Here is a 56,959-nt window from a genome sequence, read left to right as displayed (position 1 = left end):
CTGGTCCTGTCCCCGTTGCTGCCCTGGCCCGATCGCGAGACCCCGCGGGTCTCTGTACGGTCGAGGTGACCGTCAACCTGTTCTTGCGTGTACGCCCCGGCTCGGGTGTCCCGTCGCCGCAGGTCTCCCCGTGGTGCGCGGCGACGCGATACCGTGGCGTTCCTTTTCCCCACATGATCCTCGTGGCCGCCCTGGAGGTTCCGTGGTACAGGCGTACATCCTGATCCAGACCGAGGTCGGCAAAGCGTCGACCGTCGCCGAGACGATCAGCAAGATCCCGGGGGTGACCCAGGCCGAGGACGTGACAGGACCGTACGACGTGATTGTGCGCGCCCAGGCCGACACCGTGGACGACCTCGGCCGCATGGTGGTCGCGAAGGTCCAGCAAGTGGACGGCATCACCCGCACCCTGACCTGCCCGGTGGTGCACTTGTAGCCCCCGTCTACCCTGTGCCGGTGAACTTGTTCCGCCACCGGCCGCTCGCTCTGCCCGCGCTTGCCCTGTTGATCGTCGTCACGGGTTGCTCCTCAGCAGACGACAGCTCCGCGGTCACGGTTCCCGAGCCGGACGCGAAGGCCACGAAGCTGTGCCGGAACCTGGACAAGGCGCTGCCGGCGAAGGTGGACGGCCTGGGCCGCGACGACCCCGAGCCCCGGTCCGCACTGACCGCGGGCTGGGGCAGCCCGGCGATCATACTGCGCTGCGGTGTCGTACGGCCGCCCAAGATGACGGACCCCAAGGTTGCCCTGGGGTCCGATCCGAAAGCGGTGGGCGGTGAGGTGAACGGGGTCGGCTGGTTGATGGAGAAACGGGACGACGGGTCGTCCCGTTTCACCACTTCCTCGCGGCTGGTCTATGTGGAGGTGACTGTTCCGTCGGGGCGGGACACCTCGGGGGTGCTTGTTGATCTGGCTGCCGCCATCAAGAAGGCGGTTCCTGTGGGGATTGCCGACTAGGCGCCGTTGTGGGGGTGTTGCGTTGTCGGGTTTCGGTTCGCTGTGGCTGGTCGGGCAGTTCCCCGCGCCCCTTCGGGGCGCTCTACCTCAGGCCTGTTGAGCGGCGCAGGGCTGCCTGTACCAGCCTGTCCACCAGCTCGGGGTAGTCCACGCCCGTCTCCTGCCACATCCTCGGGTACATGGAGATCGGGGTGAAGCCGGGCATCGTGTTGATCTCGTTGATGACGAACTCGCCGTCCTCGGTGAGGAAGAAGTCCGCGCGGACGAGGCCCTCGCAGGACGCCGCGTCGAAGGCCTCGACCGCGAGGCGGCGAACCTCCGCGGTCTGCTCGTCGGTGAGGGGAGCCGGGACGATGCCGTCGGCCGAGTCGATGTACTTGGCCTCGAAGTCGTAGAAGGCGTGCGCCTGCACGGGCGGGATCTCGGCCGGTACGGAGGCACGCGGGCCGTCCTCGAACTCCAGCACCCCGCACTCGATCTCGCGTCCGCGCAGTGCCGCCTCGACGATGATCTTCGGGTCGTGGCGCTGGGCCTCGGCGATCGCCTCGTCGAGGCCGCTCAGCTCGTCGACCTTGGTGATGCCGAACGACGATCCCGCGCGCGCGGGCTTCACGAACAGCGGCCAGCCGTGCTCACCGGCGAAGTCGATGATCTTCTTGCGTGCCGCCGACTCGTCGCGCTCCCACTCACGCGGCCGGATCACCACGTAGGGGCCCACCTTGAGGCCGAACGAGGTGAACACCCGCTTCATGTACTCCTTGTCCTGGCCGACGGCCGAGGCGAGCACGCCCGCGCCGACATACGGGACACCGGAGAGCTCCAGCAGGCCCTGGAGGGTGCCGTCCTCGCCGTACGGGCCGTGCAGGACGGGGAAGACGACGTCCACTTCGCCGAGGGCCTTGGGCACCGATCCCGGTTCGCTGTAGACGACTTCGCGGTTCGCGGGGTCGACGGGGAGCACCACGCCGCCCTCGCTCGACTCGGCGAGATCGTCGACGTTCGGCGCCTTGCGGTCGACGATCGCCATGCGCTCCGGTTCGTCGGCGGTGAGCGCCCAGCGGCCGTCCTGGGTGATGCCGATCGGCAGGACGTCGTACTTCGTCCGGTCGATGGCACGCAGCACGGCGCCGGCGGTGACCACGGAGATCCCGTGCTCGGAGCTGCGACCGCCGAAGACGACGGCCACGCGCGGCTTGCGGGACGGCTGCTCGGGACTCTGGGGCAGGTTCTCGGTGCTCATATCGCGTTGAGGGTACCCGGTGGTAGGGCGCTGAGTCAGCGCCCGCAGACCCCTGTTGCTCAGCGTCGTTCGGGCTTGGCGCTGCGCGACATCAGTTCCTTGAGGGCCACGACCGGCGGCTTGCCCTCGTGCACGATGCCGACGACCGTCTCCGTGATCGGCATGTCGACGCCGTGCCTGCGGGCCAGATCCAGCACGCTCTCGCAGGACTTGACGCCCTCGGCGGTCTGCTTGGTGACCGCGATGGTCTCCTGGAGGGTCATGCCCTTGCCGAGGTTGGTGCCGAAGGTGTGGTTGCGGGAGAGCGGCGACGAGCAGGTCGCCACCAGGTCTCCCAGGCCCGCCAGGCCCGCGAAGGTGAGCGGGTCGGCGCCCATCGCGAGGCCGAGGCGGGCGGTCTCCGCGAGGCCGCGCGTGATGAGCGAGCCCTTCGTGTTGTCGCCGAGGCCCATGCCGTCGGCGATACCGACCGCCAGACCGATCACGTTCTTGACGGCGCCGCCGAGTTCGCAGCCGACGACGTCGGTGTTGGTGTACGGACGGAAGTACGGGGTGTGGCAGACGGTCTGGAGGCGCTGGGCCACGGCGTCGTCCGTGCAGGCGACCACGGCGGCGGCCGGCATCCGGGCGGCGATCTCCTTGGCGAGGTTGGGGCCCGTGACGACCGCGATACGGTCCTGGCCCACCTTGGCGACGTCGTCGATGACCTCGCTCATCCGCATCGCGGAGCCGAGTTCGACGCCCTTCATGAGGGAGACGAGGATCGTGTCGGGGGCGAGCAGCGGCGTCCACTCGGCGAGGTTCCCGCGCAGGGTCTGCGAGGGGATGCTGAGTATCGTGAAGTCGGCGTCGCGGGCGGCCTCGGCGGGGTCCGTGGTGGCGCGGAGGTTCTCCGGGAGTTCGACGCCCGGGAAGTAGTCCGGGTTCGTCCGCGTGGAGTTGATCGCCTCGGCGAGTTCGGGGCGGCGGGCCCAAAGGGTCACCTCGCAGCCGGCGTCGGCGAGCACCATGCCGAAGGCGGTGCCCCATGATCCAGCGCTGAACACCGCCGCCTTGACCCGCTCGCTCACTTGCCCTGCCCCTCTTCCTGAACTTCCCGTGCTTCCGCTGCTTCTTGCACCGGTGCCTGTCCTACGGCCGCCGCCTTCGACCGGGGTGCTTCACCGGCCGCCTCGGCGGTGGCCCTGGCGTGCGCGTCCAACGCGGCCTGCGCCTCTTCCTCGGCCGTACGGCGGCGCTGCTCGATCCGCTCCCGGCGCGGGTCGTACGGCGTCGCGGGCGCCTTCCCGCCGCGGATGACCTCCAGCTGGCGGGTGACGGCGGCCATGATGACCTCCGTCGCCTCCTTCAGGAGGTCGGGGCTCATTTCCCTGTCGTAGAACCGCGTCAGGTCCACGGGCGGGCCCGCGAGGACGTGGTGGGTCTTGCGCGGAAGGACGTTGAGCTTCTTGGAGTACGGCGGGAGCAGTTCGTTCGCGCCCCACTGGGCCACCGGGATCACCGGGCACTTGGTCTGTAGGGCGACCCGGGCGGCGCCGGTCTTGCCGGTCATGGGCCACTGGTCAGGGTCGCGGGTGATGGTGCCCTCGGGGTAGAAGACGACGCACTCGCCGCGTTCCACGGCGTCGATCGCGGCCCGGAAGGCGCTCAGCGCGTCGGTGGTCTCGCGGTAGACGGGGATCTGTCCGGTGCCGCGCATCATGACACCGCTGAATCCCTTCTTGAAAAGCCCGCTCTTCGCCAGAAAACGCGGAACCCGACCACTGTTGTACTGGTAGTGACCGTAGGCGAAGGGGTCCGCATGCGAATTGTGGTTCACCGCGGTGATAAATCCGCCGGCCGCCGGAATGTTCTCCATTCCGCGCCAGTCCCGCTTGATCAGAAGCACGAGCGGCGGTTTGCAGATGACCGCAGCGAGGCGGTACCAGAAGCCGATTCTGCGGCTGGGCACGCGGACACCTTCCTCTAAGGCCTGGACCAGGACCTCTGCCGGTGACCTGGGGCCGGACAAGTGTCGCCCCGGGCTTCCGGTCTGTCGAGAACACCGTACGCCCCGGTACCGACACCGCCAGATGGGCTTTGATGACAGCCAGGTGACAATGGTTGCCGCAGGAAGAGCGCCGGGTGAGCGACCGGGGTGGGCGAGGGAGGGACGGAACGCGCGTGCAGTGGACGGTGGTCATACCCCTCAAACCCCTGGCGCGGGCCAAGAGCAGGCTCGCGGACACCGCCCACGACGGGCTCCGCCCGGGTCTCGCTCTCGCCTTCGCGCAGGACACGGTGGCAGCGGTGCTCGCCTGCCCGGCGGTCCGTGATGTGGCGGTAGTCACGAACGACGCCCTGGCCGCCCGTGAACTGGCGGCCCTGGGAGCCGCGATCGTCTCCGACGAGCCCCTTGGCGGCCTGAACGCCGCTCTGGCGCACGGAGCGGCGGCCGTGCGGACTCTGCGGCCCGACAGCCCCGTGGCGGCCCTGAACGCCGATCTGCCGGCGTTGCGCCCCCTGGAGCTGGCCCGCGTCCTGGATGCCGCCGCCGAATTCCCGCGTGCTTTCCTCGCGGACGCGGCCACCGTGGGCACCACTCTGCTGACGGCCCGACCCGGTCAGGAATTGCTCCCGCATTTCGGTCCGCGTTCCCGAATCCGCCACCATGAGTCGGGCGCCGTGGAACTCGGCCTCACCTCGGTGAATTCCGTACGCCAGGACGTGGACACCGGCGACGATCTGCGGGCGGCGCTCGCCCTCGGGGTGGGGACACGGACGGCGGCCGCCGTCGAGGGGCTGCTGATCGCGGGCCAGTAGGCTGCCGCCATGCAGGCGACCGCGTACACGTACGACGCCGGGACACGCAGCGGCAGTGTGCTGCTCGACGACGGCACCCCCGTTCCCTTCGACGCACCGGCGTTCGACGCGGGCGGGCTGAGGCTGCTGCGGCCCGGACAGCGGGTGCGCATCGAGGTCGAGGGGCCCGAGCAGGCAGCCGGGGCGGGGAACACCCCCAGGATCACGCTCATCACCTTGCAGACGTTCTGAAGCCTCCAGCAGGCCTTCGGAAAACCCACCGAACGCAGAGAACCCACCGAACGCCTCCGGACACGCCGCGGGCCGGACTCCCTCGGGGAGTCCGGCCCGGCGCGTGAGTGCCCTCGCACCTCTACTTGCTGCGAGCGGTGGCCTTCTTGGCGGTGGTGGTCGTGCGGGCCGCCGACTTGCGGGCCGGAGCCTTCGTCGCCGTCGCCTTCTTGGCCGCCGGGGCCTTCTTCGCGGCGGTCTTCTTCGCCGTGGCCGTGGTCTTCTTGGCCGCCGCGGTCTTCGCGGTGGTCTTCTTGGCCGTGGCCTTCTTCGCCGTCGCCGTCGCCGTGGTCTTCTTCGCCGGCGTCGCCTTCTTCGCCACGGTCTTCTTCGCGGCCGTCGCCCTCTTGGCGGTGGTGGCCTTCTTCGCCACGGCCTTCTTGACCGTTGCGGCAGCACCGCCGCCGGTCAGGCTGCCCTTGGGCGCCTTCTTGACCGCGACCTCGCCGCCACGGGGGAGCTTCTTCGAGCCGCTCACCAGGTCCTTGAAGCCCTGGCCCGCACGGAAGCGGGGGACGGAGGTCTTCTTGACCCGAACCCGCTCACCCGTCTGCGGGTTGCGGGCGTAACGGGCCGGACGGTCGACCTTCTCGAACGAACCGAAGCCCGTGACCGAGACCCGGTCCCCGCTGACGGTCGCGCGGACGATGGCGTCCAGGACCGCGTCGACCGCCTCGGCGGCCTGCTGACGGCCACCGACCTTGTCCGCAATGGCTTCTACGAGCTGCGCCTTGTTCACGTCTTCCCCTTCGGAGACATTGCCAGAACGAAAGTGTTCAAGCTTTTTCGCACGTTAGGCAGATATATACCGCAAATCAAACACGAAACGGGCTAATCACCCTTGTGTCGCAACGAACTCGGGCTGTCATGGAGTTCCTCAGTGGTCCTCGTCGGGGAATCGACCCTCGTCGAGGTCCGCCTTGAAGCGTTCCAGCCGCCTTGTCGCGTCGGCGAGATCGTGCTTGGCCGCGGCCGTAATGACCAGCAGCTTCCGGGTCAGCGCCATCCGTACGCCCTCCGGGACTTGCAGTGCGCGCACTGTTGTGTGCGCTTCCTTGAGTTGGGCCGCGACCGCCGTGTAGAGCTCGAGTTGGCCGTCGTGTTCCATGCACAGATTGTGCCATCTGGGGCGAGTTGTCGCCTGCCCAGGGGGCAACTGCTGCCTATAACGGCCTTCCGCGCTCAGTCGGGAGCTGCGTTGTCAAGACCCGGGTACCCCATCAACACCCTTTCTAACATGGGAAGTTGGGGAGGTCCGGTGCAGTGCTGGAGAGGGTCCGGAGGCAGAAACAGCTGTACCCCCAATCGTGGCGATCGGGGGTACAGCCGGGGTGTTGCAGTGGCCGAAACTCTACTTGCGAAGGGCGTTGCGGCTCAGACGCAAGAGGTCTTCCGACTCAGACCTTGAGCGTCCACGGCTTGTGCGAGGGCCGCTTCGCCTCGTACGCCGAGATCTCGCCCTCGTTCTGCAGGGTGATGGAGATGTCGTCCAGCCCGTTCAGCAGCCGCCAACGGGCGTTCTCGTCGAGTTCGAAGGCCGCGGTGATGCCCTCGGCGCGCACTTCGCGGGCCTCCAGGTCGACCGTGATCTCGGTCTGCGGGTCGTTCTCCGTCAGCTCCTGGAGCGCGTCCACGATCTTCTGCTCCAGAACCACCGTGAGCAGGCCGTTCTTGAGCGAGTTGCCGCGGAAGATGTCGGCGAAGCGCGAGGAGATGACGGTCTTGAAGCCGTAGTTCTGCAGCGCCCAGACGGCGTGCTCGCGCGAGGAGCCCGTACCGAAGTCGGGGCCGGCGACCAGGACCGTGGCGCCCTTGCGCTCGGGGCGGTTGAGGACGAAGTTCTCGTCCTTGCGCCAGGCCTCGAACAGCCCGTCCTCGAACCCGTCCCGCGTGACCTTCTTGAGCCAGTGAGCAGGGATGATCTGGTCGGTGTCGACGTTGCTGCGACGCAGCGGGACGGCCCGGCCGGTGTGCGTGGTGAATGCTTCCATGGCTGATCAGACTCCAGCGGGCGTACGGGTGTCGGCGTCGGACAGGTCGGCCGGGGAGGCCAGGTGGCCCAGCACGGCCGTCGCGGCGGCGACCTGCGGCGACACCAGGTGCGTACGGCCGCCCTTGCCCTGCCTGCCCTCGAAGTTGCGGTTGGAGGTGGACGCGGAGCGCTCACCGGGGGCCAGCTGGTCGGGGTTCATGCCCAGGCACATCGAGCAGCCCGCATGCCGCCATTCGGCGCCGGCCTCCTTGAAGACCACGTCCAGGCCCTCGGAGACGGCCTGCAGACCGACCCGCACCGAACCGGGGACGACCAGCATCCGTACGCCGTCGGCGACTTTGCGGCCCCCGACGATCTCGGCTGCGGCGCGCAGGTCCTCGATGCGGCCGTTGGTGCAGGAACCTACGAAGACGGTGTCCACCTTGATGGAGCGCAGCGACTGGCCGGCCTCCAACCCCATGTATTCCAGGGCCTTTTCGGCGGCGAGGCGCTCCGAAGCGTCTTCGTACGAAGCGGGGTCGGGGACGTCCGCCGAAAGGGGTGCGCCCTGACCGGGGTTGGTGCCCCAGGTGACGAACGGCGACAGCGCGGCGCCGTCGATGACGACCTCGGCGTCGAATTCCGCGTCGTCGTCGGTGCGCAGCGTCTTCCAGTACTCCACCGCCGCGTCCCAGTCCGCGTCGGCGGGGGCGTGCGGGCGGCCCTTGAGGTACTCGAAGGTGGTCTCGTCGGGGGCGATCATGCCCGCGCGGGCACCGGCCTCGATCGACATGTTGCAGATGGTCATCCGGGCCTCCATCGAGAGCTTCTCGATGGCGGAGCCGCGGTACTCCAGGATGTAGCCCTGGCCGCCGCCGGTACCGATCTTCGCGATGATCGCGAGGATCAGGTCCTTGGCGGTGACACCGTCGGGCAGCTCGCCCTCGACCGTGATGGCCATGGTCCTGGGGCGGGCCAGCGGCAGCGTCTGGGTGGCCAGCACATGCTCGACCTGCGAGGTGCCGATACCGAACGCCAGCGCGCCGAAGGCGCCGTGCGTGGAGGTGTGGGAGTCGCCGCAGACCACGGTGGTGCCGGGCTGGGTCAGTCCCAGCTGCGGTCCCACCACGTGGACGACACCCTGCTCGACGTCGCCCAGCGGGTGCAGCCGTACACCGAAGTCGGCGCAGTTCTTGCGCAGCGTCTCCAGCTGGACCCGGGAGACCGGGTCGGCGATGGGCTTGTCGATGTCGAGGGTCGGGGTGTTGTGGTCCTCGGTCGCGATGGTGAGGTCGAGGCGCCGCACCTTACGGCCGTTCTGGCGCAGGCCGTCGAAGGCCTGCGGGCTGGTCACCTCGTGCAGCAGGTGCAAGTCGATGAAGAGGAGGTCGGGCTCGCCCTCGGCGCGCCGGACGACGTGGTCGTCCCAGACCTTCTCCGCGAGTGTCCTACCCATCGCTTTCCCTCCAGCCGGCCGGTGCGGGCGCCGGCCCATCTAGATAGAGATCTTGTGGAGGCGTCCGTCCGTACCCCTTGTCCGGACATCCGCCGCCGGGCCCGTTGGTCGGCGGGCCGCTGTGTCTTCCAGAGTGGCGCGTTCCACCGGAAAATGAACTTGCGTTTCACAGAGTGAGACGCGAGTATCGTTTCATGGACAACAGTAGCGGCGTCGGCGTTCTGGACAAGGCAGCCCTTGTCCTGAGCGCTCTGGAGTCCGGTCCGGCCACCCTCGCGGGTCTGGTCGCGGCGACCGGGCTCGCACGACCCACGGCACATCGTCTCGCCGTGGCCTTGGAACACCACCGCATGGTGGCGCGCGACATGCAGGGCCGTTTCATCCTCGGCCCCAGGCTTGCGGAACTGGCGGCGGCAGCCGGCGAGGACCGCCTTCTCGCGACCGCCGGCCCGGTGCTCACCCACCTCCGCGACCTGACGGGCGAGAGCGCGCAGCTCTACCGCCGCCAGGGCGACATGCGTATCTGCGTCGCCGCGGCCGAGCGCCTCTCGGGCCTCAGGGACACGGTCCCGGTCGGCTCGACGCTCACGATGAAGGCTGGCTCGTCGGCCCAGATCCTGATGGCGTGGGAGGAGCCGGAGCGTCTGCACCGCGGCCTTCAGGGCGCCCGTTTCACGGCGACAGCACTGTCGGGCGTACGCCGCCGGGGCTGGGCCCAGTCGATCGGCGAGCGCGAACCGGGCGTCGCCTCGGTCTCCGCGCCGGTCCGGGGCCCGTCGAACCGCGTGGTGGCGGCCGTGTCGGTCTCCGGCCCCATCGAGCGTCTGACCCGTCACCCCGGCCGTATGCACGCCCAGGCGGTCATCGACGCGGCCGGCCGCCTCTCGGAGGCCCTGCGCCGCACGGGCTGACCTCGAAGACGTACGCCCTCGGGAACCCGGCAGGCCTCAACGCCGCGGCAGGCCGTTTCCCCGAGGGCACTTCCATGTCCGGGGCTTCTGAGGAGGACCCTGCGGTGGTGGCCGCCCGCCGGGAGGTGGACCGGCTGCTGGTGAGCCTCGGCTGGGAGACCGCGCGTGAGCTGAGTCCCCTCTCCCCCGTGCACCGCTCGCTGGTGGTGGCGGTGGCCGCGCTGATCCGGCTGGGGTATTCCTGGGACGCCGAACTGATGGCGCCGTACGCGGAGTTGATGCACCAGGTGGCGAGACGGGACCTGGACTATCTGGAGACGCACACGTCGGACGCGGAGCGGGTCGAGACGGCGGTCGCGGCGACCGTGCTCTTCGAACCGGTGCTCACAGCACTGCACCGGCTGGCACAGGAGGAGGAGTCGGCGCGGCGCTATGGGCTGTAGGGAGGTATGGCCGGGCACCTGGCCGGACGTGCCCGCACATGCGAAGTGGCCCCCCGCCGAAGCGGAGGGCCACCGTGCACTGACGTACCCCCGACCGGATTCGAACCGGCGCTACTGCCGTGAGAGGGCAGCGTGCTAGGCCGCTACACAACGGGGGCGAGGATCTTGCAAGCGGTGAAGACTACATCGCCGCAGATCCGAGCTGGTCTACCTGGACTCGAACCAAGAATGACGGTACCAGAAACCGTAGTGTTGCCAATTACACCATAGACCAAGGTGATTCAAGGTAAAGCGTACCCCCGACCGGATTCGAACCGGCGCTACTGCCGTGAGAGGGCAGCGTGCTAGGCCGCTACACAACGGGGGCCCTAGCGATCCTGCGTGAGAGTCAGAGGGTGCGACCCGAACTGACCCTCCGGGAAGGATCTGTACCCCCGACCGGATTCGAACCGGCGCTACTGCCGTGAGAGGGCAGCGTGCTAGGCCGCTACACAACGGGGGCTTGTGTGGAGCTGGTCTCCACGAGTGCAGATTTGAAGCAATCTGCGAGCTGGCCTACCTGGACTCGAACCAAGACTAACGGAACCAGAAACCGTCGTGCTGCCAATTACACCATAGGCCACTGGAACGCGAGCCCCTGCGGAGCTTCTGTTCTAGCTTGCGCCTCCGGTTCCCGGCCTTTCGGCCCGCTCTCCGGCGGCGCAGGAAGAACATTACCCGAAGGTGGACGGCGCTCCAAAACGGGTATCGGCGCCGAGGATCGCGGGCAGTTCGGCGAGGGAGGCGATCCGGTGCGGGCCGGCGGCGGCCCGCTCGGCGGCTCCGAGGCCGTCACGGTCGCTGCGGTCGATCCACACGGAGAGCATCCCGGCGTCGGCCGCGCCCCGCCCGTCGATCTCCGGATGATCACCGACGTACGCCACCTGCTCCGGAGGCAGGCCCAGGGCGTCGCAGGCGGCGTGGAACGCCTGGGCGTCAGGTTTGTGGACGCCCAGCTCGGCCGCGCACAGGACGGACTCGAAGCGGTCGCGGACGCCGAGCACGCGCAGCTTGCGTTCCTGTACCCGGATGCTGGAGTTGGAGAGCACGCCGTGCCGGTGGCTGGCGGCGAGCAGGTCGAGGACGGGCAGCACGTCCGGGAAGAGCGCCCAGGCGGTCTCGTAGTGCCCGATGTAGCGGTCGAACCAGGCGTCCGCCTCGGCGTCGGTCAGCTCCTCGCCCAGGAACACCCGTACGCGGTCCCGGCGCTGCTCCTGGAAGCCGATCTCCCCGGCCGCGAACCGCGCCCACTGGGCGTCGGTGATCTCCCGCCAGCGCAGGAGGGCCCGGTCGGCGCTTCCTTGTGCCTCCAGCAGCCCCTCGGCCACCAGATGCTGCCGCATCCCGGCAAGGTCGGCAGCGGTGTAGTTGAACAGAGTGTCGTCGACGTCCCAGACCACCGCACGAATGCTCATGTCCTCGACGGTATCGCGGGCTGGCACACTGAGTGCATGAGCGAGTACCGAGTCCAGTTCACCGTCGAGGCCCGTGCGTCCTACGACGGCCTGCCCGGCGAGCGTCGAGCCCAGCTGGACAGGGCTGTGCGGATACTGGCCCGCGACCCGTATCGGAAGGCGTCGACCGCACCGCTGGGGCCGGACGACAATCTGCGCAAGGCCTATGTGGCCCCTGGTGTGTTGCTGGAATACGTGGTGGCCGGCGCGATCATGGTCGTTGTCGTTGTCTGGATCTTCGACGAAAGCCAGTATCTGATCGACGAAGCCGACGCACAGTGACCACGTTCGAGGGGCGGCACCCGGAACTCCCGGGTGCCGCCCCTCGAACGTGAACGGGTGCTACGCCGCCAGCCTGGCCAGTGCCGCGTCGATGCGGGTCAGGGTCTTCTCCTTGCCCAGGATTTCCAGGGACTCGAAGAGGGGCAGGCCGATCGTGCGGCCGGTGACGGCCACGCGGACCGGGGCCTGGGCCTTGCCGAGCTTGAGGCCGTGGGCCTCGCCGGCGGCCAGGACGGCCTCCTTCAGGGACTCGGCGGAGGACCAGTCGGCGGCCTCCAGCTTCTCCCTCGCCGTGATCAGGAGCGCGTCGCTGCCTTCCTTCATCGCCTTCGCCCAGGACGCCTCGTCGGAGGCGGGCTCGGGCAGGAACAGGAAGTCGACGTTGTCCGTGATCTCGGAGAGGACCTTGAGGCGGGTCTGGGCGTGCGGGGCGATGGCCTGCCACTTCGCCTCGTCGAAGTCCTCCGGCGCCCAGGGGGCGAAGGGGGCCCGGAGCCACGGTGCGCAGCGCTCGGTGAAGTCCTTCACGTCCAGCAGCCTGATGTGGTCGGCGTTGATCGCCTCGCACTTCTTCAGGTCGAAGCGGGCCGGGCTGGGGTTCACGTCCGACACGTCGAAGGCGGCGACCATCTCGTCGATGCCGAAGATGTCCTGGTCGGCGGAGAGCGACCAGCCCAGCAGGGAGAGGTAGTTGAGCAGGCCCTCCGGGAGGAAGCCACGCTCCCGGTAGAGGTTGAGCGACGACTCCGGGTCGCGCTTCGAGAGCTTCTTGTTGCCCTCGCCCATCACGTACGGCAGGTGCCCGAAGGCGGGCGTCGACTTCGCGATGCCCAGTTCGGTCAGCGCCTTATACAGGGCGATCTGGCGGGGCGTGGACGACAGGAGGTCCTCGCCGCGCAGGACGTGCGTGATCTCCATCAGCGCGTCGTCGACCGGGTTGACCAGCGTGTACAGGGGTGCGCCGTTGGCTCGTACGATCCCGTAGTCCGGGACGTTCTCGGGCGTGAAGGTCAGTTCACCGCGGACCAGGTCCGTGAAGGTGATCGTCTCGTCAGGCATCCGGAAGCGGACGATCGGCGTGCGGCCCTCGGCGGTGTACGCCGACACCTGCTCGTCGGTCAGTGCGCGGCAGTGGCCGTCGTAGCCGGAGGGCCTGCCGGCCGCGCGGGCGGCGTCGCGGCGGGTGTCCAGCTCCTCCGTGGAGCAGTAGCAGTAGTAGGCGTGGCCCGCTTCCAGGAGCTTGGCCGCCACGTCCTTGTAGATGTCCATGCGCTGCGACTGGCGATACGGGGCGTGCGGGCCGCCCAGCTCGGGGCCCTCGTCCCAGTCGAAGCCCAGCCAGCGCAGCGAGTCCAGCAGCTGCTCGTACGACTCCTCGGAGTCGCGGGCCGCGTCGGTGTCCTCGATGCGGAAGACGAAGGTGCCGCCGGTGTGGCGGGCGTACGCCCAGTTGAACAGGGCCGTACGGACCAGGCCCACGTGCGGGTTACCGGTGGGCGACGGGCAGAACCGTACTCGGACGGCGGGGGCGGGTGCGCTAGCCACGCTTGACAACCTTGTTGGTGAGAGTGCCGATGCCTTCGATGGTGACGGCGACCTCGTCGCCGACGGTGAGCGGTCCGACGCCTGCCGGGGTGCCCGTGAGGATCACGTCGCCGGGGAGCAGCGTCATGGCCTCGGTGATGTTGACGATCAGATCCTCGATGGAGTGGATCATCTCGCTGGTGCGGCCCAGTTGGCGCTGCTCGCCGTTGACCGTGAGCTGGATGGTCAAGTCGGACGGGTCGAGGTCCGTCTCGATCCAGGGGCCGAGGGGGCAGCTGGTGTCGAAGCCCTTGGCCCGCGCCCACTGCTTCTCGCGCTTCTGCACGTCCCGCGCGGTGATGTCGTTGGCGCAGGTGTAGCCGAGGATGACGTCCTTGACGCGCTCGCGCGGGACCTCGCGGCACATCCGGCCGATGACCACGGCGAGTTCGGCCTCGTGGTGCAGTTCCTCGGAGAAGGAGGGGTACTGGATGTCGTCGCCGGAGCCGATCACCGAGGTGGACGGCTTGAAGAAGGCGAACGGGGCGTCGGGCACCTCGTTGCCGAGTTCCCTCGCGTGTTCCGCGTAGTTGCGGCCGTAGGCGACAACCTTGTTGGGGAGCACCGGCGGCAGCAGCCGGACCTTGTCGAGGGGGACCTTCGTGCCGGAGAGCTCGAAGTCGGCGAACGGGATGCCCTTGATGATGTCTAGGACTAGTTCGTCCGGCTTGTCGCCCTCGACAGCGCCGAAGGCGACGTTCCCGTCGATGGAGAATCTGGCGATGCGCACGGGATTCCTGCGCCCCTTCGCTGGTCCGGCTGGAGTCTGACGGTCCAGGCTAACGCGCCACGGGTGGGCGTCCCGCGCAATAAACGCGAGGGCGCCCGTGACCTTCGTACGACCGGGAACCGGGTACGGGGGGCAGAGGCGCCCTTGACAGGCTGACATTCATGACATCCGCCCTGAGTGACCGGGCGGTGCTCGCGCGTACTACTCCGCGACGGAGGCCGCGACCGGGGCGTCCATGAGAATGGTGCGACGGGGGTTGGCGGTCTGCGTGGGGAGGTCAACGGAGTGCTCCGGCCGCTCCACGGGCGTCAGCTCGTCGGCGTCCGTCAGGTGCGCCAGCGTCGTGCGCCGCGGGTTTGCGATGTTGCGGAACATCGTCGTCGTCTTCACTGTTGTAGTCCTCGACCCTGTCGTGTCCGGGCGCTCGGCGAGGCGGGAAGCCGTCGTCCGCGCGCGGGTTGTCGGATTTGCCATCTCTGTAAAGCGTCAGGCTAAACATGCGATTCCCCGGGGAAGTCACGGAGACCCCTTGAACAGCGTGTGAGTTTCCTCACGAATCCATGGGCAATCCGGTCAATTCCGACCCTTGACCCCCCTCCACGAAACGGACATTGCTTTACTGAAGCCCTCATTCCGCTCCTGATCATGGCGACCTGGACACCCCGACTTCCCATGTGACTCGTGGGATTTCGTCCGGTATGTACCGAATCGCTTTCTACGCCTCGTGACGCGACGCTCACGAGGCGTCATCGTCGTCACACCGTGACCCATTGGCCTTGTTGGAGATCCGGCACTGTGCTGGAATTCCACGGACCGCCGCGGGACACGAGCCGGCGCACAGGGGGCGCGAAGCAGCGCCGAGCGGCGGCACGTGAGAGGGGAACCGCGCCAGGTCACTCACGACCACCATGGGGGGCGTTTTTCAGGGCGCCCCTTATACGCCGACACCGTCCGTCCGTTCACGCGGAAGGGCGCCTGGTCCAGAGGTTGCGACGCTAGTGCAGGGACGTTTCAAGAGGGATGGCAGCGCTTCGGCGGAGCCGGAGCCACACAGCGGAGCCGGTAACGGTTCCTCCCCCCAGCACGCCCAGAACGCGGGCCAGGCAGCTCTGACCGGCGACAACGGCGAGCGCTCGGCACGCCTTGGCAGTGGTGCGCCCGGCGGAGCCGGCGGCAAGGGCGCGGTCACCGGCTCGCCCGCCGCCACACCGCCCGTGAAGCCCGCCAAGGGCCCGAGCGGCCCCGGAACGCGAATAGCTCTGCGGAACTGGCGCATCTCGACGCGCCTGGTCTCGCTGCTCGCGCTCCCCGTGGTGGCGGCGACCTCGCTGGGCGCGCTGCGCATCAGCGACAACATGGACGACATCCAGCAGCTCGACAACATGCGGCTGCTGACCGACATCACCAAGCAGGCGACCGAGCTCTCCGCCGCGCTCCAGGAGGAGCGCGACCAGTCGGCCGGTCCGCTCGCGCACGGCCAGTCGGCGAACGACTACAGCGTCAAGGGCGTACGCGACAAGACCGACCGCGCCCTGGCCAACTTCATCGACGGCTCGGAGGAGATCGACTCCGCCAGCCGCAGCGGCAACCTCGAGGGTGTTCGCGAGAGCCTCGTCGGTCTCGTCGCCCAGCTGACCGACCTCAGCGAGATCCGCAGCAACGCCTACGAGGACAGGAACAACTCGACACAGACGGTCGAGTCCTACCACCGCCTCGTCACCCAGCTGCTCGAACTCTCCCAGGACATGGCCGAGGCGACCAGCAACCCCGAGATGATCACGCGTACCCGCGCCCTGGCCGCCTTCTCCTCGGCCAAGGAGTACGCGTCCGTCCAGCGTGCGGTCATCGCCGCGGCGCTGCCCGAGGACAACAAGACGGTCGGTCGGCTGTCGGAGAACGACCGGCTCTACGCCGAATCGGCGCTGAGCAGCCAGGACTCCGAGCTCAAGAGCTTCATCAGCATCTACGGCAACGGCTCCGAGGAACTCCTCAAGCCGATCGACGACGGCAGCCCGACGATCACGGCGGCCGACCTCTACGCCAAGCGCATCCTGCAGAGCAAGGACGGCATCCAGGGGCTGCAGCGGCGCTCCTACAAGGACTGGGTCGACGCCGACTCGTCGAAGATCCAGCAGATGAAGACCATCGAGATCACGCTGCTCAGCGAGATGGAGCAGAAGGCTCGTGAGTTGCGCAACGAGGCCGAGCGCGAAGCGATCATCTCGGGTGCGCTGATCCTTCTCGTGCTCGGTGTCTCGCTGGTCGGCGCCTTCGTCGTCGCCCGGTCCATGATCCGCTCGCTGCGCCGGCTCCAGGACACCGCGACCAAGGTCGCCCAGGACCGGCTGCCCGAGCTGGTCAAGCAGCTGTCCGAGTCCGACCCCCAGGACGTCGACACGTCCGTCGAGTCGGTCGGTGTGCACTCCCGGGACGAGATCGGCCAGGTGGCCGCGGCCTTCGACGACGTGCACCGCGAGGCCGTCCGCCTCGCCGCCGAGCAGGCCCTTCTGCGAGGCAACGTCAACGCGATGTTCACCAACCTCTCGCGCCGCTCCCAGGGCCTCATCCAGCGTCAGCTGTCGCTCATCTCCGAACTGGAGTCCCGCGAGGCCGACCCGGACCAGCTGTCCTCTCTCTTCAAGCTCGACCACCTCGCGACCCGTATGCGCCGGAACGGCGAGAACCTTCTCGTCCTCGCCGGTGAGGAGCCCGGCCGCCGCTGGACCCGCCCGGTCCCGCTGGTCGACGTACTCCGTGCCGCCGCCTCCGAGGTGGAGCAGTACGAGCGCATCGAACTCTCCTCGGTCCCGACCACCGAGGTCGCCGGCCGAGTGGTCAACGACCTCGTGCACCTGCTCGCCGAGCTGCTGGAGAACGCCACGTCGTTCTCCTCCCCGCAGACCAAGGTCAAGGTCACCGGTCACGCGCTGCCCGACGGCCGCGTCCTGATCGAGATCCACGACACCGGCATCGGCCTCTCGCCCGAGGACCTCGCGGCGATCAACGAGCGGCTCGCCGCACCGCCCACCGTGGACGTGTCGGTCTCCCGCCGCATGGGTCTGTTCGTGGTCGGCCGCCTCTCGCAGCGTCACGGCATCCGTATCCAGCTGCGTCCGTCCGACTCCGGTGGTACGACCGCGCTGGTCATGCTCCCCGTCGACGTCGCCCAGGGCGGCAAGAAGCCCGCTCCGGGCAAGGCCGGCCAGGGCGGTGCCCCCGCGGGCGGTCCCGCCGCCGCGCAGGCAGCCGCCGGTGTGGCCGCGGCCCGCCGCGGTGGCCAGGGCGCGTCCGCCGGTGGCGGGCTCCTCGGCGCCGGTGCCGCTCCGCGCGGCCAGGTCGGCTCCGGCCAGGGTGCGCGCGCCGCGCTGCCCGGCCGCGACGCGGGCGGTCGCCCGGGTGGCTCGGGCGGAGCACCCCGTGGACCGCAGGGTCCGGGTGCTCCTCAGCAGAACGGCAGGCCGGCTCCGGCCGGCGCGGGCAGCTTCGGCGGCCAGGCGCCGGGTGCCCCGCAGGGCCTCCAGGCCGCGGGCGGCTTCGGTGACGGCCCCGGCGCACGTCAGGGCCAGGACGCCTTCGGCAACAGCAGCGGACCGCAGGACGCGTTCGGCGGCTCGCGTGGCCCCGTACCCCCGCAGCGCGCGGAGGGACAGGGCGGCGGTCGTCGTCCGCAGCTTCCGCCGCGTGGCGGTGCGCGTCCGGAGCTGCCCGGAGGCAACGCTCCGTCGCGCCCGAGCTGGAGCGACGAGAACGCGCAGCCCCCGGTGCCGCGTGCCTCGCTGGACACCCCGCGCGGTCACGAGGAGCCGGACTCCACCTCACGGATGCCGCGCATCGACGACCGGCACGGCCCGGCCGCGACGTCGGAGCTGCCCGCGGTTCCGCGCCTGGACAGTCCCCAGAACGCGGCCGCCACCTCCGAGTTCGCCCGCCCCGACTACAACGCCCCGCGTCCCGGCGGCCCTTCGGACACCGGCCAGTTCCCGCTGCCCGGCTACAACGGCTCCGGTGACGGCAACGGCCAGCAGAACAACGGCTCGTACGTCCGCTCGGACGTCTTCGGCACCCCGCCCGGCGGACAGCAGAACCCGCAGGGCAACGGGCAGTTCACGCCGTCGTCCTACGACAACGGCTCCACGGGCCAGTTCCCCGCGCCGACCGGATACACCTCCGGCTCGACCGGCCAGTTCCCCGCGCCTTCCGGCCTCGACAGCCGGGGCCCGGTGCCGCGCCGTCAGCAGGACGCCTCGTCGACCGGCCAGTTCGAGCGCCCGCAGCCGGGCGCCGGGCGTGGTCCTGCCGACTTCGGCGGCCCTCGCCCGCCGGTCCCGCCGCAGCCGGAGGCACTGCCCCCGGCCAGCGGTCCCGGTGACGGGCGGACGCCGCTGTACGACACCCTGGAGACCAACTGGTTCCACGGGCAGGGTCAGCAGGGGCAGCCGCAGGGCGGCCGACCGCAGGCCAACGGCACCAGCAACGGCGCCGGCAACAACGGTTCGGCGCTCTCGCAGCCGTCCTCCGTGCCGGCTCCCCCGCGTCCGGCGACCGCGCCTGCGGCCACCGGCTCCTGGCGTACCTCGCCGAACGACGAGCTGGTACGGCAGGCCGAGCGGGTCCGCCAGCCGGCCGCCGGTGGCGTCACGACTTCCGGCCTTCCGCGCCGGGTCCCGCGTGCGAACCTCGTACCGGGTACGGCTCAGCAGCAACAGCACCAAAGCGGTCCGGCGGTTTCGCGTGCGCCCGATGACGTGCGCGGCCGGCTGACCAATCTCCGTAGGGGCATCGCCCAGGGTCGGCAGGCCGGTAGCGGCTCCGACCAGACGGGCAGCTTCCCCAGCCCCACTCACCAGCAGGAGCGTTAGTTGAGCCAGATGAGCCAGGCGGCACAGAACCTCAACTGGTTGATAACCAACTTCGTGGACAACACCCCAGGTGTGTCCCACACAGTCGTCGTGTCCGCCGACGGCCTCCTTCTGGCCATGTCGGAGGGCTTCCCACGTGACCGCGCCGACCAGCTCGCCGCCGTCGCCTCCGGGCTCACGTCGCTCACCGCGGGTGCCTCGCGCATCTTCGAGGGCGGCACGGTGGCTCAGACGGTCGTCGAGATGGAGCGGGGCTTCCTCTTCCTCATGTCCGTTTCGGACGGATCGTCGTTGGCGGTCCTCTCCCACCCGGACTGCGACATCGGCCTTGTCGGCTACGAGATGGCGCTCCTGGTCGACCGGGCGGGCGCAGTGCTCACCCCCGACCTGCGTGCCGAACTACAGGGCAGTCTGCTCCACTGACCGCTCCGGATCCACCCGTCTCACCAAAACACCGTCCGGCCGCCACATCTCCCCCACCGGCCTCGTCAGACGGCACGACTGACCGACGCTGTCCCGCCCGGAGGATTCATGACCCCGCCCACCGCCTCTCATGATCCGTACGCTCATACGTACGAGGACGAGGGCGACCAGCCGCTGGTAAGGCCGTACGCCATGACCGGCGGCCGGACCCGGCCGCGCTACCAGCTCGCCATCGAGGCGCTGATCAGCACGACCGCCGATCCGGCCCAGCTGATGGGACTCCTTCCGGAGCACCAGCGCATCTGCCACCTGTGCCGTGAGGTCAAGTCGGTGGCAGAGGTGTCGGCTCTCCTGGCCATGCCCCTCGGTGTGGCCCGCATCCTCGTCGCGGACCTCGCCGAGGCCGGACTGGTCGCCATCCACCAGCCGGGCGGCGACGAGAACAACGGCGGTGCACCAGCGGTGACACTGCTCGAAAGGGTGCTCAGTGGACTTCGCAAGCTCTGACGGCGGGGGCCGGGCCACCACCTCCGCGAAGATCGTGGTCGCGGGTGGGTTCGGCGTGGGCAAGACCACGTTCGTGGGCGCCGTCTCGGAGATCAACCCGCTGCGTACCGAGGCCGTCATGACGTCGGCCTCGGCGGGTATCGACGACCTCACCCACACCGGGGACAAGACCACCACCACGGTGGCCATGGACTTCGGCCGTATCACCCTGGACCAGGACCTGATCCTGTACCTCTTCGGTACGCCGGGTCAGGACCGTTTCTGGTTCATGTGGGACGACCTGGTGCGCGGCGCGATCGGCGCCGTGGTCCTGGTCGACACCCGCCGGCTCGCGGACTGTTTTCCCGCGGTCGACTACTTCGAGAACAGCGGCCTGCCCTTCGTCATCGCCCTCAACGGCTTCGACGGGCACCAGCCGTACAACCCCGAAGAGGTGCGCGAGGCGCTCCAGATCGGCCCGGACGCCCCGATCATCACGACGGACGCCCGGCACCGCTCGGACGCGAAGAGTGCGCTGATCACGCTGGTCGAGCACGCGCTCATGGCCCGTCTTCGGTAACCAAGTCAACGATGCGCTACGGCAGTTGTCGTAGATACACCGGAGCCGACTGTGGCCTTTGACACGGTCGGCCCCGGCGTTCATAACGTTTCGACAGAGATATCTGGTGGTATGGACACGCGTCGCGGTCGCGTGGTCTCACTGCGCTCACCTTGGCCCCGCCTTTTGGCGGGGCTCGTTCTTTATGACCGTTTTATCTGGGGCTTACATCGCTATGGATCTTCGCATTCCGGTGTTTGGAAGAGCGAAGGCTGACGTGCTGGAATGCCTGAACTGCCTAATAGTCAAAGACGTACTCCTGTGGAGAGTCCTTGGCTTACCGGCTCTGAGAGACTGCGGCACAACGTTGGTGCCTTCCGCCGAGAGGTTGTTGGTCGAGTGAGGCGAAGCAAGAACGGTCCCGAGCCGTCGGCCCGGGGCAACTTCACCCCGCCGCCGCGCGGAGCGGCGTCCGCCGCTGTGCCCGGCTCGGAGCCGATGGCGCCCCCCGCTCCTAGCGGCAGTCGTTTCTCGCCGCGCAACTGGCGCGTGCCGACCAGGCTGAACGCGATCCTGCTCATACCCGTGGTCGTCGGCCTCATCATGGGCGGCTTCCAGGTGAAGAGCTCGATCGACACCTGGCAGGAGGCCCAGGACGCGGAGCGGACCGCGCGCCTCGTGCAGGCCGCCCTGGTCTACGGCGACGCCGTCTTCCAGGAGCGCGACGTCACGGCCGCCCCCCTGCTCCAGGGCAAGGGCGAGGACGACGCGACGGTCGTCAAGGCCCGCGCGGCCACCGACAAGGCGGCCGACGCCTTCGACGTCGCCACGCGGGACATCCCGGACAAGCCGAGCCTCGAGCGCCGCCTGAAGCTGTTCCGCGAGGTCGAGCCGCAGCTGGCGTCGGTCCGTGCGGCGGCCTACACCTCCAAGCTCACCGGTGTGCAGTCCGAGGAGAGCTACACCGCCATCTCGCACACCCTGATGGAGTTCTCCAACGAGCTGGGCCTGGGCACCGGCAACATCACCAGCTACGGCCGGACCGTCTACGCCATCTCGCTCACCAAGGCCTCCGTGTCGCTGGAGCGGGCCATCGGCATGCACGTGCTGATCAAGCCCGGCCCCAGCGAGAGCAGCTTCCAGAGCCAGCGCATCGCCCTCTCCTCGTACGCGTACCTGGAGCGGATCGCCATCGCGGAGTACATCGCGGGCGGTACCGAGGCGGACGCCAAGAAGCTTCAGGACGCGTCGGCCAAGGTCACGGCCGACGGCAAGGCGATGGCCGAGCAGGCCGCCCAGGCCGCCGCGTCCAAGGGCGAGACCTATGTCCCGCCGCCGTCCGACCCGACCCAGATGATCACGGCCCTGGCCGCGCTCCCCTCGACCGACGCCAGTGAGCGCGCCAAGCTCGCGGCGAGCGGCATCACGCCCCAGAACTGGTGGGCGGTCACCACGCTGAAGTACAACGCGTACCTCAAGCTGGAGACCGACCTCTCCAAGACGGCCGTGAACGAGGCGTCCACCATCTCGGACAACGCCAAGCGCGACGCCATCATCGTGGGTGCCGCCGTCCTGGTGGCCCTGCTCGCCGCGTTCATCCTGGCCGGCATGGTCGCCCGCCAGATGAGCCGCGCGATGCGCCAGCTGCGCAACGCCGCCTTCGGTATCGCCGAGCAGCGTCTGCCGATGCTGGTCGACCAGCTCTCGCGTACCGACCCCGGACGCGTCGACACCCGCGTCGCCGCGATCCCCATCAACACCACGGACGAGATCGGCGAGGTCGCCCGAGCCTTCGACCAGGTCCACCGCGAGGCGGTCCGACTGGCCGCCGAGCAGGCTCTGCTGCGGGGCAACATCAACGCGATCTTCACCAACCTGTCGCGCCGCAACCAGTCCCTGATCGAGGGCCAGCTGACCCTGATCACGGACCTGGAGAACAACGAGGCCGACCCGGACCAGCTGGAGAACCTCTTCCGCCTGGACCACCTCGCGACCCGTATGCGCCGCAACGGCGAGAACCTCCTGGTCCTCGCCGGCGAGGAGCCGGGCCGCCGCTGGGACCAGCCGGTCCCGCTGGTCGACGTCCTGCGCGCCGCCTCCTCCGAGGTGGAGCAGTACGAGCGCGTCGAGCTGTCGGGCGTACCGGAGGCCGAGATCCACGGCCGCGCGGTCACCGACCTCGTGCACCTGCTCGCCGAGCTGCTGGAGAACGCCACGACGTTCTCCTCCCCGCAGACGAAGGTCCGGGTGACGGCGACCCGTCTCCCCGACGGCCGCATCATGGTCGAGATCCACGACAAGGGCATCGGCCTCACCGCCGAGGACTTCGCGGACATCAACCACAAGCTGGCCAACCCGCCGACGGTGGACGCCGCGATCTCCCAGCGCATGGGCCTGTTCGTGGTCGGCCGGCTGTCCGACCGGCACGGTATCCGCGTCCAGCTCCGCCCCTCGGGCGAGCAGGCCGGCACCACCTCGCTGGTCATGCTCCCGGACGCCATCACCCACGGTGGCGGTGGCGAGCAGCAGCTGCAGCGCGACGAGTTCACCGTCTCGCAGATCATCCCCGAGCAGCAGCAGCACGAGCAGCAGCAGTACGTCGGCGAGAACTTCCAGTCCGCCCAGATGCAGCCGATGCGTACGGCGGCCGAGCTCGGCTTCGACGACAGCCGCTACACCGAGGTCCCGGACGACATCCGCGAGCTGGACCCGGTGGGCCGCTCCCTGATGCGTGAGGAGCGCCGCGCGCAGCTGGAGGCGCAGGCACACCCCGAGACGGGCCAGCAGGAGGCCATCGAGGCCCCCGCGTACGGCGACGACTTCAACGCGCCTGACGGCCAGGCCTCGGCCCTGAACGAGCCCTTCGCGAGCTACGACCAGCAGACCGCGTACGAGGAGCGGCAGCAGCCGTCGTACGAGGAGCCGTACTTCAACGGGAACAGCGGTTTCCCTCAGACGGACGACTTCCCGGCGACCGGCAGCGAGTACCCGTCGACGAACGGCAACGGCGGCTACCCCTCCCCGAACGGCAACGGCGGCTACCCGGAGCCCGCGTACCCGGAGCCCGCCCAGGAAGAGCCCGCCCCGGTCCACGCCGCGGCCCCGGAGAGCTTCTCGGCCTTCGAGGAGCGGCGGTACCAGGATGACTGGCCGCAGCCGGACGGTTACCAGAACGGGCACCGCTCCGAGTACGCTCCGGAGACGGAATCCGCGCAGGCCGCTGACGTGAGTGAGCGGAACCACGTAGGCTTCGACCGTCCGGGACCGGCGCCCTCCGCCGCCCACGCGCTGACCGATGCCGGGCTCCCCCGCCGTGGATCCACCACGAGCGGCACCAGCAACGGCACCTCCCGGCAGCACGTGGACCAGGAGACACCGACCCCGGCCCCCGCGGAGCAGAACGGCAACGCGAACGGGAACGGAAACGGCAAGGATCCCGACGACTGGCGCTCGGCGAACGACGAGCGCTGGCAGCAGGCCGCACAGCTCCGCAAGCCCAAGGCGGGCGGGGTGACCTCCTCCGGTCTGCCGCGCCGGGTACCGAAGGCCAACCTGATCGAGGGTGCCGCGGAAGCGACTCTCCAGGGCGGCCCCTCGGTGTCCCGCGCTCCCGAGGACATCCGGGGCAGGTTGAGCAACCTGCGCCGGGGCGTCCAGCGGGGACGCACCGCAGGTAGTGAGACGAACGGCCAGGCCACCAGGAATCACCACGGTGGGCCTGACAGCACCTACAACCAGGAGCGTTAGTGTGAGTCCGATGAGCCAGGCGGCGCAGAACCTGAACTGGTTGATCACCAATTTCGTGGACAACACCCCCGGGGTGTCGCACACGGTGGTGGTCTCCGCCGACGGACTCCTGCTGGCGATGTCCGAAGGCTTCCCGCGAGACCGTGCGGACCAGCTCGCCGCTGTCGCCTCCGGTCTGACCTCTCTCACCGCGGGTGCCTCGCGCATCTTCGAGGGCGGCAGCGTGAATCAGACGGTTGTGGAGATGGAGCGGGGATTCCTGTTCATCATGTCCGTATCCGACGGTTCCTCGCTCGCGGTGCTTGCACATCCGGAGGCCGACATCGGTCTCATTGGGTACGAGATGGCGCTTCTGGTCGACCGTGCCGGCACGGTCCTGACACCCGATCTGCGTGCGGAGCTCCAAGGGAGCCTTCTCAACTAACAGTCAGACGGTGCGTTTTGGCGTCTCGGGGCGGTAGGTTTCGGACGCGGCTCCACAGTGATGCGGTGCCCGGCACAGTCGGAGGAGGAGAAGAAAGTGGCAACACCCCCAGGCGGTTCGCCCTCGGGTAATTGGTCGTACGGTCCGGGCCAGGGTCAGGGCCAGGGCGACCAGAACCGGTACAACTTCCCCTCCTCACCGAGCCACCGTCGGCAGCAGCCGTACGCGCCCCAGAACCCGCAGGGTCCCGGGCCGTCGCCGTACGACCAGCCGGCCGCGCCGCGCATCCAGCCTGTGCAGCCGCAGCGCCGCTCTCCGGAAGCGTCCCCCGCCGGGGGCGCCAGTAATCCCCTGGTGCGCCCCTACGCCATGACCGGCGGCCGGACGCGCCCGCGTTACCAGCTCGCCATCGAGGCGCTGGTGCACACCACTGCGCAGCCGCACCAGATGCAGGGCCAGTTGCCCGAGCATCAGCGAATCTGCAACCTCTGCCGAGAGATCAAGTCGGTGGCCGAAATCTCGGCGTTGCTGACCATCCCTCTCGGTGTGGCCAGGATCCTCGTCGCCGACTTGGCGGAGGCAGGCCTGGTCGCCATTCATCAGCCCGGCGGCGACGAGAGCGCCGGCGGCCAGCCAGACGTGACTTTGCTCGAAAGGGTGCTCAGTGGACTTCGCAAGCTCTAGCGGAGGGCCTTCCCGCTCCACCACGTCCGCGAAAATCGTGGTGGCGGGCGGCTTCGGCGTGGGCAAGACCACGTTCGTCGGGGCCGTCTCGGAGATCAATCCGCTGCGTACCGAGGCCGTGATGACGTCCGCCTCCGCGGGCATCGACGACCTGACGCACACCGGGGACAAGACGACGACGACCGTCGCCATGGACTTCGGCCGCATCACCCTGGACCAGGACCTGATCCTGTACCTCTTCGGTACGCCCGGCCAGGACCGCTTCTGGTTCATGTGGGACGACCTGGTGCGCGGCGCGATCGTCCTGGTCGACACGAGGCGTCTCGCCGACTGCTTCCCGGCGGTCGACTACTTCGAGAACTCGGGTCTTCCCTTCGTGATCGCGCTGAACGGGTTCGACGGCAGCCAGCCGTACAACCCGGACGAGGTGCGGGAGGCGCTGCAGATCGGGCCTGACACCCCGATCATCACTACGGACGCTCGGCACCGTGCCGATGCCAAGTCCGCGCTGATCACTCTTGTGGAGCATGCGCTGATGGCTCGTTTGCGGTAGGTAGGTAGTAGGTACTGCGCGGCTACTGGGCTGCCTCGGACGGTTGCACGCCGTCCGCGGCGGCCCTTTGGCTTGTCGCACAAAGACAGGGGCGCAGCCCCGTCTTCAGGGGCGCGGGGAACTGCGCGACAAGCCCCCACCGGCCCGCAGCCGACGTACATACGAGAGGGCCCCCTCCCGCACCGCGGAAGGGGGCCCTCTCACAACTCAGGCTCAGTGCCAGCTGTGCGGCGCGCGGAAGCCACCCTCGCGCTCCAGGCGGCGCCAGCCAGCCTTCGGGCGTCGGTGGGCGACAGGGGCCACCGGTGCGGCTGCCGCACGGGCCAGCAGGATCGCCGTGATGGCGGCGACCTCCTCGGGCTCGGCATGGCCCTTCTCGACGCGAATGTCAGAGGTGTTCATAGGTCACAGTCTCCGTGAGAGAGGTTTCCGCGGATGGACCGCGAAGGATCCGCTGGGTTACCGAGCGGGATCACTGAGGGGGGTTGCCGTGCTTTCGCGAGGGCAGGTCGGCGTGCTTGGTGTGCAGCATCGCGAGGGACCTGATGAGCACCGAGCGGGTCTCGGCCGGGTCGATGACGTCGTCGACCAGACCGCGCTCAGCGGCGTAGTAGGGGTGCATCAGCTCGGACTTGTACTCCTTGACCATCCGAGCCCTCATCGCCTCGGAGTCTTCGGCATCCGCGATCTGACGGCGGAAGATGACGTTGGCGGCACCCTCCGCGCCCATCACGGCGATCTCGTTCGTCGGCCAGGCGTAGGTGAGGTCGGCACCGATGGACTGGCTGTCCATGACGATGTACGCGCCTCCGTACGCCTTGCGCAGGATCAGCGAGATCCTCGGAACGGTCGCGTTGCAGTAGGCGTAGAGCAGCTTCGCGCCGTGCCGGATGATTCCGCCGTGCTCCTGGTCGACGCCCGGCAGGAAGCCGGGGACGTCCAGCAGCGTGACGATCGGGATGTTAAAAGCGTCACACATCTGGACAAAGCGCGCAGCTTTTTCGGACGCCTCGATGTCCAGGACGCCTGCGAGGCTCTGCGGTTGGTTGGCGACGATGCCCACGACCTGGCCGTCCAGCCGACCGAGCGCGCAGATGATGTTGCGGGCCCAACGCTCGTGAATCTCGAGGTAGTCGCCGTCGTCGACGATCTCCTCGATGACCTTGGTCATGTCGTACGGCCGGTTGCCGTCGGCCGGGACGAGGTCGAGCAGAACGTCGCTCCGCCTGTCGGCGGGGTCCTCGGAGTGGGCGCGCGGCGGGTTCTCGCGGTTGTTCTGCGGGAGCATCGCGAGGAGGTAGCGGACCTCGGCGATGCAGGTCTCCTCGTCGTCGTACGCGAAGTGCGCCACGCCACTGGTCTCGGCGTGCACGTCGGCGCCACCGAGGCCGTTCTGGGTGATCTCCTCACCCGTGACCGCCTTGACGACGTCAGGGCCCGTGATGAACATCTGCGAGGTCTCACGGACCATGAACACGAAGTCGGTGAGAGCCGGCGAGTAGGCCGCGCCGCCGGCACACGGGCCGAGCATCACGCTGATCTGCGGGATGACCCCGGACGCCTTCGTGTTGCGCTGGAAGATGCCCCCGTACCCGGCGAGAGCGGAGACACCCTCCTGGATACGGGCACCGGCGCCGTCGTTGAGCGACACCAGCGGAGCCCCGGCCGCAATCGCCATGTCCATGATCTTGTGGATCTTCGTGGCGTGGGCCTCGCCCAGCGCACCCCCGAAGATCCGGAAGTCATGGGCGTACACGAAGACCGTACGACCCTCCACCGTGCCCCAGCCGGTGATCACACCGTCCGTGAACGGCCGCTTCGCCTCCAGCCCGAACCCCGTCGCCCGATGCCGACGCAACTGCTCGACCTCGTTGAAGGAGTCCGGGTCGAGGAGCAGGTCGATGCGCTCCCGGGCGGTCAGCTTGCCCTTGGCGTGCTGTGCCTCGGTGGCCTTCTCGCTGGGGCCGGCCAGGGCCTGCGCACGGATCTCGTGCAGCTCGGCCACGCGCCCGCGTGCGTCCGTCGGCTCCCCCGCCGGCTCGCCCGCGAACTCACCCTGCGCCTCATCCAAAACGGTCATGTAGCGACCATACGAAGCCGAGCGAGAAAACCTGCCCGTCGACTCCGTACAGTCTCCGGCGAGTTTTCCTGGTACCCCTGAACAGAACCATGCCGGCATGCAGCCGACCCGACTGCTCAGAGGGCATGCGGGTTGTAGGGGTCGTACAAAGCCCGCCCGGCGAGACCCCTGTCACGCCGGGCACGACTACGACACAAGGAGTAACTTCACGAGTACCCATCCGACAAGGTTGAACATTGAACGGAATAGAACTATGGTTGCCCCCGTTGGACAGTTCAACGTTCAACAAACCGTCTCCAGGGAGTCACGCCATGAGCATCTTCAGCCGCAAGAACACCGCTGACAGCGACGCCGCCGCCTCGTCCGTGGCGACCACGGAGGTCCCCGGGCTCGCCGCGTTGACCGGCGAGTACACGATCGACCCGTCCCACACCACGATCGGCTTCGTCGCCCGGCACGCCATGGTGACGAACGTGAAGGGCAGCTTCCAGGAGTTCGAGGGCACCCTGCACCTCGACGGCAGCGACCCGGCCAAGTCGACGGCGTCCCTCGACATCAAGATGGACAGCATCGACACGGGCTCGGCCGACCGTGACGGCCACCTGAAGAGTGCGGACTTCTTCCGGACGGACGAGTTCCCGACGATGACGTTCCGCTCCACCAAGGCGGAGTCCCTGGGCGGCGACGACTACCGCATCACCGGCGACCTGGAGATCCTCGGCACCACCAGGCCGATCTCCATCGACATGGAGTTCAACGGCGCGGCGAAGGACCCGTTCGGCAACGAGCGCGTGGGCTTCGAGGGCAAGGCGGAGATCCTGCGCTCGGACTGGGGCCTGACGTGGAACGCGGCGCTGGAGACCGGCGGGGTGCTGGTGTCCGACAAGATCAAGCTGAACTTCGACATCTCGGCCATCAAGAACGCGTGACGCGACGCGAACCGCTCCCGGTGCCGCGTCATCGGCTTCGCCGTCGGCATCCGCGAAACATACGGAACGTACGGAGCGGAAACGAACCGCCCGCCCGGTCAGGACAGTGAGTCCCCGACCTGGCGGGCGGTCGTGTCTCCCGATCCTCTCGAATCTCCCGAACCTGTCGCTCCGCCCATCAGCCCGGCGACGGCTGCCGCGAGGCGAGCGGCCCGGCTGTCGGGCGTACCGGCCTTGAGCAGAGGCAGTACGACCTGGTACCGATCCGTCCTGCCGAGCACCTCGAAGGCCGCCCTGGCACGAGGGTCGCGCTCCGGCTCACTCACCCGTGTACAGCCGTCCCAGGTCTACCAGGACCACCTCTCCCCGCTTCTCCACCGCCCGCAGCTCGTCGGTGAACCCGGCCCCGCTGTAACAGGCGAGCCGTACGGCGGACGTGTCGACCCCGCGCTCCGCCAGCAGCCGTTGGGCCTGCCGCAGGCGCTCAAGGTGCCCCATTCCCATCGTCTGGTCCCACTTGGCCTCGCCCAGGGAGAGCAGTACGCCGTTGTCCTGGCCCACCGCGCCGCGTACGACCACGTCGATCTCGTGGCTGGTACGCGCCGTCCGGTCGGGGACCGTCCCGTACGAGACGTCGATCGGCATGCCGCCGAAGGTGTCCGGCGCGGCGAAGTGGGCCACCCACTCACGGCAGACCTGTTCGAAGTGCGGGCCGACGACTGCGGAGAGGAAACGAGGGCGGGCCGTTTCCCAGACGTGCTCGGCCATCCCGCGGTCCAGCAGGGCGAGTTTCGGCCGGGAGACAGCGTGGTCGAAGGCGATGAGCGGCTCGCCCACCCGGTAGACACTGCGGTTCCCCCGGAACGCGTCCGTCTCCCTCCGCACAAGTCCGCAGTCTTGGAGGACGGTCAGGGGATGCGTGATGTCGCTGATGGGCCGCTCCAGGCAGCCTGCGATCCGCCCTGCCGTGGCGTTCCCGGAGGCCAGCGCGGCGAGCACGGAGTGATAGAGGGCCCGGTCCCGCAGATCCGATTCATCGGCGAGGAGGTAGCGGGCCTCGCGATAGAGCGGGGAACGCGGTGACAGCGCCGTACGGCAGACCCAGTCGTCGAAGTCGGCCAGGTCCACGGGGACGTCGTCGCGTACGAACTCCCTTCGGTAGGCGGGAGTTCCGCCGACGACGCTGTGCACGAGGAGCGCGAGGCGGTGGTCGCCGATACCCCAGAAGGCGGCTGCCTGTCTGAAGTCGAGCGGCTGGACGACGAGTTCGAGCCCGGCCCGGCCACGCAGGGGTGATGTGCCGCTGAGCAGCTTTCCCATGAACGAGAGTGAACTGCCGCAGAGAAGGAGGCGTGTACGGGAGTTCAGTCGCTCCGGTCGGCGCGGTCCGTAGGCGACTTGGATGATAGAGGGGAGGGCGGGGGTGGCCCGGGCCAGGTACGGAAACTCGTCGATGACGACAGGGATGGGTCGTTCCCTGCCGAGGGCAAGCAGGCCGTCGATCGCCTGCTCCCACCTGTCGAAGCGCATCGGCGCGACGCTGTCGGTGTACTGCCCCAGCTCTTCACCGAACCGGCGCAGCGACTCCGCCTCGGTCGCTTCGTACGCGCAGAAGTAGAAGCCGCCTGCGGCGCGAGCGAGCGAGTCGAGGAGGAAGGACTTGCCCTGGCGACGACGTCCGGAGACGACAGCCAGGGTGGCCTCCGGACCGGTGTCGGACGCGAAGGCCGTGAGCTCGCTCCACTCCCGGTCGCGGTCGAACATGTCTGTGGGTTTGGACAGTTCGGGGGTCGGGCGGGGCATGGTTGGCCTCCGGCAGGATCACTTACTGATCATTTCAGAATGAGTTGAGCTGCGGGTCTTGCACTCGCCGATCGCCGCCCACCAGCAGCTCGGCGGCCCGATCGTGTTCATCTGGGACACCTGAACGTCCACAATGCCGCCGGCCTCCGGGAGTTCGCCGCCTCACGGGACTGGCTGACCATCTACTGTCTGCCGCCCTACGCACCCGACCTCAACCCCGTCGAAGGGATCTGGTCACCCCTGCGGCGCGGCTGGCTCTCCGACGTCGCCTTCAGCACCCCCGAACACCTCCTCCAGCGCATCCGACGCGGCCTCCGGCACCAGTACCGCAGCGACCTCATATGACGGCTGCCTAGCCGAGACCGGCCTGACTAGGACACGACATCACGAGTTCAAGCTCAGTAGGCGCGAGGGCCAGCCGAAAAACCGTCCTGCGAGTTGCGTCGCCTACTTTGCAGCGGGAGGCTTTGAGTATGAGCCAAATGATTCCGAAAGCAGATGCGAACGTACAGCGTCCCGATGTCGGTGAAGCGTCTACCAAGGCTGCAGAGGAGCAGCTTGCTCGCCTTGTCGAGGAGCCCTGGTTGGTTGAAGCCGACACGAATGAGCGGATTTTTGCGGCCGAGCGTCAGGCGAATGCTCCCCTGGTTCAGTTCCTGGAAAAGGATGCCGACGCCGTGGATGCCTCCCAGGAGATCGGGAGGCTGCGGAGGAAAGCGCGCATCCAGAGCGATTATGTGGAAGCCGCGGCCACCCATGCCTATGACTCTCTGATGAGAGACGCCCTCAAGGGAGTCAAGAAGGGGCTCAATATTTTTGTTCCACCCTATGACTGGGTGATCGACATAGAGCACAAGGCTGGTGAAGCTGTCGGGGACAAGGCTGCTGGGACGTTCTCCTCCGTCATCGAGGGGTACTTCGGTAGCGGTGCGAGCTGGGCGACTGCGGGGGTGGGTGTGGCGCTTAAGGCCACCGTGGACGGCGTGGCCAATATTCGGCCGCCCATGAGCGACAGCTGGAGGTGGTTCATCGACGCGACTCTGTTTTCGGCGAACACCTCTGGGTCGTGCCGCGTAGTAGTACAGGACCCGGTTTCGGGAGCCGTTTTGGGACCCGATGGGGACCGATCGGTGCCGCTTTGGAACCACACTTCGCAAACGGGCGCCAGTGGTAACGGATTCGGCTCGTTCTTCGCCTCCGATATTGCGCCGACCGTCACGCTGTCGGCAGGCCAGGTATTCAACGTGAGTTTCCTGGCGAACGTTTTCACCGACCAGTCTGGGTCGCTTGCCTTCGGGCATTCCTATGCCGACGGTCGTCTGGAAGTCAGTCTGCCGTTCTTTGTGGTTCAAATGTGACCTGCGGCGAGCGGGGCGGCGCTGGTTCCACCCCACCGCCCCCACAGGTGCGCGAATCGGAACGACTATTCACGGTCTATCGACGGATGGCAGGTATTTTTTTGTTGGTTGCGACAGGGATGGCCACCACCTGCCCGGTGCCCGGCGACGAGGACCTGCACGAGGTCTTACTGATCGTTCCAGAATGAGTTGAGCTGCGGGGCTTGTACTCGCCGATCTTGGTCGGCAGGGTGTCCGGAGTGCGTGCTGATCTTGTTCCTGACGACCTGTGGGAGCGGGTGGCCCCGCTGCTGCTGGCCCCTTCCGACCGACGCCGCCGGCATCCCGGGCGGCTCCGCGTTCCGGACCGGGCGGCTCTCGCTGGCATCATGTACGTCCTGCGGACCGGCGTTGCCTGGCGCGACGTCCCGGCCGAGACCGTGGGCTGCTCCGGTGTGACGGCTTGGCGTCGGCTGCGGGACTGGACCGAGGCTGGCGTCTGGGCCCGCCTGCACGCCGCCCTGCTGACCGAACTTCGGCGCGCCGACCTGCTGGACCTGGAGGACTGCTCCGTGGACGGGTCGCACGTCCGGGCACTCAAAGGGGGGGGATCACGCCGGCCCCTCACCCGTCGACCGCGCCCGCCCTGGCTCCAAGCACCACCTGATCGTCGACCGTCACGGAACCCCGCTCGCCGTCACCCTCACCGGCGGCAACCGCCACGACGTCACCCAGCTCCTGCCGCTACTCGACGCCGTCCCGTCGATCCGGGGTCTGCGGGGGCGTCCTCGCCGCAAGCCCCGGCGCCTGTATGCCGACCGGGGCTACGACTTCGACAAGTACCGCCGCCTGCTGTGGAAGCGGGGCATCAAACCGTTGATCGCGCGACGCGGCGTCGCCCACGGTTCCGGACTGGGCAAGGTGCGCTGGGTCGTCGAACGAGCCTTGTGCGCCACGAGGCGCTCTGTTTGTATCCCCGGCTCAGCCGGGAGGAACTCGGAAGGAGGTTTCTGGGCCCGATGACTTACCTGGAACCGAAAGGCGAAGGGGACAAAAGCATGTCAGAAAAACAGTGACCGGGCCCAGTTGTCAGGGGCGGTGTGCTGGGTGGCCCGCGCGATATGGCGAAGACTGAATTGTTTGAAGCCCAATCTCCAGAAGATGCAAGTTCCCATCCGTCGGAAAGACAGCTGAAACCGACGCCGTGCTCTGCACTGGCTTCTATTGTGCGGTCGGTGCACCTCCGGAGCGCGGGCGATGTCCAGCGAGGACATTCAAGGAGATGAGTGGGTCGCCTACGTCGCGCTAGAACGTACAAACAGAGACGAACGTGGGATCGCCTACGGGACGCGAGTCCTATGGCGACGGAGGCCTCGTAGTAGTCGCCGGAGCAACGCCCGGCCAGGGAGGATGGGAAAGCCGTCCGCAGGGCGAAGGGGGCCAGGTGATTCGGACACCTTCAGACTCGGGAGGTATGCGAAATGCAGAGTGCCGAAACGGTGCTGGGTGTCCTGCGTGAACGCGGCAGGCGTGGCCTGCCGTGCGAGGAACTGTATCGACAACTGTTCAACCCGCAGTTGTATCTGCTGGCCTACGGGCGAATCTACGCCAACCACGGCGCGATGACGCCCGGGGTCACAACGGAAACCGCTGACGGCATGTCGCAGAGGAAAATTGACCGTACTATTGAAGCGATGCGCCACGAGCGTTACCGCTTCCGTCCGGTCCGGCGCGTTCATATTCCCAAGAAGAACGGGAAGACGCGTCCTCTGGGGCTGCCGACGTGGTCGGACAAGCTTGTCGGCGAAGTCGTCCGTCTCTTACTGGAGGCGTATTACGAGCCGATGCTCTCCGGCCGGTCTCATGGGTTTCGGCCTCGTCGTGGGTGCCATACCGCGCTGCGGGAGGTGGCTCACACCTGGACCGGGACAGCCTGGTTCATCGAGGGTGATATCGCTGACTGCTTCGGCAGCCTGGACCATCAGGTCCTGTTGGCGATTCTCGGCGAGAAGGTCCATGACCAGCGGTTTCTGCGGCTGGTGCGGAACATGCTGACAGCCGGATACCTGGAGGACTGGAAGTGGGGCGCCACGCTCTCCGGAGCGCCGCAAGGCGGGGTGGCCTCCCCGATCCTGTCCAACATCTATCTGCACAAGTTGGACGAGTTCGTAGAGACAGTACTGATTCCGGAGTACACCAGAGGGGTGCGTCGGGCCCGAAATCCGGCGTATTTGGAGCTGCAAAATCTGCTGGCGAAGGCTCGCCGACGCGGTGACCGGGTTCAGGCCCGGACGCTGCGGCAGCAGATGGTCAGCCTGCCGAGCTCGGATCCACAAGATCTGGGATACCGGAGGCTGCGCTACATCCGCTATGCAGACGATCACCTCCTCGGATTCACCGGACCGAAGGCCGAGGCTGAGCAGATCAAGCAACGCCTGGCGATGTTCCTGCGCGAAGAACTCAAGCTGGAGCTTTCCCAGGAGAAAACGCTGATCACTCACGGTCGCACCCAAGCGGCCAGGTTCCTCGGTTACGAGATCGCGACCCAGCACAACGACACGAAGAAGACCGGCCGTTACCGACGCGTCAACGGTCAGATCGCTCTTCGTGTCCCTCTGGACGCGATCAAGTCCAAAAGTGCCCCCTATCTTGCCCGCGGCAAACCCGCAAAGCGAGATGCCCTCATCAACAGCAGCGATCACGCGATTGTTGCCACGTTCGGGGCCGTCTATCGGGGCATTGTCCAGTACTACCTGCTCGCCGGGGATGTTTCCCGGCTGCACCGACTGCGATGGGTTATGGAGACATCCATGCTCAAGACCCTTGCGTCCAAGCACCGTTCATCCGTGTCGAAGATGGCTGCCAAGCACAAAACCAGAATCGACACGGATCATGGCCCTCGAGTCTGCTTCGAGGCCCATATCGAGCGGGAGAACAGGAAACCGCTGGTGGCGCGGTTCGGTGGAATACCCCTCTATCGGCAGCGGGCGGCGAAGGTGGTCGACCGGCGGCCGACGTGGGTGGACTATCCGCACAAAGAGCTGGTCACCCGGCTCCTGGCGGACACATGCGAGATCTGCGGGCACAACGGTGATGTGCAGGTGCATCACATTCGCGCCCTTGCAGATCTCGCCCATGCCGGATGGCCGCCGTCCGACTGGACGCGCGTCATGCTCGATCGACGCCGTAAAACGGTCGTGGCTTGCGATGCCTGTCACGATCGGATCCACGGGGCGCAGGCGGCCAAGCCCTTCACGTCGTAGTCACTGGAGAGCCGGATGACCAGGAAACCGTCATGTCCGGTTCGGCGGGAGGCCGTGCGGAAAAGGGCCTGCCACGGCAGGCACCTCGCCGCGCGGCCGACCCAACCGCCTGGCTGCACCAGTTCAAACGGCTCCGCACCCGCTACGAGCGACGCGCCGATCTCCATCAGGGCCTGCTCGAACTGGCCTGCAGCCTCATATGCCTCCGCCGCCTCCGAACCTCATTCTGAAACGATCAGTTAGGGAAATACGCTTCCCGGAAGTACGTTTCCCTTGACTGTCTGGGCGCGTGATGGGGCACGGCGGCGGGCTGCCTGAACGATCCTCGGCAAGCCGGGCCAGAATGTGCCTACGGACGGCACGGGGACGGGCGTACGAACGGACGGGTGTGAGCGGCGGCGGGGATCGGTTCGACTTTCGAGGTAGTACGTTCAATGGCTCCTTCACCAGTAGGGCGGAGTGCTCTCACGACGCCCCCGCTCCTACGGCGACATCCACGTTGCCGGCAGCTCCCGCGGGGTTCACAGGGCGGGATGCGGAGGTCCGCGAGTTACTGAGCGCTCTCGATCCTGCCGTCGGTCAAGGCGACGGGTCGGTCGTCGTCTCCGTCGTCACCGGGCTCGGTGGGGTCGGCAAGACGGCGCTCGCGTTGCACATCGCGCATGTGGCATGGGAGCGGGGATGGTTCGCGGGCGGTGCGCTCTTCGTCAACCTGCACGGATACGACAACCTCCCGACGACGGCCGATCACGCAGTGCTCTCGCTACTGCGGGCGCTCGGGGTGCGGGACTCCGATCTGCCACCCACCTCTGACGAGCGGTACGCGCTCTACCGCTCCGAGCTCTCCCGCCGCAAGCCGGTGTTGATCGTGCTGGACAACGCCTCCGACCCGGCACAGGTCGCTCGCCTGCTGCCAGGGCGTGCTGGACATCGGTTGGTGGTCACGTCCCGGGATGCCCTGGACTCGCTACCTGCCCGGCAGTTCGCCGTCGATGTGCTGACCCCCGAAGCAGCGTGCTCGCTCATCGAGCGGGCATTGCGGCAAGCCGCCCCGGCGGATCGTCACGTTGCGGCCGAGCCCGACGCCATACGTGAACTCGCCGAACTGTGCGGACACTTGCCGCTTGCCCTGCTGATCGTCTCGGCCATGCTCCGGCGTCGCAGGACGCGCTCCGCCGCCACGCTCGCCGCCGAGTTGCGGAAAGCGACCGACCGGGTGCACAGACTGCGCACACCGGGGGTGGACCAGTACGACAGGGAACTGGACCTGCGGCCGGTGTTCGATGTGATGTACGCACGGCTCGAACCCGAGCAGGCCCGTGTTTTCCGGCTGCTGGGACAGGTACCGGGAGAGGACATCGGGCTCGGGGTCGCGGCCAATCTGGCCAACTTGCGTGCGTCGGAGCTGGAGCCGATTCTCGACGACCTGACCGCCACATCGCTCATCACCCCCTTCGTCCCGTTTGCCTCGGTCGACGTGCGCTGGCGAATGCACGATCTGCTGCGCCTCTACACACGAGCCGTGGTCACCGAGGATCCCCAGCTCCATGAGGAGGCAACGGCCGCCCGGCGCCGACTGCTCGCCTTCTACGCACAGGCGGCTCTGTCAGCCGCGGCTCACCTCAATGGCGAGGAACCGGACGGTGTGCCCGACATGTTCCCTCGTGGTCGCACGCAGGCGCTGTCCTGGTGCGATTCCGAGCGGAGCGGGATGCTGGTCGCCTCGCTCTGGACGGAGTCCAGTGACGACGTCGAGGCCACACGTGCCGTGCGTCTGGCCTCTGTTCTGCGTACCTATCTGCGCTGGTGCCGGGCGTTCGATCACTTGGTGATCATGTCCCACGGCGCAATCACCGCCGCGCGCCGACTCGATGACCTTGCGAGCGAAGCAATGGCGTGGAGCGGCCTGGGCATCACCTTGGGCAACCTGGGGCGATTCGACGAAGCCTTGAAAGCCAACCATCGCGCGGAGCGTCTCTTCGACAGGCTCGGCGACCGCAAAGGCCAGGCCAGGGCCCTGAAAGACATGGCACGCGAACAGAGCGCCCTCGAACGGTTTGAGGAGGCCATCGGAACCTATACCCGCAGTCTGCAGACATCCGATGATGTGGGTGACCGGCTCGGTGCGGCCCTCGTACGGCGCGATCTCGGCGACCTCCTCGGCCGACTGGGACGACATCGCGAGGCCTATGAATATCTGACCCAGTCTCGCGAGTACTGGATCGAGGCCGGGGACAAGAGCGGCGAGGCCTGCATCCACCACGACCTCGGGCACGCTCTCCGTCAGTTCGGCCGCTTTGAGGAGGCGTTCGTCGCCTATACCCATGCCTTGGGGCTCAACGCCGAGTTGGCCGAATGGGATGAAAGAGCCTGGGGGTTGAACAAGTTGGGCGAACTCCTGCGGATCATGGGACGCCTTGACGGCTCCGTCGTCGCGCACACCCGCGCCAGCGACTGGTTTGCGTTCTTGGGCGACAGCCACGCCGAGGCCTGGTCACAGCTTGGCCTGGGGACCACGCTTCTCACAGTGGGTCGCATCGAGGACGCTCGTGAAGCCGCCCTGCACGCGCGTTGCCTCTACGAGGCGGGCGGCAGGTGGAGTGGAGTCGGAGATACCCTCCAATGCATTGCCTTGACCTACGCCTCCCAACTCCGCAGCACAGAAGCTTCGGCCGCCTGGGCCGCGGCCGCCGAAGCATACGAGCGGGCCGGGGCCGGCGACATGGCTGACGAGGCACGCCGACAGGCTCAGGCGTAGTCACTCGCACATCCTGAACTCGCACCACACCGACTTACCGGGGTACCTCTCCCCCACCCCCCACCTGTCCGCCAGCCCCGCCACGATGAGCAGCCCCCGCCCTTCCTCGGCCGCTGGATTGAGATTCGACATACGGATCTCGCCCGGGCCGCTGTCATGGACCGCGACGCGCAGTACGCCGTCCGTGGCCAGCGCCAGTTGGAGCAGGAAGCCCCGGCCCGGCGGTACGCCGTGCAGGAGGGCGTTCGTCGCCAGTTCGCTCACGCAGAGCAGCACGTCGTCGGTGCGCTCGGGTGTGCCCCAGCCGGAGAGGGCCTCGCGGGTGAAGTCCCGGGCCAGGCGTACCGACCTGCGGTCGCGGCGGTAGAACACCTCGCGGGTGTGGAGGAGTTGGGGTTGTGCGTTCATGAGGCCACTGTCACAGCGAGTGACTATTGTGGGGCAGTGTGTGAGGTCGTAGTTCCGATTACTACGACTCCACTACGAGGAGTCCGGGTGGACACGGGGGAAAGGGACACTCATGCAATCGGTGAAGAGGCCCAGGAAGGGCAGTTCGTGGCAGGCGATCGGTGCGGGGGTCGCGCAGTTCCGGAAGAGGGCCCGTCTGACCCAGGAGCAGTTCGCGGAGGCCGCGAGCCTTCACGTCGACACCGTGAGGTCCATTGAGCAAGGCCGCCTTGCGCTCCAGCCCGACCGAGCGGTGCAGTTCGATGAACTGCTCGACACCGGCGGGGTGTTGGCCGCGATGGTGGCCAAGGTTCCGGTGCGCGAGCGGATGCCGCAGTTCGCGGAGGGGCTCGTCGAGATTGAGCAGGAGGCCGTGAGCATCCTCTCTTACGAGACTCAGGTGGTGCCGGGGCTCCTGCAGACCAAGGACTACTGTCGGGCCTCCTTCGACTCCCGCTTCCCTCGATTCGAGGACGAGACGGCGGAACAGTGGGTGACGTCGCGTATGGAGCGACAGCAGATCTGGCAGCGCAGGCATTCGCCGTTCGGCCACTTCATCCTGGAGGAGGGAATCCTGCGCACAGCCCTGGGTGGGGCGGACGTCATGCGAGAGCAGATCCGCGTGCTGCGCGAGTACAGCGCCCTTGACCGTATGGGGCTTCAGATCATGCCCATGGGACGCGTGCCGCACGCCGGACTCGCGGGTCCCATGCTGCTGCTGGAAACACCGGACCACGACCACGTGGTCTACCTGGAAGTGCAGCGCGCCAGCTTCCTGGTCGATGACCCTGACGAAGTAAGTGCGTATCAGCTGAAATATGGAATGCTGCGGTCTCAGGCCCTCTCTCCCGAGGAGAGCGCGTGTCTCCTGGACGGACTGCTTGGAGAGTCATGAACACCGCATCACGACAGCACCTCCCCACGGACGACCTGGCGTGGTTCAAGTCCAGCCACAGCAGCAACGAAGGCGGCAACTGCCTCGAAGTCGCCTACAACTGGCGCAAGTCCAGCTACAGCGGCAGCGAGGGCGGCGACTGCCTCGAAGTCGCCGCGCACACCTCCGTCATCCACATCCGGGATTCCAAGAACCCCTCCGGCCCCGTCCTCACCGTCGCCCCCGGCACCTGGGCCGCGTTCCTGAATCGGGCCTAGAGTAGAGCGCATGGACGACACCGAGTGGGTCATCGTCACCTCGTACGAGAACGCTCCCGGGCGGCCCAACCCCCTTGCCGCCGTGCGTGCTTGACTGCGAGAGCGTGGCATCGACTGGATGCCGTTCGGGCCGGACGAGGTGCGGTTCGACCTCGCTTGCGGGCCGGGAGTTGATGGGCGCTGGCACGGATGGTTCACCGTGTACGTGACCGCGGACGCGCTGCGCAGGCTCGGGCTTCATCCCGCGCAGGCCGCGCAGACGACCTCGCCCCGTGACGGGTGCTCGCCGCCCTCCTGGTGGCACGCCGCCGGGGAGCGGTACGGCCGTCGGTGGCCCGTGGCGCCGGGATAACCCGGTGCGAGGTCCCCGATCGCGGGTTAGCCTCCGTCCATGACCTGGCTCCCCCGCGACTTCGCCCACCCGCTGCACGTCGACGTACCCGGCGGGTACCACCTGCGGCCGATTCGCGGAACCGACGCCGCCCTCGACTACCCGACCGTCATGGGCTCGCGCGAGCGGCTGTGGAGCATCTTCGGGGAGGCCTGGGGATGGCCGGCCGCGACCATCACGTACGAGGCCAATCTCGCCGACCTGGAGCGCCACGCCGCCGAGGCCGACGCCCACGAGTCGTTCAACTACGTGCTGCTCAACGACGACGAGACCGTCGAACTCGGGTGCGTGTACATCGATCCGCCCGAGAAGGCCGGCGCCGACGCCGAGGTCTCCTGGTGGGTCGTGGACAGTGCGGCGGGCGGCGCGGTCGAGCAGGACCTCGACGCTCTCGTACCTCGGTGGATCGCCGAGGACTGGCCCTTCGTCAAGCCTCGGTTCATCGGGCGGGATCTGTCCTGGGCGGAGTGGCTGCGGCTGCCTGACGCGTCCGCGTGATCCCGGCCCGGTCAGGTCAGGTCACGTCAGGCCGGGCGAACCGGCTGGCCCGATAGGGGCGGCCGGTTTTCGCCCCTTGTGGGTGCGCTCGCAGCGTTCCCATAATCCTTCAACAGATTTTGACCAGCTCATGCCAGCAAAAGCACGAGTTCTTTCTGTTTGCTTGGCATGACCCTGACATTTCTGCGTATGTCCAACCCCCCACGGAAGGCATCACGTTGAAGAAGCTCATCACCGCGCTCAAGAGAGCCGCTGCCGCCGGCGCCGCCGCGCTCGCGATCACCAGCCTTCAGCCCCTCTCCTCCGCGCAGGCCGCTCCGGCTCCCGTCGTCGGCGGAACCCGTGCCGCGCAGGGCGAGTTCCCCTTCATGGTCCGGCTCTCCATGGGCTGTGGCGGCGCGCTCTACACCCAGCAGATCGTGCTCACCGCCGCGCACTGTGTGAACGGCTCCGGCGCCAACACGAGCATCACGGCCACCGCCGGTGTCGTGGACCTCCAGTCCACCACCGGGCGGGTCCAGGTCAGGTCCACCCGGGTCTACCAGGCCCCCGGCTACAACGGCAACGGCAAGGACTGGGCGCTCATCAAGCTCGCCACGCCGATCAACCTGCCGACGCTGAAGATCGCCACCACCACGCAGTACAACACCGGTGACTTCACCGTCGCGGGCTGGGGTGCGGCCGTGGAGAACGGCGCTCAGCAGCGGTACATGCTCAAGGCCACGGTGCCGTTCATCAGCGACGCCACGTGTAAGGCGTACGGCGGTCTGTACACCGGCCTTGTCGCCGGCGACGAGATCTGTGCCGGGTTCGCGGCGGGCGGTGTCGACACCTGCCAGGGTGACTCCGGTGGGCCGATGTTCCGCAAGGACAACGCCGGTGCGTTCGTCCAGGTCGGAATCGTCAGCTGGGGTGACGGGTGCGCTCAGCGGAACGCGCCTGGTGTCTACTCCGAGGTCTCGACGTTCGCCTCGGCCATCGCTTCGGCGGCGTCGACGCTCTGACTCGCGTCGGCATCATCTTTCGTACGACGTCCACGGGTCCGGCGGCTGTCAGCGCCGGGCCCGTGCTCGTGTCCGGGTCCGTGGGGGCTTGCGTGGCCAGAGTGAATCGCCCCCGCCGCCCCTACCCGTCCCATCCTCGGGGCGCTGCCCCCGAACCCCCGCTCCTCAAACTCCCCCGGAGGGGGGACCCCCAAGGGGCTGAAATTTGCCGGTCGGCGCTGCTCAGGAGCCCGCTCCTCCAGCTTCCCCAGAGGGGGGGACCCCAAAGGGCTGGATTTTCCCCCCGAGGTCGCTGGATCAGAACCCCCCGCCGAAGTCCCCTCCCCCACCCCCGAAGTCGCCGCCGCCCCCGAAGTCCCCTCCCCCGAATCCGCCTCCGAAGTCGCCGGGGTCGAAGTCCGCGCCGGAGATGTCGCCGCCGTCGTAGCCGCCGAAGTCTCCGTAGCCGGTGCCGTAGTCGGCCGCGTAGGACGGGGTTGCCATCATGCTGCCGAGCATCGTGCCGACGAGGAGGCCGGGGAGGATGCCGCCGCCGAAGTAGCCGCCCGCCCAGGGGCCGTACGCCGGGCCCGCGTCCCAGTAGGGGCGGGGGCCCGAGGCGGTCTCCACCTCGCGGAACGCGGGGTCCAGGCCGTCGGCCAGGCGGGCGCCGTCGGCGGCGCAGACCGGGACCTCGCGGGGTGCGCCGCCCGCCGGTGTCCAGGTCGCGTCGGCGACCGAGGGGCCGTGGCGCGGGTCGAAGAAGCAGGGGCCCCGGCGTTCGGGCAGCGGGCGGCCTTCGCGGCGGGCGGCCAGTTGCGCCAGCGAGAATCGGCCGTCCTCCAGCGCCTGCGTCACCGCGCGCACCTCTTCCGGCCGCCGGGTGGCCGCCATCAGCGACTTCGCCTTCTCGTACGCGTCCAGCGCCCGCTCGTAGTCCGCGCGCATCGTGTCGTCGGCGCCCGCTTCGGCGGGGTGGAAGTCGAGCCGGTCCAGTTCCTCGCCGAACGCGGTGATGTCCTCGTCGACGACGACCGCCAGCTTGGCAAGTGCGGCCCGCCGCTCCTCCTCGCGCCGCCGCCGGTTGCGTCGGACCAGTGCGTACGCGCCGGCGCCGCCGGCCGCCAGTACCCCGCCGGTGGTGATCAGCGCCCCCGCGTTCACCCCACCGCCACCGCCACCGCCCGAGCCGCTCCAGGTGGCGGGCGCCGAACCGCCGACGTTGCCGCGCAGGGCCGCGTCGACGAAGTCGTTGAGCTGGGCCTTCGTGTCGCCTGCGGTCCCGACCGCCGTCACCAGGTTGTGGACGGCCGACCGGCTGAGCACACTGCCGTCGGCCCGCGCGTCGAGGCGGTCGCCGAGGCGAACGACGTACAGGCCGGTGACGCCTGTCTCCGTGCGGAGGTTCGTCCAGAAATTCTGGGTCGGGTAACCGGCCGGGAGGACGGCCACGAACACGGGTTTGTCCGCGTCCTTGATCTTCGCGGCGAGCGCATCGGCGTCGGACGCGGACAGCAGGTCGGAGGCGGCCGGGTCCACGTACACCGGGCCCGCCCGCAGCGCCTCGGCGACCTTGGAGAGGTCAGTGGCCGCTTGCGCGCCGGGGGCGGCCGTGAGCAGGGCGAGTACCGCGAGTGTCACGACAAACGGCACCAGCAGCAGGCGTACGAGCGGGCGGACCACTACGGCCTTCATACCTTCGAAGCTACCCGACGGAGGGAAGAAAGGGCATAAAGAGGGCAGGCGGCCGCCTCCGCTCAGGCCGCCCGGTACGCGGCCCTCAGCTTCCCCACGGCCGCGCCGTACCGTCCGGTCAGCAGCAGATGGTCGGCGTCGGCGAAGGGTCTGGCTGCGGCCGGGGTGATGTGCTGCCCGATTTTCGCCTGCACGATCAACCGCGCCTCGGTGACGACCGCGCGTCCCGCCTTCCCGTCGTGGGCCCGTTCGGCCGCGGCAGCCGCGACCGCCAGCGCCTTCAGGGTCTTGTCCCCACCCGCCGCGATCTTGGTCCTCGTCGTGAGTCCCCAGCCGTACGGGAACTGCGGATCGTACGTCGCGTCACCCACGTTGATCGGCAGCTGAGCCTCCGACTTCGGCCAGGTGAGCGGGAGTTGGCCGGTGAACGCCCGCCTGCCGTAGAGCGTGTCGGCGACGCCCTCGCCCTCGCTGCCCGGCAGCCAGGAGGCGACGAGGGCGTCGATGTCACCGAGCCTGTCGCCGACGAGCTGGGGGCGCCCGGCGACCACCAGCACCGCGCACCTCATCGACGCGCACACCTTGTCGACCGCCGCCTTGTCGGCGTCGCTCAGCTCCAGGTCGTTGCCGTTGCCGACATCGCCCACGCCCTCGGCGTAAGGGGTCTCGCCCACGATCACGACGCCCACGTCATAGCCGGTTGTCGGCGCCGACGCGTCCTTGGAGTAGGTGATGTCCCCGCCCGCCTTTCGCATGCCCTCCAGGATCGTCGTACCGTCGGTGATGTCCCCGGGGGAGCCCTGCCAGGTGACGGTCCAGCCGCCGGTCTGGTTGCCGATGTCATCGGCGTTGGACCCGGCGACGTACACCTTCTGGGACTTGCGAAGCGGCAACAGGCCGTGCTCGTTCTTCAGCAGCACCTGGGACTTCGCCGCCAACTGCCTTGCCACCGAGCGGTGTTCGGCCGAGCCGATGTCCGCCGCCCCGCTCGTGTCGGCGTACGGCTTCTCGAAGAGGCCGAGCCTGAACTTCTGGGTGAGAATGCGGGCGACGGCGTCGTCGACACGCTTCTCGCTGATCCGGCCGGCGTTCACCTCGGCGACGAGGGTGGTGTGGAAGTCCTGGTAGGCGTACGGAACCATGATCATGTCGAGACCCGCGTTGACGGACGTACGGACGTCGGAGGCGTAGTCGCCGGGAATCTGGTCGATGGCCTGCCAGTCGCTGACGACGAAGCCGTCGAAGCCCATACGGCCCTTCAGCACACCGTTGATCAGGTCGGCACGGGCGTGCATCTTCACCGGTCCCTGGCCGTCGCCCGCGATGTCGAGGGAGGAGTAGGACGGCATGACCGAGCCGACTCCCCGGTCGACGGCGTCCTGGTAGGGGGCCAGATGGACCGTCTCCAGCTGCTTCCGGGTGACCTCGGTGATGCCCTGGTCGATGGTGTACGAGCCGGTTGTGGAGGAGCCGTACATGGTGCCGCCGTCGCCGACGAAGTGTTTGGCGGTGGCGAGAACCTTGTCGTTTCTCTTCAACTCCGTGCCGTTCGCGCGCCCTTGGAGACCCTGGATCACCGTCTCCATCGACTCGACGAGCGCCGGGTCCTCGCCGAACGACTCGTAGGTCCGCCCCCAGCGTTCGTCACGGGCCACGCAGAGACAGGGCGCGAAGTCCCAGGGGATGCCGGTGGCGCGGACCTCGGCCGCCGTCACCTTCCCTGCTCCGTAGGCGAGTTGGGGGTCGCGGGCGGCCCCGATGCCGATGTTGTGCGGCAGGACCGTGGCGCCGACCAGGTTGTTGTGGCCGTGCACGGCGTCCACCCCGTAGATCAACGGGATCTGGAACCGCGTTGCCTGCGCCCGGAGTTGAAAGCCGTCGATCATCTTCGCCCAGGCCGCCGGGGTGTTGGGCGTGGGCGTCGAACCGCCGCCCGAGAGCAGCGAACCGAGGTCGTAGGCGGCGATGTCACCGGGTGTCGCCGCGACGGCTCCGCGCTCGGCCTGCGTCATCTGGCCGGCCTTCTCCGCCAGGGACATCCGGGAGATGAGGTCGACGACCCGCTGCTTCACCGGCAACTTGTCGTTCAGATACGGGAGTTCATGGGCGTCGATGACGATCCGCGGTGTCTCGGCCGGGGCCCTGGCGCCGGTGACCGTGAGCTTGAGGGGGACTGTCTCCGCCGGCTCCGCCGACCTGTCCTTGCGGGTGGGGACCTGGATCGTGCGGGAGGTGCCGGAGACGGTGCCCGCCGGAAAGGTGAACTCGCCGCGGACGGGCGGGTAGTCGGTGCCCTCCGATGCCGTGCCGCCGGTTGTCGTCTCGTAGGCGACCGTCACGGGGTCGGTCAGCGGGGCGGCACCGGTCGTGCCGACGGCGACGCGGACCTTTGCCGTACCGCCCTCCTTCACCGGGTACACGGCGGAGTCGGTGGTGACGGACGCGCGCAGCGACTGGTCCGCATGGCCGTACAACTCGACGCCGTCCATGGCGAATCGGCCGCTGATCCCGACGGGGAGGGTGAGGGCGTATCCCCAGGTCGCGGTGAGGCCGAGAATCTGGTCGATGCCGCCGACCGGCTGGTAGTCCGTGCGGTAGACGAAGTCGGTGAAGGGGAGCTCGATCTGCTTCCAGCCGGTGAAGTCGTCGGTGAAGGAGGTCGTCCAGAGTTCGGAGGCCTCGCCGTTGGCACCGCCGTCCTTCAGCTCGAAGTTGACCTTCCTGCCGTTGTTCCGGCCGTCCCACCAGAAGCGGATGCCCTTGCTCCCCGACCAGTCGTGGGCCGGTTCGGCGAAGGCGAAGTCGTGGGTGAAGCCGCCGTAGCCGCTGATGTCGTAGGTGCCGGTGAGAACCTTGGCGCCCTCGGGAGCGTCCGCCCTTTCGGTGAGGGCGAGTTGGGGCGGGTCGTCACTGTCGCCGCCCCAGGTGAAGATGCCGTCGGCGGGCGGGGACGCGAAGGGGACCTCGCCCTCGAAGCGGTCCACCGGGACGGGGGCGGGGTCGTCCGCCCCGGCCGCCGTGTCCGCGACGGCCAGGGGCAACAACCCGGTCAGCAGAGTGGCGCAGACGAGCAGGGCGGTTCGGCGCATGGACCTTCCCTCGGCTCTCGGAGGCCTGTCCTTGAGTCCTTGAGCCCACTTGAACACCTTGCGTGAACTCACGGCTGGAACACGCCGTGAGTCAACAAGCGCCCCAGGGGACCGTCAAGGTGCCGAACTCGCCACCCGCCACTTTGCCCGGATCCGGCCCTGCGCCCTGCTCCCTACTTCGCGGGTTCCACGCCTGCCCGCAGCAGTCCGTACGTGTAGGCGTCCGCCAGCGCCTCCCAGGACGCGGCGATCACGTTGTCGGCGACGCCCACCGTCGACCACTCGCCCTTGCCGTCCGAGGTGGCGATGAGGACACGGGTCGTGGACTGCGTGCCGTGCTTGCCCTCCAGGATGCGGACCTTGTAGTCGACCAGCTCCAGCTTGGCGAGCGGCGGGTAGATCTTCTCCAGGGCCACCTTCAGGGCGCGGTCGAGGGCGTTCACCGGGCCGTTGCCCTCCGCCGTGGCGACGATGCGCTCGCCCTTGGCGAAGAGCTTGACCGTGGCCTCGTTGGCGTGGCTGCCATCGGGGCGGTCCTCGACGATCGCGCGCCAGGACTCGACCTCGAAGTACGTACGGGCCTTGCCCTCGGCCTCCGCGCGCAGCAGCAGCTCGAAGGACGCGTCGGCCGCCTCGAACGTGTAGCCCTGGAGCTCGCGCTCCTTCACCCGAGCGACGACCCGGCCGACCAGTTCGCGGTCGTCGCCCAGGTCGACGCCGAGTTCCTTGCCCTTGAGCTCGATCGAGGCGCGGCCCGCCATGTCGGAGACCAGCATCCGCATGGTGTTGCCGACCTGCTCGGGGTCGATGTGCTGGTAGAGGTCGGGGTCGACCTTGATGGCCGAGGCGTGCAGGCCCGCCTTGTGGGCGAAGGCCGAGACACCCACGTACGGCTGATGCGTGGACGGGGTCAGGTTGACGACCTCGGCGATGGCGTGGGAGATGCGGGTCATCTCGCGCAGGGCGCCGTCGGGGAGGACCTTCTTGCCGTACTTCAGCTCCAGGGCCGCCACCACCGGGAACAGGTTGGCGTTGCCGACGCGCTCGCCGTAGCCGTTCGCCGTGCACTGGACGTGGGTCGCGCCCGCGTCGACGGCGGCGAGGGTGTTGGCGACCGCGCAGCCCGTGTCGTCCTGGGCGTGGATGCCGAGGCGGGCGCCGGTGTCGGCGAGGACCGTGGCGACGACCGCCTGGACCTGGGCCGGGAGCATCCCGCCGTTGGTGTCGCAGAGGATGACGACATCGGCGCCGGCCTCGGACGCGACCCGGACGACGTCCTTGGCGTACTCGGGGTTCGCGCGGTAGCCGTCGAAGAAGTGCTCGCAGTCGACGAAGACGCGGCGGCCCTGGGAGCGCAGGTGAGCGACGGTGTCGCGGACCATCTCCAGGTTCTCGTCGAGGGTCGTGCGCAGCGCCAGCTCGACGTGCCGGTCGTGGGACTTGGCGACCAGGGTGATGACGGGTGCGCCGGAGTCGAGGAGCGCCTTGACCTGCGGGTCCTCGCTCGCCTTGCCGCCGGCCCGGCGGGTGGCACCGAAGGCCACCAGCTGGGCGTGCCGGAAGTCGATCTCCTGCTGGGCGCGGGCGAAGAACTCGGTGTCGCGCGGGTTGGCGCCCGGCCAGCCGCCCTCGATGAAGCCGACGCCGAAGTCGTCCAGGTGCCGTGCGATGGCCAGCTTGTCGGCGACGGTGAGGTTGATGCCCTCGCGCTGGGCGCCGTCGCGCAGGGTGGTGTCGAAGACGTGGAACGAGTCGTCGAGTTCGCTGGGTTCCGTCATGATCTCAAGGCTCCTGAGGATGTCGATCTCGGTCTGTACCGGAATGACCGGCTCCACCGTCCCCCAATGATCCCTCGCGCTCCTTCTCCGGCTGAAGGTGGGCCAGAAAAGCGAAAAACCCCTCGCGGGTGCGAGAGGTCTGCGCGCGGGTCGAAGACGACGATGGCCGCCCGTACCGGGTAGTACGAGGCGGTCACTGCGGACCGGCGCGCCTGCTGCCAATAATCGTGGCGAACGAGAGCACGGAGGCAGTCTGGCACAGACCGCCTCCGTGCTCACCCTCCGTCTCAGGATGCGAGCACTGGGGTGATCACCGGGCTGATCACCGCAGGTGTCGTACGAACGCGTCGGCGCCGTCGTTGGTGTCGCCGGCCGGGATCAGGGTCGGGTCGGACGACTGGAAGACGATGCGGTGGGCGCCGTCGGCGATCCGGCCCGGCCGGACCTCGGCGGTCGCGGTGCCACCGGTGGTGTCGGGCGTGACCAGGGTGGTGGTGCCCCTCTTCAGGTCCCGCAGGTAGACGGGGTACTCCTTGCCGTACCGGCTGCCGGGTTCCGTCACCTCCGAGGTGAAGGTGAGGTAGCGGCCGTCGGCGCTGATCGCGGCGGACCGGGTGTAGACCTCGCCGGGGCCGCCCTGGGTGCCGTGGATGCGCCGGTTCTTGCCGGTGCGGATGTCGTGCACGAAGACGTTCCAGCTGGCGTCGGTGTCGCCGGGGACCAGGTGGGTGTCGCGGGACTCGAAGACGACCGTGCGGCCGTTGCCGCTGATGGACGGGTTCAGGGACTCCTTCTCGGTCGGTGTGCCGTCGTGGGAGCGGTCGATCTGGGTGTACTCGCGGGTGGTGCGGTCGTACATCCAGACGTCGCCCCAGTCGTCGCCACGCGGGCCGTTCATGTAGTTGTACTGGTAGACGACGCGACGTCCGTCGTCGCTGACCGTCGGCTGGAAGGCGTTGCGTGCCTCCCAGGTCGGCTTGGGGTGGCTGATCCGCTGGGTGGTGCCGGCGACTCGGTCGCGCAGGAAGACGACGCTGCTGTTGTTCTGCGCGGTCTCCTGGAGCGTGTAGACGGCGTAGCGGCCGTTGGGGCTGACGGAGACCTCGGCGGGCTGCCCGGTGAAGCCGTCGGGGATCTCGATGCCGAAGCCCACCCGCTTCGACGTGCCGATCTTCCGGATCCACACGTCGGTGTCCCCGGCGGACGGTGCGTACTCGACGTCGACGTGGCGGCCGTCGTTGAGAATCGCCACCAGGCCGCCGAATCCCGCGAAGCGGAGCTTGCCGGTGTGCGGATCGCGTACGTACATGCCGCCGTGCGACACGTTGGGGTCCAGATCCTCGGCGTCCGAACTCAGCGCGATGTGGCGGCCGTTGCGGCTGATGACGGAGATACGCGTAGCGCCGTTCCCCGCCTTGCCCGCAGGAGTGACGCTGATCGGCTCGGTGTACGGCACCCTGGGTGCGGCGCCCGCCACGGGTGCGGTGAGAACCCCCGAGGCGACGGCCGCGACGACGGCGACCGCGAGCGCGGCGCGACGACGCGTTTTCCCGTAGGTGTCGCCGTACGTGTTCCTGTGACTGGTGCTGTACGTGTGCATGGTTGATCCCCCGTGATTGAGCGTTCTCGGTGAACTGTCCAGAGGAAGACGCCCGTTAACCCCACCGGTGTTCCCGTTCACCGGATCGGATGACGCCGGCTCGAACACGATGACGGTGCTCTCGGAGGTGGCGGACGAGGTCGCCGCCTCAGTGGGTGTCCCAGAACGCGCAGTGGTGGCGGGACCGCCCCGTGGAGGTGGGCACGACGTGGTCCGGTGCCAGGCTCAGTACTGCGTGCCCGGGCCAGTGCGGCGACGACGGGCCGTTCGGGTCGGCGGTGCGGGCGAAGCGGGTCCAGTAGTCGATCATGGTGTCGGCCAGCCGGTGCTGTGCGGCGGTCAGGCCGGCGGGGCGGCCTCCCAGGTCGAAGAGGTAGGCCAGCTCGGTCGCGTGCGATGCGCCGAGCGGGAAGGGCGGTGTGCCCGAGGTGAGCTGTGGGGCGTGCTCGTCGGCGAACTCGTAGCGCCAGACCGGTACATGGGCCCGGAGCAGGCTGTCGGCACGCGCTGTCGGGCAGGCGAAGTCGCCGTCGCCGATGACCGCGCCGAACACCGGGCCCCCGTCGGTGCGGTGCACCGGGTACTCGCGCACGATCGCCCGCGCCTCCCCCGGCGCGGGGAAGAAGGCGGACACGATGTCGGGCCAGGTGTCGGGGGTCACGGGATGGCCGGCCTGGACGATCCCGGCGGCCCAGCCGTTGCCCTCGTCGTGGTTGTTGCCGATGAGGACGGGGACGTGGTGGAAGCGGCCGGCGGCGATCGCCCGCGCGGGGTCGCGGGGCAGCAACGGGGTGGTGTTGGCGGGGTGTTGGTCGACGTCCTGGGCGGCGAACAGCTGGGAGACGTGCACGCGCCGCAGGCAGGACAGGACGTCGCGGGCGGATCCGCAGCCGACCTTCTCCGCGAGGTCCGCACCCGTGGCGCGCGCTGTGGACAAGGGGACGGAGGACGGTGCGAACGGCCGGTCCAGGCGGCCTGTGCACGGGCCGCTCTCGATGATCGCCCGGTCGAAGAGGCCCGCCGCCGAGGGTGAGGTGAGCTGGGCGCAGACGCTGTAGCCGCCCGCCGACTCACCGGCCAGCGTCACGTTGCGCGGGTCGCCGCCGAAGGCGCCGATCCCGGCGCGGACCCAGCGCAGCGCCGCCTGCTGGTCGGCGAGGCCGAAGGTGCCGGAGCCGGGCAGCCCGGAGTGCGCGAGGAAACCGAGGGCCCCGAGGCGGTAGTTGACGGTGACCACCACGACGTCGCCCCGGGTCGCCATGCGGTGGGCGTCGTACGAGCTGCCCGCTCCGGTGGTGAAGCCGCCGCCGTGCAGCCACACGATGACCGGCCGGGGACGCGCCGGTTCCGCCCCGTCCGGCGTCGTCACGTTCAGGTGGAGGCAGTCCTCGTCGGTGCTGCCGCCGGGCACCTCGCCGGCCGGCTGCGGGCAGGCGCTCGCGGGCCGGGTCGCGTCCCGCACCCCGGACCAGGGGGTCGGGCGGTGTGGTGGCGTCCAGCGCAGGTCACCGACCGGGGGCGCCGCGTAGGGGATGCCCTCGAAGGTGCGGTAGCCGTTGTGGGCGGCGCCGTGCACGACGCCGTCGTGAGTGCGTACCGTCGTGGCGGCGGCGGGCGTGGCGGGCTCTGTCGGTGGCGGCGCGGACCAGGCCGTCGCGAGCACGGCGGTGAGGGCGCAGCCCAGGGTGGTCAGGACACGGTGCATGGTCGTCATCTCCCCGTCGGGTCGGTCAGCCGCCGCCCATGCCGCCCTGTGCGGCGATCATGGTCATCGGCAGAGCGCGTACAGCTTTCTCCAGGCCGGGCGCGAGGTCGGTGAGCCGGCCCGTGCAGGCGTCGATACGTGCCCGGAAGGTCTTCTGGTCCTGCCGGGACACGATCGGGCGGACGGCGCCCGCCGCCGCCAGCGCCAGCAGCACGGCGTCGGCGACGGGGATGTCCCGTACCGGGCCCTCCCCGTGCAGCGCCGTGGACACACGGGTCCGTAGGGCGGCGGGCACGGCTCGGTCGGTCACGGTCAGCCGCCGGGTGCCGAAGCGGGTGCGGGGCGCCTTCACGGTGAGGAGTCCCGCCTCGGCGAGCCTGCCCTCCACCTCGGTCAGCGTTCGCCCGCGGTGGCGGCGTATGAGGTGCTTCCAGCTGTGTCCGCCGGCGACGTCACGCAGAACGCCGTCCAGGACGGGGTTTCCGACCGGCTCCGTACCGGAGGACACGGTGACGGTGCCGCCCGCCTCCCGCAGCCGCCCGCGAGACGCGAGGTCGGCCAGGGCCGCGGCACGGACCAGCAGCTCCGTCCGGGAACGGTCATAGGGGCCCTCGGCCGCGTCGTCGTGGGCGAGGAGATACATGAGGCAGGGCAGGTCATCGGTCACAATTCGACGCTACGGTCGGCGGCCCCGGCCACGGATCGGCCGAAAGCACGGATCGATCCTGGGAACGCGGGGGGATGGCGGCCCCGGCCTCCTCCTTAAGGATGAGGCCGAGGGGTCGGGCCGGTCAGGTTCCGCGTGCCCGCACGAGGCCGTGGTCGTAGGCGGCGACCACTGCCTGGACGCGGTCCCGCAGGCCCAGTTTGCGTAGCACGGCGGTGACATGGTTCTTGACGGTGGCCTCCGACAACCGCAGCCGCCCGGCGATCTCCGCGTTCGACAGGGCCTGCCCGATCAGGGTGAGCACCTCCCTCTCGCGACCGGAGAGGCCCTGCAGCGAGGGCGGGGGCGCAGGATCGGGCGTGGTGCGCAGGAACCGGTCGAGAACGCGGCTCAGCACGGTCGGTGCCAGCAGTGCGTCGCCACGCGCGGTGAGCCGGATCGCGTCGACGAGTTCGACGGGCCTGATGTCCTTCAGCAGGAACCCGCTCGCCCCGGCCCGCAGGGCGGCGACCACATGCGCGTCCACGTCCCAGGTGGTCAGCACGAGCACCCGGGCCCCGCTGCCGGACTCCGCGATGCGCCGGGTCGCCTCGATGCCGTCGAGGACGGGCATGCGTACGTCCATCAGCACCACGTCGGGCGCCAGTTCCCGCGTCAGCCGCACCGCCTCCTGACCGTCCGACGCCTCACCGACCACCTCCAGGTCGTCCCGGGCCTCGATGATCATGCGGAATCCGGTCCGGACGAGGACCTGGTCGTCGGCCACCACCACGCGGGTCGTCATGACGTGCCCTCCACCGGCAGCCGCGCCGCCACTTCGAAGCCGCCTCCGGCCCGCGAACCGGCACGCAGGCTGCCGCCCACCAGCCGTGCGCGCTCCCGCATCCCCACCAGACCTCGCCCCTCTCCCGCCGTGGTCGAACGGCCCTGCGGCGCACGCCCGTTGTCCACCACCGTGACCTGCACACACTCCCCTTCGGCGGTCACGCGCACGCTCACCTCGTCCGCGCCGACCGCGTGCCGCAGCGTATTGGTGAGGGCCTCCTGGACGATTCGGTACGCCGCCAGATCCACCGCGGCCGGCAGCCCGTCGGTGGCGCCCTCGCGCCGCACGCGCACGGTCATCCCGGTCGCGCGCACCGTGTCGGCCAGTTCGTCCAGGCGTGCGAGCGAAGGCCCCGGCTCCCGCTGCTCCCCGGCTCCGCCGTGCTCCTCGCCTGCCCCGTCGTGTTCCTCGTCGGGCCGGAAGGCGCGCAGCAGCAGGCGCAGCTCGCCCAGTGCCGAGCGGGCGCCCGTCTCGATGGCCCGCAGCGACTGCCGGGCCTGTTCGGGCCGTTCGGTGAACACGTCGTCGGCGGCGCCCGCCTGAACGACCATCACCGACAGGGTGTGGGCCACGATGTCGTGCACCTCGCGCGCGATCCTCGCGCGCTCCTCCACCACGGCCCGGCGCGTCTCCGCCCTGGTCCGTTCCTGCTGCGCCCTGCGCCACTGACCCGCGGTCCACGCCAGGACGACCGTCAGCAGAAAGATGATCAGACCCGGGGCGCCGCCCGCCCCGAACGCGAGCGGGGCGGGCAGGCACATCGCCGCGAGCGCCCGCACCGACACCCGGCGCGGCCTGGTCGCCGACAGCACACACAGCGTGACCTGCGCGGCGAGCAGCGCCCCGGTCAGGGTCACCGCCGGCAGCAGCGCCCAGACCGCGAGCCCCGTCACCGCGTTCGCGGCCAGGACGGCGGCCGGGGCCCGCACCTGCCACTTCAGAACGCAGACCTGGGCGAGTACCAGGGCCACGGCCACGGGCAGCCGTCGGCCGTGCTCCACGCCGACGACGATCACCGGGGTGCCCAGGACGGCGAGCACCGCAGCGGCCGACCCCCACCACAGCGTCCGCGCGGCCCGGGGTGACAGTTCGCCCGGGGCCTCCCTCACGAACGCGGCGCCGGGCTGTCCACTGCTGCGATCCACGCCCCGAGCCTAGAGCCTGTCGTACGACTCGGGGCGTGACCGGCAGGTACGTAGGGGTCCTAGCCGAGCCGGTGCATCCAGCCGTGCTTGTCCTCCGCCGTGCCGCGCTGGATGTCGAGGAGTGCCTCGCGCAGCCGCAGGGTGACCTTGCCGGGCTCGCCGCCGCCCTGCTGCCACTCGCTGCCGGTGCGCTTGACCGTGCCGACGGGGGTGATGACGGCCGCCGTACCGCAGGCGAAGACCTCGGTCAGCGTGCCGTTCGCGGCGTCGCGCTGCCACTGGTCGACGGAGATCCGGCCCTCCTCGGCGGTGTAGCCGAGGTCGCGGGCGACGGTGAGGAGGGAGTCGCGGGTGACGCCCTCCAGGATGGAGCCGGTGAGGGAGGGGGTGACGATCCGGTCCCCGTACACGAAGTACAGGTTCATCCCGCCGAGTTCCTCGATCCACTTGTGCTCGACGGCGTCGACGTAGCAGACCTGGGCGCAGCCCTGCTCCGCGGCCTCGGCCTGGGCGAGGAGGGAGGCCGCGTAGTTGCCGCCGGTCTTGGCGTCGCCCATGCCGCCGGGGACGGCGCGGACGCGGTCCTCGGAGAGCCAGATGGAGACGGGCTTGACGCCACCGGGGAAGTAGGCGCCGGCGGGGGACGCGATCACCAGGAACAGGTACTCGTTGGCGGGCTTGACGCCCAGGCCGACCTCGGTGGCGATCATGAAGGGGCGCAGGTAGAGGGACTCCTCGCCGCCGTGCGCGGGCACCCAGTCGATGTCCTGCCGCACCAGCGCGTCGATGGCGTCGATGAACGTCTCGACGGGCAGCTCGGGCATCGCGAGACGGTGCGCGGAGTGCTGGAAGCGCAGGGCGTTCTTCTCCGGGCGGAAGGTGGCGACGGAGCCGTCGGGCCGGCGGTAGGCCTTGAGGCCCTCGAAGATCTCCTGCGCGTAGTGCAGGGTCATGTTCGCGGGGTCGATGGAGAGCGGGCCGTACGGGACGAGCTGGCCGTCGTGCCAGCCGCGGCCCTCGGTCCACCGGATCGTCACCATGTGGTCGGTGAAGTGGCGGCCGAAGCCGGGGCTGGCCAGGATCGCCTCGCGCTCCGCGCCGGAAAGTGGCGAGGCCGAGGGCTTGAGCTCGATCGTGGGCGTCGTCATGAGTGGGTGTCCTTCACCGGTTCGTGTGTGACGGGCCGCGCTCACGCCCGTACGGCCGCCGTACCGCGGCGGCCGGTATGAGGACGTCCGAGCATTCCCTCGGTCCGTGGCTCCGCGTTCGATTATCGCGCGAAGGGGGCCATGGACGAAAAGGGCGTGAATGCGACCCAGGGGATGATGGTGACACCCGGCGGGGACATAAGAGAAGCCGCCGGGTGCATGTGCGACCCGACGGCTTCGAGAGGTTCTGCTTCGAGGAGCGCCGCGGGTCAGCCGGCTACTCGTACGGCGAGGGCGTCGCCGATCTCTTCGGTTGTACGGGTCGAGGTGCCGCGCTCCGCGAGGTCGGCGGTGACGACGTCCTCGATACGGACGGCCTCGGTCTCGTAGCCGAGGTGGCGCAGCAGGAGGGCGACGGACAGCACGGTGGCGCTGGGGTCGGCCTTGCCCTGACCGGCGATGTCCGGGGCCGAGCCGTGGACGGGCTCGAACATCGAGGGGTACTCGCCGGACGGGTTGATGTTCCCGCTCGCGGCGACGCCGATGCCGCCGGAGACGGCCGCGGCGAGGTCGGTGATGATGTCGCCGAACAGGTTGTCGGTGACGATCACGTCGAAGCGCTCGGGCTGCGTGACGAGGTAGATCGTCGCCGCGTCCACGTGCATGTACTCGGTGGTGACGTCGGGGAACTCCTCGCCCACCTTGTTGAAGATGTCCGTCCACAGGTGACCGGCGTGCACGAGCACGTTGTTCTTGTGGACGAGCGCCAGCTTCTTGCGGGGGCGGGCCTGGGCGCGGGCGTAGGCGTCGCGGACGACCCGCTCGATGCCGAAGGCGGTGTTCAGCGACACCTCGGTGGCGACCGCGTGCGGGGTGCCCTGGCGGATGGTGCCGCCGTTGCCGGTGTACGGGCCCTCGGTGCCCTCGCGGACGACCACGAAGTCGATCGCGGGCTGTCCGGCCAGCGGGGTGGCCACGCCGGGCAGGAGCTTCGACGGACGCAGGTTGACGTGGTGGTCGAAGGCGAAGCGGAGCTTCAGCAGGAAGCCGCGCTCCAGGACACCGGAGGGCACGCTCGGGTCACCGATCGCGCCGAGCAGGATGGCGTCGTGCTTCTTGAGGGCGTCCAGGTCGGCGCGGGTGAGGGTCTCACCGGTGGCGTGGTAGCGCCGGGCGCCGAAGTCGAACTCCTTGGTCTCCAGCTTCACATCCTGCGGAAGGACGGCGGAGAGCACCTTCAGCCCCTGGGCCACGACCTCCTGGCCGATGCCGTCACCGGGAATCACTGCGAGATTGATGCTGCGAGACATAACGGCACCGTACTCCTGGTCCCATGGGATGACATGCCGTGTCCGCGATACGGACATGAGCGGCCTGGGTGGCGACCGCTCTTCGACCTGCGTTCACCTGTATGTGTGGCGGACGTTGGGGTTTGCTGGGAAGTTCCCTCCCATGGACAGTCATCCGGACACCCCCGACGTCGGCATTCCGCCTCAGCTGGCCCGCCGGATGAGCATGGCGGAGCAGTACGAGTACCTGCGGACGCGGCTCACCCGGCGCCGCGCGCTGGTGACGGCGGGCGCGCTGGCCGGCGGCGGTCTGCTGACCGGCTGCTCGTCGAGCACGGGTACGGCGAGTCCGGCGACCAGCAAGGTCCCCGGTGCCGCCGTCGTACCCTTCGGCCGCCATCTCGCCTTCGGCGCCGACCCGAAGACGCAGATGCGGATCTCCTGGCAGGTCCCGTTCGCCGTCAGGAAGCCGTACGTCCGTGTCGGCCCGACGCCCGGCGA

Annotated in this window: 49 protein-coding genes, 5 tRNA genes and 4 pseudogenes (1 of these 58 cut by a window edge); 27 read left to right on the top strand and 31 right to left on the bottom strand. The window is 68.9% G+C overall.

The features are described from left to right. The first annotated feature begins 202 nt into the window (after positions 1-202). Together OG241_RS39975 and OG241_RS39970 are read left to right on the top strand one after the other, a co-directional pair. Positions 203-436, top strand: a complete 234-nt coding sequence (locus OG241_RS39975; RefSeq protein WP_006376792.1) for an Lrp/AsnC family transcriptional regulator — start codon at positions 203-205, stop codon at positions 434-436. A 20-nt stretch (positions 437-456) separates the two neighbouring features. Next, the gene (locus tag OG241_RS39970; protein WP_405822623.1) at positions 457-957 is read left to right on the top strand and encodes a DUF3515 domain-containing protein; all 501 of its coding nucleotides are present in this window, start codon (positions 457-459) and stop codon (positions 955-957) included. Between the two features lie 82 nt (positions 958-1,039). Here the strand turns inward: OG241_RS39970 and OG241_RS39965 are convergent, their stop codons facing one another. The 3 genes from OG241_RS39965 to OG241_RS39955 are packed head-to-tail and all read right to left on the bottom strand — an operon-like array spanning position 1,040 to position 4,148. Further along, positions 1,040-2,197, bottom strand: a complete 1,158-nt coding sequence (locus OG241_RS39965; protein WP_405822621.1) for a D-alanine--D-alanine ligase family protein — start codon at positions 2,195-2,197, stop codon at positions 1,040-1,042. Between the two features lie 59 nt (positions 2,198-2,256). Then, positions 2,257-3,267 carry an NAD(P)H-dependent glycerol-3-phosphate dehydrogenase gene (locus OG241_RS39960; RefSeq protein ID WP_405822620.1) on the bottom strand — a complete coding sequence of 337 codons (1,011 nt, stop codon included), beginning with the start codon at positions 3,265-3,267 and terminating at the stop codon, positions 2,257-2,259. Next, positions 3,264-4,148: a lysophospholipid acyltransferase family protein gene (locus OG241_RS39955; RefSeq protein ID WP_405822618.1), complete on the bottom strand. Its 885-nt coding sequence runs from the start codon at positions 4,146-4,148 to the stop codon at positions 3,264-3,266. Before OG241_RS39955 ends, OG241_RS39960 begins: the two co-directional genes overlap by 4 nt. A 212-nt stretch (positions 4,149-4,360) precedes the next feature. Here OG241_RS39955 and cofC point away from each other — a divergent pair, with 212 nt between their 5' ends. Together cofC and OG241_RS39945 are read left to right on the top strand one after the other, a co-directional pair. Then, the gene (gene cofC / locus OG241_RS39950; RefSeq protein ID WP_405822616.1) at positions 4,361-4,999 is read left to right on the top strand and encodes a 2-phospho-L-lactate guanylyltransferase; all 639 of its coding nucleotides are present in this window, start codon (positions 4,361-4,363) and stop codon (positions 4,997-4,999) included. A gap of 9 nt (positions 5,000-5,008) precedes the next feature. Next, entirely contained in the window at positions 5,009-5,230 is a 222-nt protein-coding gene (locus tag OG241_RS39945) for a hypothetical protein (protein WP_405822614.1), read from the top strand. 121 nt (positions 5,231-5,351) lie between these two features. Here OG241_RS39945 and OG241_RS39940 read toward each other — a convergent pair whose 3' ends face one another. The 4 genes from OG241_RS39940 to leuC all read right to left on the bottom strand — a co-directional run bounded on the left by OG241_RS39940 (position 5,352) and on the right by leuC (position 8,697). Further along, the gene (locus OG241_RS39940) at positions 5,352-6,008 is read right to left on the bottom strand and encodes an HU family DNA-binding protein (RefSeq protein WP_405822613.1); all 657 of its coding nucleotides are present in this window, start codon (positions 6,006-6,008) and stop codon (positions 5,352-5,354) included. 138 nt (positions 6,009-6,146) lie between these two features. Further along, positions 6,147-6,377 (bottom strand): hypothetical protein, encoded by a 231-nt coding sequence (locus OG241_RS39935; protein ID WP_405822611.1) that lies wholly within the window; start codon positions 6,375-6,377, stop codon positions 6,147-6,149. Between the two features lie 289 nt (positions 6,378-6,666). After that, positions 6,667-7,260 carry a 3-isopropylmalate dehydratase small subunit gene (gene leuD, locus OG241_RS39930; RefSeq protein ID WP_405822610.1) on the bottom strand — a complete coding sequence of 198 codons (594 nt, stop codon included), beginning with the start codon at positions 7,258-7,260 and terminating at the stop codon, positions 6,667-6,669. Positions 7,261-7,266: 6 nt separating this feature from the next. After that, complete coding sequence (gene leuC / locus OG241_RS39925; RefSeq protein ID WP_006383667.1) at positions 7,267-8,697, bottom strand: 3-isopropylmalate dehydratase large subunit; 1,431 nt, start codon at positions 8,695-8,697, stop codon at positions 7,267-7,269. Between the two features lie 194 nt (positions 8,698-8,891). On the opposite strand from leuC, the gene ndgR reads away from it, so the two are divergent. After that, the gene (ndgR, locus tag OG241_RS39920; protein ID WP_006383662.1) at positions 8,892-9,608 is read left to right on the top strand and encodes an IclR family transcriptional regulator NdgR; all 717 of its coding nucleotides are present in this window, start codon (positions 8,892-8,894) and stop codon (positions 9,606-9,608) included. A gap of 89 nt (positions 9,609-9,697) precedes the next feature. Then, a pseudogene (locus tag OG241_RS39915) lies at positions 9,698-10,051 on the top strand (transcriptional regulator); the annotation flags it as partial. Positions 10,052-10,136: 85 nt separating this feature from the next. On the opposite strand, the gene OG241_RS39910 reads toward OG241_RS39915, so the two are convergent. The 6 genes from OG241_RS39910 to OG241_RS39885 all read right to left on the bottom strand — a co-directional run bounded on the left by OG241_RS39910 (position 10,137) and on the right by OG241_RS39885 (position 11,505). Then, positions 10,137-10,209, bottom strand: a tRNA-Glu gene (locus OG241_RS39910). A gap of 44 nt (positions 10,210-10,253) precedes the next feature. After that, a tRNA-Gln gene (locus OG241_RS39905) sits at positions 10,254-10,325 on the bottom strand. Positions 10,326-10,345: 20 nt separating this feature from the next. Next, positions 10,346-10,418 (bottom strand) — tRNA-Glu (locus OG241_RS39900). 62 nt (positions 10,419-10,480) lie between these two features. Continuing rightward, positions 10,481-10,553 (bottom strand) — tRNA-Glu (locus tag OG241_RS39895). A 48-nt stretch (positions 10,554-10,601) separates the two neighbouring features. Beyond that, a tRNA-Gln gene (locus tag OG241_RS39890) sits at positions 10,602-10,673 on the bottom strand. A 91-nt stretch (positions 10,674-10,764) separates the two neighbouring features. After that, a complete protein-coding gene (locus OG241_RS39885; RefSeq protein ID WP_405822608.1) occupies positions 10,765-11,505 on the bottom strand; it encodes an HAD family hydrolase in 741 nt (246 codons plus the stop codon). Positions 11,506-11,541: 36 nt separating this feature from the next. On the opposite strand from OG241_RS39885, the gene OG241_RS39880 reads away from it, so the two are divergent. Beyond that, on the top strand, positions 11,542-11,826 hold the full coding sequence (locus tag OG241_RS39880; protein ID WP_405822606.1) for a type II toxin-antitoxin system RelE/ParE family toxin: 285 nt from the start codon (positions 11,542-11,544) through the stop codon (positions 11,824-11,826). A gap of 60 nt (positions 11,827-11,886) precedes the next feature. On the opposite strand, the gene gltX is transcribed toward OG241_RS39880, so the two are convergent. The 3 genes from gltX to OG241_RS39865 form a co-directional block, all read right to left on the bottom strand. Next, entirely contained in the window at positions 11,887-13,371 is a 1,485-nt protein-coding gene (gene gltX, locus OG241_RS39875; protein WP_405822605.1) for a glutamate--tRNA ligase, read from the bottom strand. Further along, positions 13,364-14,140, bottom strand: a complete 777-nt coding sequence (locus OG241_RS39870) for a fumarylacetoacetate hydrolase family protein (protein ID WP_405822603.1) — start codon at positions 14,138-14,140, stop codon at positions 13,364-13,366. The genes gltX and OG241_RS39870 overlap by 8 nt, the downstream gene beginning before the upstream one ends. Positions 14,141-14,341: 201 nt before the next feature. Next, positions 14,342-14,530 (bottom strand): hypothetical protein, encoded by a 189-nt coding sequence (locus OG241_RS39865; protein ID WP_405826691.1) that lies wholly within the window; start codon positions 14,528-14,530, stop codon positions 14,342-14,344. A gap of 608 nt (positions 14,531-15,138) precedes the next feature. On the opposite strand from OG241_RS39865, the gene OG241_RS39860 reads away from it, so the two are divergent. From OG241_RS39860 to OG241_RS39825, 8 genes are all read left to right on the top strand, one after another. Further along, positions 15,139-18,999 carry a nitrate- and nitrite sensing domain-containing protein gene (locus OG241_RS39860; RefSeq protein WP_405822602.1) on the top strand — a complete coding sequence of 1,287 codons (3,861 nt, stop codon included), beginning with the start codon at positions 15,139-15,141 and terminating at the stop codon, positions 18,997-18,999. 9 nt (positions 19,000-19,008) lie between these two features. Then, complete coding sequence (locus tag OG241_RS39855; protein WP_044471908.1) at positions 19,009-19,422, top strand: roadblock/LC7 domain-containing protein; 414 nt, start codon at positions 19,009-19,011, stop codon at positions 19,420-19,422. A 108-nt stretch (positions 19,423-19,530) separates the two neighbouring features. After that, the gene (locus tag OG241_RS39850) at positions 19,531-19,929 is read left to right on the top strand and encodes a DUF742 domain-containing protein (RefSeq protein ID WP_006375303.1); all 399 of its coding nucleotides are present in this window, start codon (positions 19,531-19,533) and stop codon (positions 19,927-19,929) included. Further along, positions 19,910-20,488 carry an ATP/GTP-binding protein gene (locus OG241_RS39845; protein ID WP_319095066.1) on the top strand — a complete coding sequence of 193 codons (579 nt, stop codon included), beginning with the start codon at positions 19,910-19,912 and terminating at the stop codon, positions 20,486-20,488. The genes OG241_RS39850 and OG241_RS39845 overlap by 20 nt, the downstream gene beginning before the upstream one ends. Before the next feature lie 378 nt (positions 20,489-20,866). Beyond that, on the top strand, positions 20,867-24,214 hold the full coding sequence (locus OG241_RS39840) for a nitrate- and nitrite sensing domain-containing protein (RefSeq protein WP_405822600.1): 3,348 nt from the start codon (positions 20,867-20,869) through the stop codon (positions 24,212-24,214). 10 nt (positions 24,215-24,224) lie between these two features. Next, positions 24,225-24,638: a roadblock/LC7 domain-containing protein gene (locus OG241_RS39835; protein ID WP_005479603.1), complete on the top strand. Its 414-nt coding sequence runs from the start codon at positions 24,225-24,227 to the stop codon at positions 24,636-24,638. Between the two features lie 96 nt (positions 24,639-24,734). Next, positions 24,735-25,322, top strand: coding sequence for a DUF742 domain-containing protein (locus OG241_RS39830; protein ID WP_405822599.1), 588 nt, complete (start codon positions 24,735-24,737; stop codon positions 25,320-25,322). Continuing rightward, complete coding sequence (locus OG241_RS39825) at positions 25,303-25,875, top strand: GTP-binding protein (protein ID WP_405822597.1); 573 nt, start codon at positions 25,303-25,305, stop codon at positions 25,873-25,875. The genes OG241_RS39830 and OG241_RS39825 overlap by 20 nt, the downstream gene beginning before the upstream one ends. A 213-nt stretch (positions 25,876-26,088) precedes the next feature. Here OG241_RS39825 and OG241_RS39820 read toward each other — a convergent pair whose 3' ends face one another. Both OG241_RS39820 and OG241_RS39815 read right to left on the bottom strand, forming a co-directional pair. Then, positions 26,089-26,277, bottom strand: coding sequence for an acyl-CoA carboxylase subunit epsilon (locus tag OG241_RS39820; RefSeq protein WP_405822595.1), 189 nt, complete (start codon positions 26,275-26,277; stop codon positions 26,089-26,091). Positions 26,278-26,347: 70 nt separating this feature from the next. Then, the gene (locus tag OG241_RS39815) at positions 26,348-27,955 is read right to left on the bottom strand and encodes an acyl-CoA carboxylase subunit beta (protein ID WP_405822594.1); all 1,608 of its coding nucleotides are present in this window, start codon (positions 27,953-27,955) and stop codon (positions 26,348-26,350) included. Between the two features lie 311 nt (positions 27,956-28,266). Between OG241_RS39815 and OG241_RS39810 the strand changes: the two genes are divergently transcribed. Next, positions 28,267-28,884, top strand: a complete 618-nt coding sequence (locus tag OG241_RS39810; protein ID WP_405822592.1) for a YceI family protein — start codon at positions 28,267-28,269, stop codon at positions 28,882-28,884. A gap of 98 nt (positions 28,885-28,982) precedes the next feature. On the opposite strand, the gene OG241_RS39805 is transcribed toward OG241_RS39810, so the two are convergent. Then, positions 28,983-29,210 carry a YdeI/OmpD-associated family protein gene (locus tag OG241_RS39805; protein WP_405822590.1) on the bottom strand — a complete coding sequence of 76 codons (228 nt, stop codon included), beginning with the start codon at positions 29,208-29,210 and terminating at the stop codon, positions 28,983-28,985. Beyond that, on the bottom strand, positions 29,203-30,687 hold the full coding sequence (locus tag OG241_RS39800; RefSeq protein WP_405822588.1) for an ATP-binding protein: 1,485 nt from the start codon (positions 30,685-30,687) through the stop codon (positions 29,203-29,205). Before OG241_RS39800 ends, OG241_RS39805 begins: the two co-directional genes overlap by 8 nt. 70 nt (positions 30,688-30,757) lie before the next feature. Here OG241_RS39800 and OG241_RS39795 point away from each other — a divergent pair. The 6 genes and pseudogenes from OG241_RS39795 to OG241_RS39770 form a co-directional block, all read left to right on the top strand. Beyond that, positions 30,758-31,060 (top strand): annotated as a pseudogene (locus OG241_RS39795) (transposase); the annotation flags it as partial. 100 nt (positions 31,061-31,160) lie between these two features. Then, positions 31,161-32,045 carry a hypothetical protein gene (locus OG241_RS39790; RefSeq protein ID WP_405822586.1) on the top strand — a complete coding sequence of 295 codons (885 nt, stop codon included), beginning with the start codon at positions 31,161-31,163 and terminating at the stop codon, positions 32,043-32,045. A gap of 239 nt (positions 32,046-32,284) precedes the next feature. Next, positions 32,285-32,969 (top strand): annotated as a pseudogene (locus OG241_RS39785) (IS5 family transposase); the annotation flags it as partial. Between the two features lie 536 nt (positions 32,970-33,505). Continuing rightward, positions 33,506-35,287, top strand: coding sequence for a reverse transcriptase domain-containing protein (locus OG241_RS39780; protein WP_405822584.1), 1,782 nt, complete (start codon positions 33,506-33,508; stop codon positions 35,285-35,287). A 107-nt stretch (positions 35,288-35,394) separates the two neighbouring features. Next, a pseudogene (locus tag OG241_RS39775) lies at positions 35,395-35,517 on the top strand (IS5/IS1182 family transposase); the annotation flags it as partial. A gap of 269 nt (positions 35,518-35,786) precedes the next feature. Next, complete coding sequence (locus OG241_RS39770) at positions 35,787-38,045, top strand: tetratricopeptide repeat protein (RefSeq protein ID WP_405822582.1); 2,259 nt, start codon at positions 35,787-35,789, stop codon at positions 38,043-38,045. Here OG241_RS39770 and OG241_RS39765 read toward each other — a convergent pair whose 3' ends face one another. After that, the gene (locus tag OG241_RS39765; RefSeq protein ID WP_405822580.1) at positions 38,046-38,453 is read right to left on the bottom strand and encodes an ATP-binding protein; all 408 of its coding nucleotides are present in this window, start codon (positions 38,451-38,453) and stop codon (positions 38,046-38,048) included. A 112-nt stretch (positions 38,454-38,565) separates the two neighbouring features. Here OG241_RS39765 and OG241_RS39760 point away from each other — a divergent pair, with 112 nt between their 5' ends. The 4 genes from OG241_RS39760 (at position 38,566) to OG241_RS39745 (ending at position 41,537) form a co-directional block, all read left to right on the top strand. Next, entirely contained in the window at positions 38,566-39,387 is an 822-nt protein-coding gene (locus OG241_RS39760; RefSeq protein WP_405822578.1) for a helix-turn-helix domain-containing protein, read from the top strand. Further along, the gene (locus OG241_RS39755) at positions 39,384-39,644 is read left to right on the top strand and encodes a DUF397 domain-containing protein (RefSeq protein ID WP_405822576.1); all 261 of its coding nucleotides are present in this window, start codon (positions 39,384-39,386) and stop codon (positions 39,642-39,644) included. Before OG241_RS39760 ends, OG241_RS39755 begins: the two co-directional genes overlap by 4 nt. 391 nt (positions 39,645-40,035) lie before the next feature. Then, positions 40,036-40,533, top strand: coding sequence for an N-acetyltransferase (locus OG241_RS39750; protein ID WP_405822574.1), 498 nt, complete (start codon positions 40,036-40,038; stop codon positions 40,531-40,533). A 218-nt stretch (positions 40,534-40,751) separates the two neighbouring features. Continuing rightward, positions 40,752-41,537: a S1 family peptidase gene (locus tag OG241_RS39745; RefSeq protein ID WP_405822572.1), complete on the top strand. Its 786-nt coding sequence runs from the start codon at positions 40,752-40,754 to the stop codon at positions 41,535-41,537. A gap of 297 nt (positions 41,538-41,834) precedes the next feature. On the opposite strand, the gene OG241_RS39740 is transcribed toward OG241_RS39745, so the two are convergent. The 10 genes from OG241_RS39740 to OG241_RS39695 form a co-directional block, all read right to left on the bottom strand. After that, entirely contained in the window at positions 41,835-43,211 is a 1,377-nt protein-coding gene (locus tag OG241_RS39740; RefSeq protein WP_405822571.1) for a hypothetical protein, read from the bottom strand. 62 nt (positions 43,212-43,273) lie between these two features. Then, positions 43,274-46,300 (bottom strand): glycoside hydrolase family 3 protein, encoded by a 3,027-nt coding sequence (locus tag OG241_RS39735; protein WP_405822569.1) that lies wholly within the window; start codon positions 46,298-46,300, stop codon positions 43,274-43,276. A 173-nt stretch (positions 46,301-46,473) separates the two neighbouring features. Continuing rightward, on the bottom strand, positions 46,474-48,078 hold the full coding sequence (cimA, locus tag OG241_RS39730) for a citramalate synthase (protein WP_405822567.1): 1,605 nt from the start codon (positions 48,076-48,078) through the stop codon (positions 46,474-46,476). A gap of 322 nt (positions 48,079-48,400) precedes the next feature. Beyond that, positions 48,401-49,678, bottom strand: a complete 1,278-nt coding sequence (locus tag OG241_RS39725; RefSeq protein WP_405822565.1) for a TolB family protein — start codon at positions 49,676-49,678, stop codon at positions 48,401-48,403. 148 nt (positions 49,679-49,826) lie between these two features. Next, entirely contained in the window at positions 49,827-51,383 is a 1,557-nt protein-coding gene (locus OG241_RS39720) for a carboxylesterase/lipase family protein (protein WP_405822563.1), read from the bottom strand. 25 nt (positions 51,384-51,408) lie between these two features. Further along, positions 51,409-52,050, bottom strand: a complete 642-nt coding sequence (locus OG241_RS39715) for a GPP34 family phosphoprotein (protein ID WP_405822561.1) — start codon at positions 52,048-52,050, stop codon at positions 51,409-51,411. 124 nt (positions 52,051-52,174) lie between these two features. After that, a complete protein-coding gene (locus OG241_RS39710; RefSeq protein ID WP_405822559.1) occupies positions 52,175-52,834 on the bottom strand; it encodes a response regulator in 660 nt (219 codons plus the stop codon). Continuing rightward, positions 52,831-54,021, bottom strand: coding sequence for a sensor histidine kinase (locus OG241_RS39705; RefSeq protein ID WP_405822557.1), 1,191 nt, complete (start codon positions 54,019-54,021; stop codon positions 52,831-52,833). The genes OG241_RS39710 and OG241_RS39705 overlap by 4 nt, the downstream gene beginning before the upstream one ends. Positions 54,022-54,080: 59 nt before the next feature. Then, the gene (locus tag OG241_RS39700; protein ID WP_405822555.1) at positions 54,081-55,169 is read right to left on the bottom strand and encodes a branched-chain amino acid aminotransferase; all 1,089 of its coding nucleotides are present in this window, start codon (positions 55,167-55,169) and stop codon (positions 54,081-54,083) included. Positions 55,170-55,438: 269 nt separating this feature from the next. Continuing rightward, entirely contained in the window at positions 55,439-56,479 is a 1,041-nt protein-coding gene (locus OG241_RS39695) for a 3-isopropylmalate dehydrogenase (protein ID WP_405822553.1), read from the bottom strand. Positions 56,480-56,621: 142 nt separating this feature from the next. On the opposite strand from OG241_RS39695, the gene OG241_RS39690 reads away from it, so the two are divergent. Next, on the top strand, positions 56,622-56,959 hold the start of the coding sequence (locus OG241_RS39690; RefSeq protein WP_405822551.1) for a purple acid phosphatase family protein. 1,234 nt of this gene lie beyond the right edge of the window; only the first 338 of its 1,572 coding nucleotides appear in the window; it begins with the start codon at positions 56,622-56,624; its stop codon lies off the right edge, out of view.

It is taken from the genome of Streptomyces sp. NBC_01390 (genome assembly GCF_045040105.1).
Taxonomy (GTDB): domain Bacteria; phylum Actinomycetota; class Actinomycetes; order Streptomycetales; family Streptomycetaceae; genus Streptomyces.
The sequence above is the reverse complement of the archived record's forward strand: the minus strand, read 5'-3'. Positions and strand labels throughout refer to the sequence as shown.

Excerpts from the sequence above, each read along its gene's own strand:
- OG241_RS39965 (WP_405822621.1), bottom strand. The coding sequence starts at position 2,197 with ATGAGCACCGAGAACCTGCCCCAGAGTCCCGAGCAGCCGTCCCGCAAG.
- OG241_RS39945 (WP_405822614.1), top strand. The coding sequence starts at position 5,009 with ATGCAGGCGACCGCGTACACGTACGACGCCGGGACACGCAGCGGCAGT.
- OG241_RS39935 (WP_405822611.1), bottom strand. The coding sequence starts at position 6,377 with ATGGAACACGACGGCCAACTCGAGCTCTACACGGCGGTCGCGGCCCAA.
- leuD (WP_405822610.1), bottom strand. The coding sequence starts at position 7,260 with ATGGAAGCATTCACCACGCACACCGGCCGGGCCGTCCCGCTGCGTCGC.
- leuC (WP_006383667.1), bottom strand. The coding sequence starts at position 8,697 with ATGGGTAGGACACTCGCGGAGAAGGTCTGGGACGACCACGTCGTCCGG.
- ndgR (WP_006383662.1), top strand. The coding sequence starts at position 8,892 with ATGGACAACAGTAGCGGCGTCGGCGTTCTGGACAAGGCAGCCCTTGTC.
- OG241_RS39885 (WP_405822608.1), bottom strand. The coding sequence starts at position 11,505 with ATGAGCATTCGTGCGGTGGTCTGGGACGTCGACGACACTCTGTTCAAC.
- OG241_RS39880 (WP_405822606.1), top strand. The coding sequence starts at position 11,542 with ATGAGCGAGTACCGAGTCCAGTTCACCGTCGAGGCCCGTGCGTCCTAC.
- OG241_RS39855 (WP_044471908.1), top strand. The coding sequence starts at position 19,009 with ATGAGCCAGGCGGCACAGAACCTCAACTGGTTGATAACCAACTTCGTG.
- OG241_RS39850 (WP_006375303.1), top strand. The coding sequence starts at position 19,531 with ATGACCCCGCCCACCGCCTCTCATGATCCGTACGCTCATACGTACGAG.
- OG241_RS39835 (WP_005479603.1), top strand. The coding sequence starts at position 24,225 with ATGAGCCAGGCGGCGCAGAACCTGAACTGGTTGATCACCAATTTCGTG.
- OG241_RS39820 (WP_405822595.1), bottom strand. The coding sequence starts at position 26,277 with ATGAACACCTCTGACATTCGCGTCGAGAAGGGCCATGCCGAGCCCGAG.
- OG241_RS39815 (WP_405822594.1), bottom strand. The coding sequence starts at position 27,955 with ATGACCGTTTTGGATGAGGCGCAGGGTGAGTTCGCGGGCGAGCCGGCG.
- OG241_RS39810 (WP_405822592.1), top strand. The coding sequence starts at position 28,267 with ATGAGCATCTTCAGCCGCAAGAACACCGCTGACAGCGACGCCGCCGCC.
- OG241_RS39800 (WP_405822588.1), bottom strand. The coding sequence starts at position 30,687 with ATGCCCCGCCCGACCCCCGAACTGTCCAAACCCACAGACATGTTCGAC.
- OG241_RS39790 (WP_405822586.1), top strand. The coding sequence starts at position 31,161 with ATGAGCCAAATGATTCCGAAAGCAGATGCGAACGTACAGCGTCCCGAT.
- OG241_RS39780 (WP_405822584.1), top strand. The coding sequence starts at position 33,506 with ATGCAGAGTGCCGAAACGGTGCTGGGTGTCCTGCGTGAACGCGGCAGG.
- OG241_RS39765 (WP_405822580.1), bottom strand. The coding sequence starts at position 38,453 with ATGAACGCACAACCCCAACTCCTCCACACCCGCGAGGTGTTCTACCGC.
- OG241_RS39760 (WP_405822578.1), top strand. The coding sequence starts at position 38,566 with ATGCAATCGGTGAAGAGGCCCAGGAAGGGCAGTTCGTGGCAGGCGATC.
- OG241_RS39755 (WP_405822576.1), top strand. The coding sequence starts at position 39,384 with ATGAACACCGCATCACGACAGCACCTCCCCACGGACGACCTGGCGTGG.
- OG241_RS39750 (WP_405822574.1), top strand. The coding sequence starts at position 40,036 with ATGACCTGGCTCCCCCGCGACTTCGCCCACCCGCTGCACGTCGACGTA.
- OG241_RS39740 (WP_405822571.1), bottom strand. The coding sequence starts at position 43,211 with ATGAAGGCCGTAGTGGTCCGCCCGCTCGTACGCCTGCTGCTGGTGCCG.
- OG241_RS39735 (WP_405822569.1), bottom strand. The coding sequence starts at position 46,300 with ATGCGCCGAACCGCCCTGCTCGTCTGCGCCACTCTGCTGACCGGGTTG.
- cimA (WP_405822567.1), bottom strand. The coding sequence starts at position 48,078 with ATGACGGAACCCAGCGAACTCGACGACTCGTTCCACGTCTTCGACACC.
- OG241_RS39725 (WP_405822565.1), bottom strand. The coding sequence starts at position 49,678 with ATGCACACGTACAGCACCAGTCACAGGAACACGTACGGCGACACCTAC.
- OG241_RS39720 (WP_405822563.1), bottom strand. The coding sequence starts at position 51,383 with ATGCACCGTGTCCTGACCACCCTGGGCTGCGCCCTCACCGCCGTGCTC.
- OG241_RS39710 (WP_405822559.1), bottom strand. The coding sequence starts at position 52,834 with ATGACGACCCGCGTGGTGGTGGCCGACGACCAGGTCCTCGTCCGGACC.
- OG241_RS39700 (WP_405822555.1), bottom strand. The coding sequence starts at position 55,169 with ATGACGACGCCCACGATCGAGCTCAAGCCCTCGGCCTCGCCACTTTCC.
- OG241_RS39695 (WP_405822553.1), bottom strand. The coding sequence starts at position 56,479 with ATGTCTCGCAGCATCAATCTCGCAGTGATTCCCGGTGACGGCATCGGC.